Annotated in this window: 59 protein-coding genes and 1 pseudogene (2 of these 60 only partly in view); 23 read left to right on the top strand and 37 right to left on the bottom strand. The window is 32.4% G+C overall.

Annotation, left to right across the window (positions count from 1 at the left end; all coding sequences use genetic code 11):
• From QLQ96_RS11545 to QLQ96_RS11565, 5 genes and pseudogenes are all read right to left on the bottom strand, one after another.
• A protein-coding gene (locus QLQ96_RS11545) for a type IA DNA topoisomerase (RefSeq protein ID WP_482496798.1) crosses the window boundary here: on the bottom strand, window positions 1-1,584 show its 5' portion. It extends 726 nt beyond the left edge of the window; 1,584 of the gene's 2,310 nt are visible here — the first part of the coding sequence; it begins with the start codon at window positions 1,582-1,584; the stop codon falls past the left edge of the window.
• A gap of 99 nt (window positions 1,585-1,683) precedes the next feature.
• The gene (locus QLQ96_RS11550; RefSeq protein WP_482496799.1) at window positions 1,684-2,097 is read right to left on the bottom strand and encodes a lysozyme inhibitor LprI family protein; all 414 of its coding nucleotides are present in this window, start codon (window positions 2,095-2,097) and stop codon (window positions 1,684-1,686) included.
• Between the two features lie 5 nt (window positions 2,098-2,102).
• Window positions 2,103-2,531, bottom strand: coding sequence for a hypothetical protein (locus QLQ96_RS11555; protein ID WP_482496800.1), 429 nt, complete (start codon window positions 2,529-2,531; stop codon window positions 2,103-2,105).
• Between the two features lie 38 nt (window positions 2,532-2,569).
• Complete coding sequence (locus tag QLQ96_RS11560) at window positions 2,570-3,064, bottom strand: SRPBCC family protein (protein ID WP_482496801.1); 495 nt, start codon at window positions 3,062-3,064, stop codon at window positions 2,570-2,572.
• Window positions 3,065-3,216: 152 nt separating this feature from the next.
• Window positions 3,217-5,123: pseudogene (locus QLQ96_RS11565) on the bottom strand (S9 family peptidase).
• A 267-nt stretch (window positions 5,124-5,390) separates the two neighbouring features.
• Here QLQ96_RS11565 and QLQ96_RS11570 point away from each other — a divergent pair.
• A complete protein-coding gene (locus QLQ96_RS11570) occupies window positions 5,391-6,176 on the top strand; it encodes a DUF5995 family protein (protein WP_482496802.1) in 786 nt (261 codons plus the stop codon).
• Window positions 6,177-6,187: 11 nt separating this feature from the next.
• Here the strand turns inward: QLQ96_RS11570 and QLQ96_RS11575 are convergent, their stop codons facing one another.
• Window positions 6,188-6,475 carry a hypothetical protein gene (locus tag QLQ96_RS11575; RefSeq protein WP_482496803.1) on the bottom strand — a complete coding sequence of 96 codons (288 nt, stop codon included), beginning with the start codon at window positions 6,473-6,475 and terminating at the stop codon, window positions 6,188-6,190.
• 100 nt (window positions 6,476-6,575) lie between these two features.
• Between QLQ96_RS11575 and QLQ96_RS11580 the strand changes: the two genes are divergently transcribed.
• A complete protein-coding gene (locus QLQ96_RS11580) occupies window positions 6,576-6,737 on the top strand; it encodes a hypothetical protein (protein ID WP_482496804.1) in 162 nt (53 codons plus the stop codon).
• A 28-nt stretch (window positions 6,738-6,765) separates the two neighbouring features.
• Here QLQ96_RS11580 and QLQ96_RS11585 read toward each other — a convergent pair whose 3' ends face one another.
• A complete protein-coding gene (locus QLQ96_RS11585) occupies window positions 6,766-7,002 on the bottom strand; it encodes a helix-turn-helix domain-containing protein (RefSeq protein WP_482496805.1) in 237 nt (78 codons plus the stop codon).
• 111 nt (window positions 7,003-7,113) lie between these two features.
• On the opposite strand from QLQ96_RS11585, the gene QLQ96_RS11590 reads away from it, so the two are divergent.
• Both QLQ96_RS11590 and QLQ96_RS11595 read left to right on the top strand, forming a co-directional pair.
• A complete protein-coding gene (locus tag QLQ96_RS11590) occupies window positions 7,114-7,410 on the top strand; it encodes a hypothetical protein (RefSeq protein ID WP_482496806.1) in 297 nt (98 codons plus the stop codon).
• Window positions 7,411-7,446: 36 nt separating this feature from the next.
• On the top strand, window positions 7,447-7,770 hold the full coding sequence (locus tag QLQ96_RS11595) for a hypothetical protein (RefSeq protein WP_482496807.1): 324 nt from the start codon (window positions 7,447-7,449) through the stop codon (window positions 7,768-7,770).
• A gap of 96 nt (window positions 7,771-7,866) precedes the next feature.
• On the opposite strand, the gene QLQ96_RS11600 is transcribed toward QLQ96_RS11595, so the two are convergent.
• Both QLQ96_RS11600 and QLQ96_RS11605 read right to left on the bottom strand, forming a co-directional pair.
• Complete coding sequence (locus QLQ96_RS11600) at window positions 7,867-8,949, bottom strand: hypothetical protein (RefSeq protein WP_482496808.1); 1,083 nt, start codon at window positions 8,947-8,949, stop codon at window positions 7,867-7,869.
• A gap of 5 nt (window positions 8,950-8,954) precedes the next feature.
• Window positions 8,955-10,529, bottom strand: a complete 1,575-nt coding sequence (locus QLQ96_RS11605) for a DUF3696 domain-containing protein (RefSeq protein ID WP_482496809.1) — start codon at window positions 10,527-10,529, stop codon at window positions 8,955-8,957.
• 480 nt (window positions 10,530-11,009) lie between these two features.
• Between QLQ96_RS11605 and prfA the strand changes: the two genes are divergently transcribed.
• Entirely contained in the window at window positions 11,010-12,086 is a 1,077-nt protein-coding gene (gene prfA, locus QLQ96_RS11610; protein WP_482496810.1) for a peptide chain release factor 1, read from the top strand.
• A 404-nt stretch (window positions 12,087-12,490) separates the two neighbouring features.
• Here the strand turns inward: prfA and QLQ96_RS11615 are convergent, their stop codons facing one another.
• The 11 genes from QLQ96_RS11615 to QLQ96_RS11665 all read right to left on the bottom strand — a co-directional run bounded on the left by QLQ96_RS11615 (window position 12,491) and on the right by QLQ96_RS11665 (window position 19,123).
• Window positions 12,491-12,865, bottom strand: coding sequence for a hypothetical protein (locus tag QLQ96_RS11615; RefSeq protein ID WP_482496811.1), 375 nt, complete (start codon window positions 12,863-12,865; stop codon window positions 12,491-12,493).
• Window positions 12,866-12,894: 29 nt separating this feature from the next.
• Entirely contained in the window at window positions 12,895-13,254 is a 360-nt protein-coding gene (locus QLQ96_RS11620; RefSeq protein WP_482496812.1) for a hypothetical protein, read from the bottom strand.
• A gap of 47 nt (window positions 13,255-13,301) precedes the next feature.
• Window positions 13,302-13,586 (bottom strand): YtxH domain-containing protein, encoded by a 285-nt coding sequence (locus QLQ96_RS11625; RefSeq protein ID WP_482496813.1) that lies wholly within the window; start codon window positions 13,584-13,586, stop codon window positions 13,302-13,304.
• A gap of 58 nt (window positions 13,587-13,644) precedes the next feature.
• The gene (locus tag QLQ96_RS11630) at window positions 13,645-13,797 is read right to left on the bottom strand and encodes a lmo0937 family membrane protein (RefSeq protein WP_109192514.1); all 153 of its coding nucleotides are present in this window, start codon (window positions 13,795-13,797) and stop codon (window positions 13,645-13,647) included.
• 38 nt (window positions 13,798-13,835) lie between these two features.
• Entirely contained in the window at window positions 13,836-14,483 is a 648-nt protein-coding gene (locus QLQ96_RS11635; RefSeq protein WP_482496814.1) for a porin family protein, read from the bottom strand.
• 36 nt (window positions 14,484-14,519) lie between these two features.
• The gene (locus QLQ96_RS11640) at window positions 14,520-15,089 is read right to left on the bottom strand and encodes a DUF4142 domain-containing protein (protein ID WP_482496815.1); all 570 of its coding nucleotides are present in this window, start codon (window positions 15,087-15,089) and stop codon (window positions 14,520-14,522) included.
• A gap of 289 nt (window positions 15,090-15,378) precedes the next feature.
• Window positions 15,379-17,163 (bottom strand): sensor histidine kinase, encoded by a 1,785-nt coding sequence (locus QLQ96_RS11645; protein ID WP_482496816.1) that lies wholly within the window; start codon window positions 17,161-17,163, stop codon window positions 15,379-15,381.
• Window positions 17,164-17,173: 10 nt separating this feature from the next.
• Window positions 17,174-17,623, bottom strand: a complete 450-nt coding sequence (locus QLQ96_RS11650; protein WP_008462348.1) for a response regulator — start codon at window positions 17,621-17,623, stop codon at window positions 17,174-17,176.
• A 21-nt stretch (window positions 17,624-17,644) separates the two neighbouring features.
• Window positions 17,645-18,196, bottom strand: coding sequence for a helix-turn-helix domain-containing protein (locus QLQ96_RS11655; protein ID WP_482496817.1), 552 nt, complete (start codon window positions 18,194-18,196; stop codon window positions 17,645-17,647).
• A 158-nt stretch (window positions 18,197-18,354) separates the two neighbouring features.
• Window positions 18,355-18,540, bottom strand: a complete 186-nt coding sequence (locus tag QLQ96_RS11660; RefSeq protein ID WP_071636919.1) for a CsbD family protein — start codon at window positions 18,538-18,540, stop codon at window positions 18,355-18,357.
• Between the two features lie 109 nt (window positions 18,541-18,649).
• A complete protein-coding gene (locus QLQ96_RS11665) occupies window positions 18,650-19,123 on the bottom strand; it encodes a Dps family protein (protein WP_482496818.1) in 474 nt (157 codons plus the stop codon).
• 152 nt (window positions 19,124-19,275) lie between these two features.
• Between QLQ96_RS11665 and QLQ96_RS11670 the strand changes: the two genes are divergently transcribed.
• The 3 genes from QLQ96_RS11670 to QLQ96_RS11680 all read left to right on the top strand — a co-directional run bounded on the left by QLQ96_RS11670 (window position 19,276) and on the right by QLQ96_RS11680 (window position 23,262).
• Window positions 19,276-21,459, top strand: a complete 2,184-nt coding sequence (locus QLQ96_RS11670; protein WP_482496819.1) for a DUF5723 family protein — start codon at window positions 19,276-19,278, stop codon at window positions 21,457-21,459.
• A gap of 112 nt (window positions 21,460-21,571) precedes the next feature.
• Window positions 21,572-22,393: an orotidine-5'-phosphate decarboxylase gene (pyrF, locus tag QLQ96_RS11675; protein ID WP_482496820.1), complete on the top strand. Its 822-nt coding sequence runs from the start codon at window positions 21,572-21,574 to the stop codon at window positions 22,391-22,393.
• A 68-nt stretch (window positions 22,394-22,461) separates the two neighbouring features.
• Entirely contained in the window at window positions 22,462-23,262 is an 801-nt protein-coding gene (locus QLQ96_RS11680) for an ABC transporter substrate-binding protein (RefSeq protein ID WP_482496821.1), read from the top strand.
• A gap of 937 nt (window positions 23,263-24,199) precedes the next feature.
• Here the strand turns inward: QLQ96_RS11680 and purU are convergent.
• The 6 genes from purU to QLQ96_RS11710 form a co-directional block, all read right to left on the bottom strand.
• Window positions 24,200-25,054, bottom strand: a complete 855-nt coding sequence (gene purU, locus QLQ96_RS11685; protein ID WP_379701626.1) for a formyltetrahydrofolate deformylase — start codon at window positions 25,052-25,054, stop codon at window positions 24,200-24,202.
• Between the two features lie 82 nt (window positions 25,055-25,136).
• Entirely contained in the window at window positions 25,137-25,856 is a 720-nt protein-coding gene (locus QLQ96_RS11690) for a DUF4197 domain-containing protein (RefSeq protein WP_482496822.1), read from the bottom strand.
• 141 nt (window positions 25,857-25,997) lie between these two features.
• Window positions 25,998-26,561 carry a hypothetical protein gene (locus QLQ96_RS11695; RefSeq protein WP_482496823.1) on the bottom strand — a complete coding sequence of 188 codons (564 nt, stop codon included), beginning with the start codon at window positions 26,559-26,561 and terminating at the stop codon, window positions 25,998-26,000.
• A gap of 21 nt (window positions 26,562-26,582) precedes the next feature.
• Window positions 26,583-27,005: a cytochrome c oxidase assembly factor Coa1 family protein gene (locus QLQ96_RS11700; RefSeq protein WP_482496824.1), complete on the bottom strand. Its 423-nt coding sequence runs from the start codon at window positions 27,003-27,005 to the stop codon at window positions 26,583-26,585.
• A gap of 150 nt (window positions 27,006-27,155) precedes the next feature.
• Complete coding sequence (locus QLQ96_RS11705; RefSeq protein WP_482496825.1) at window positions 27,156-27,506, bottom strand: hypothetical protein; 351 nt, start codon at window positions 27,504-27,506, stop codon at window positions 27,156-27,158.
• A gap of 188 nt (window positions 27,507-27,694) precedes the next feature.
• Window positions 27,695-29,266: a L,D-transpeptidase family protein gene (locus tag QLQ96_RS11710; protein WP_482496826.1), complete on the bottom strand. Its 1,572-nt coding sequence runs from the start codon at window positions 29,264-29,266 to the stop codon at window positions 27,695-27,697.
• Between the two features lie 292 nt (window positions 29,267-29,558).
• Between QLQ96_RS11710 and QLQ96_RS11715 the strand changes: the two genes are divergently transcribed.
• Window positions 29,559-32,999, top strand: coding sequence for a methylmalonyl-CoA mutase family protein (locus QLQ96_RS11715; protein WP_482496827.1), 3,441 nt, complete (start codon window positions 29,559-29,561; stop codon window positions 32,997-32,999).
• 190 nt (window positions 33,000-33,189) lie between these two features.
• Here QLQ96_RS11715 and QLQ96_RS11720 read toward each other — a convergent pair whose 3' ends face one another.
• From QLQ96_RS11720 to QLQ96_RS11730, 3 genes are all read right to left on the bottom strand, one after another.
• A complete protein-coding gene (locus QLQ96_RS11720; RefSeq protein ID WP_482496828.1) occupies window positions 33,190-33,864 on the bottom strand; it encodes a hypothetical protein in 675 nt (224 codons plus the stop codon).
• Between the two features lie 5 nt (window positions 33,865-33,869).
• Window positions 33,870-34,220, bottom strand: a complete 351-nt coding sequence (locus QLQ96_RS11725; protein ID WP_482496829.1) for a DUF2188 domain-containing protein — start codon at window positions 34,218-34,220, stop codon at window positions 33,870-33,872.
• Between the two features lie 253 nt (window positions 34,221-34,473).
• The gene (locus tag QLQ96_RS11730; RefSeq protein ID WP_482496830.1) at window positions 34,474-34,791 is read right to left on the bottom strand and encodes a hypothetical protein; all 318 of its coding nucleotides are present in this window, start codon (window positions 34,789-34,791) and stop codon (window positions 34,474-34,476) included.
• 202 nt (window positions 34,792-34,993) lie between these two features.
• Here QLQ96_RS11730 and QLQ96_RS11735 point away from each other — a divergent pair, with 202 nt between their 5' ends.
• Window positions 34,994-35,413 carry a helix-turn-helix domain-containing protein gene (locus QLQ96_RS11735; protein ID WP_482496831.1) on the top strand — a complete coding sequence of 140 codons (420 nt, stop codon included), beginning with the start codon at window positions 34,994-34,996 and terminating at the stop codon, window positions 35,411-35,413.
• A gap of 51 nt (window positions 35,414-35,464) precedes the next feature.
• On the opposite strand, the gene QLQ96_RS11740 is transcribed toward QLQ96_RS11735, so the two are convergent.
• Together QLQ96_RS11740 and QLQ96_RS11745 are read right to left on the bottom strand one after the other, a co-directional pair.
• Window positions 35,465-35,956 carry a GNAT family N-acetyltransferase gene (locus QLQ96_RS11740; protein ID WP_482496832.1) on the bottom strand — a complete coding sequence of 164 codons (492 nt, stop codon included), beginning with the start codon at window positions 35,954-35,956 and terminating at the stop codon, window positions 35,465-35,467.
• Window positions 35,957-36,097: 141 nt separating this feature from the next.
• Window positions 36,098-36,484, bottom strand: a complete 387-nt coding sequence (locus QLQ96_RS11745; RefSeq protein WP_482496833.1) for a tetratricopeptide repeat protein — start codon at window positions 36,482-36,484, stop codon at window positions 36,098-36,100.
• Window positions 36,485-36,817: 333 nt separating this feature from the next.
• Between QLQ96_RS11745 and QLQ96_RS11750 the strand changes: the two genes are divergently transcribed.
• A complete protein-coding gene (locus QLQ96_RS11750; RefSeq protein ID WP_482496834.1) occupies window positions 36,818-37,267 on the top strand; it encodes a hypothetical protein in 450 nt (149 codons plus the stop codon).
• A gap of 50 nt (window positions 37,268-37,317) precedes the next feature.
• On the opposite strand, the gene QLQ96_RS11755 is transcribed toward QLQ96_RS11750, so the two are convergent.
• The 4 genes from QLQ96_RS11755 to QLQ96_RS11770 all read right to left on the bottom strand — a co-directional run bounded on the left by QLQ96_RS11755 (window position 37,318) and on the right by QLQ96_RS11770 (window position 40,280).
• Window positions 37,318-37,704: a secretion protein gene (locus QLQ96_RS11755; protein ID WP_482496835.1), complete on the bottom strand. Its 387-nt coding sequence runs from the start codon at window positions 37,702-37,704 to the stop codon at window positions 37,318-37,320.
• 365 nt (window positions 37,705-38,069) lie between these two features.
• Window positions 38,070-38,471, bottom strand: coding sequence for a T9SS type A sorting domain-containing protein (locus QLQ96_RS11760; protein WP_482496836.1), 402 nt, complete (start codon window positions 38,469-38,471; stop codon window positions 38,070-38,072).
• A gap of 483 nt (window positions 38,472-38,954) precedes the next feature.
• A complete protein-coding gene (locus QLQ96_RS11765; RefSeq protein ID WP_482496837.1) occupies window positions 38,955-39,359 on the bottom strand; it encodes a T9SS type A sorting domain-containing protein in 405 nt (134 codons plus the stop codon).
• Window positions 39,360-39,917: 558 nt separating this feature from the next.
• The gene (locus QLQ96_RS11770) at window positions 39,918-40,280 is read right to left on the bottom strand and encodes a T9SS type A sorting domain-containing protein (protein ID WP_482496838.1); all 363 of its coding nucleotides are present in this window, start codon (window positions 40,278-40,280) and stop codon (window positions 39,918-39,920) included.
• Window positions 40,281-40,730: 450 nt separating this feature from the next.
• Between QLQ96_RS11770 and QLQ96_RS11775 the strand changes: the two genes are divergently transcribed.
• The 4 genes from QLQ96_RS11775 to QLQ96_RS11790 all read left to right on the top strand — a co-directional run bounded on the left by QLQ96_RS11775 (window position 40,731) and on the right by QLQ96_RS11790 (window position 44,799).
• Window positions 40,731-41,603, top strand: a complete 873-nt coding sequence (locus QLQ96_RS11775; protein WP_482496839.1) for an AraC family transcriptional regulator — start codon at window positions 40,731-40,733, stop codon at window positions 41,601-41,603.
• A 273-nt stretch (window positions 41,604-41,876) separates the two neighbouring features.
• Window positions 41,877-42,746, top strand: a complete 870-nt coding sequence (locus tag QLQ96_RS11780; protein WP_482496840.1) for an alpha/beta hydrolase — start codon at window positions 41,877-41,879, stop codon at window positions 42,744-42,746.
• A gap of 89 nt (window positions 42,747-42,835) precedes the next feature.
• Entirely contained in the window at window positions 42,836-43,360 is a 525-nt protein-coding gene (locus QLQ96_RS11785; protein ID WP_482496841.1) for a hypothetical protein, read from the top strand.
• Window positions 43,361-43,438: 78 nt separating this feature from the next.
• A protein-coding gene (locus QLQ96_RS11790; RefSeq protein ID WP_482493167.1) for an IS3 family transposase occupies window positions 43,439-44,799 on the top strand; the annotation gives its coding sequence in 2 pieces (ribosomal slippage) (window positions 43,439-43,901 and window positions 43,901-44,799; 1,362 coding nt in all).
• A gap of 71 nt (window positions 44,800-44,870) precedes the next feature.
• On the opposite strand, the gene QLQ96_RS11795 is transcribed toward QLQ96_RS11790, so the two are convergent.
• Together QLQ96_RS11795 and QLQ96_RS11800 are read right to left on the bottom strand one after the other, a co-directional pair.
• Window positions 44,871-45,839: a TerC family protein gene (locus tag QLQ96_RS11795; protein ID WP_482496842.1), complete on the bottom strand. Its 969-nt coding sequence runs from the start codon at window positions 45,837-45,839 to the stop codon at window positions 44,871-44,873.
• Window positions 45,840-46,120: 281 nt separating this feature from the next.
• Complete coding sequence (locus tag QLQ96_RS11800) at window positions 46,121-47,137, bottom strand: glutamine synthetase beta-grasp domain-containing protein (protein WP_482496843.1); 1,017 nt, start codon at window positions 47,135-47,137, stop codon at window positions 46,121-46,123.
• A 431-nt stretch (window positions 47,138-47,568) separates the two neighbouring features.
• On the opposite strand from QLQ96_RS11800, the gene QLQ96_RS11805 reads away from it, so the two are divergent.
• The 8 genes from QLQ96_RS11805 to QLQ96_RS11840 all read left to right on the top strand — a co-directional run.
• The gene (locus tag QLQ96_RS11805; protein WP_482496844.1) at window positions 47,569-49,758 is read left to right on the top strand and encodes a glutamine synthetase III family protein; all 2,190 of its coding nucleotides are present in this window, start codon (window positions 47,569-47,571) and stop codon (window positions 49,756-49,758) included.
• Between the two features lie 403 nt (window positions 49,759-50,161).
• Window positions 50,162-51,031, top strand: a complete 870-nt coding sequence (locus QLQ96_RS11810) for a hypothetical protein (RefSeq protein ID WP_482496845.1) — start codon at window positions 50,162-50,164, stop codon at window positions 51,029-51,031.
• Window positions 51,032-51,095: 64 nt separating this feature from the next.
• Window positions 51,096-51,620: a hypothetical protein gene (locus QLQ96_RS11815; RefSeq protein ID WP_482496846.1), complete on the top strand. Its 525-nt coding sequence runs from the start codon at window positions 51,096-51,098 to the stop codon at window positions 51,618-51,620.
• An 8-nt stretch (window positions 51,621-51,628) separates the two neighbouring features.
• Window positions 51,629-52,363 (top strand): CsgE family curli-type amyloid fiber assembly protein, encoded by a 735-nt coding sequence (locus tag QLQ96_RS11820; protein ID WP_482496847.1) that lies wholly within the window; start codon window positions 51,629-51,631, stop codon window positions 52,361-52,363.
• A gap of 16 nt (window positions 52,364-52,379) precedes the next feature.
• Window positions 52,380-52,790, top strand: coding sequence for a curli production assembly/transport component CsgF (locus QLQ96_RS11825; RefSeq protein WP_482496848.1), 411 nt, complete (start codon window positions 52,380-52,382; stop codon window positions 52,788-52,790).
• 1 nt (window position 52,791) lies between these two features.
• The gene (locus QLQ96_RS11830; protein ID WP_482496849.1) at window positions 52,792-54,153 is read left to right on the top strand and encodes a CsgG/HfaB family protein; all 1,362 of its coding nucleotides are present in this window, start codon (window positions 52,792-52,794) and stop codon (window positions 54,151-54,153) included.
• 61 nt (window positions 54,154-54,214) lie between these two features.
• Window positions 54,215-55,711, top strand: coding sequence for a carboxypeptidase regulatory-like domain-containing protein (locus QLQ96_RS11835; RefSeq protein ID WP_482496850.1), 1,497 nt, complete (start codon window positions 54,215-54,217; stop codon window positions 55,709-55,711).
• A 151-nt stretch (window positions 55,712-55,862) separates the two neighbouring features.
• A protein-coding gene (locus tag QLQ96_RS11840; RefSeq protein ID WP_482496852.1) for an AIR synthase related protein crosses the window boundary here: on the top strand, window positions 55,863-56,948 show its 5' portion. The gene runs 93 nt beyond the window's last position; only the first 1,086 of its 1,179 coding nucleotides appear in the window; the start codon lies at window positions 55,863-55,865; its stop codon lies off the right edge, out of view.

Below are 56,948 nucleotides of genomic sequence, written 5' to 3' on the forward strand. Positions count from 1 at the left end.
TTGAATTCCAGTTAAAGTAGGCAAAACCTGTTTTTTATTTCGAACAATATATTGGCGTTTGAAAAGCGTTTCGATAATATTTGCACGCGTTGACGGACGACCGATTCCGTTTTCTTTCATCAATTCACGTAAATCTTCGTCATCAACTTGTTTTCCTGCGGTTTCCATCGCGCGCAGTAAAGTCGCTTCGGTAAACTGATTGGGCGGTTTAGTTTCTTTCTGAAGAAATGAAGGTTCGTGCGGACCTCTTTCTCCCACCACAAAATTTGGCAGCAAATCGGGTTCTTTTTCTTTAGCGTTTGGATCTTCAAACACAACACGAAAACCTTTCTTTAAGATTACTTTTCCAGTTGTTTTAAAAGTCACATCAGCAGCTTTTCCAATAACTGTGGTATTCGCAACCAAACAATCATCATAAAAAACAGCAATAAAACGTCTGGTAATAATATCATAAACTTGCTGTTGATTGTGTGCAAGATTATTTTGAACTCCAGTTGGAATAATCGCGTGGTGATCGGTCACTTTTTTATCGTTGAAAACTTTTGGCGATTTTTTGATTTTTTTCTCCAAAATAGGCTGAGTCAATTCGGCATAATTGGTTAATTTCTGCAGAATTCCTGGCACTTTAGGATAAATATCTCCGGGTAAAAAAGTCGTATCAACTCTGGGATAGGTGATTACTTTCTGCTCATACAAAGTCTGCGCAATCTTCAATGTTTCCTCAGCCGAAAAACCAAATTTTTGGTTGCAATAAACCTGTAAGCCAGTCAAGTCAAAAAGTTTTGGAGCATATTCGTTTCCGTTTTTCTTTTCAACAGAAACAATTTCGAAATCACTTTCTTTAACCTTTGCAGCGATACTTTCTCCGTCTTCTTTGTTTAAAAAACGACCTTCTTCATAACTGAAAAGCGTTTCTCTATATAAAGTTTGCAATTCCCAATAAGGTTGAGGTTTGAAGTTTTCGATTTCTCTAAAACGCTCTACAACCATTGCTAAAGTTGGTGTCTGCACGCGTCCGATAGACAAAACTTGTTTGTAGCCGCCATGTTTTACGGTGTACAAACGCGTTGCATTCATTCCTAAAAGCCAATCTCCGATTGCTCTAGAAAATCCAGCGTAAAATAAATTATCGTAATTGGCTGAAGGTTTTAAGTTTTCAAAACCTTCTTTAATAGCTTCGGTAGTAAGTGACGAAATCCATAAACGCTGAATTTCGCCTTTGTAATGCGCCTCGTTCATTACCCAACGCTGAATCAATTCTCCTTCTTGTCCAGCATCCCCGCAGTTTATAACCACTTCGGCTTTGTCAAAAAGACTTTTAATGATTTTAAACTGTTTTTGAATTCCTGAATTTTGAACGACCTTAGTTTCGAACTTTTCAGGAAGCATCGGCAGATTGTTCAAATCCCAGCTTTTCCAGTGCGGTTTATAATCGTTGGGTTCTTTTAAGGTGCATAAATGCCCGAAAGTGTAGGTCACCGCATAGCCATTTCCTTCGTAATAGCCATCGTGCTTGGTATTGGCACCTAAAACAGATGCGATTTCACGTGCTACACTTGGTTTCTCGGCAATACAGACCTTCATTTTCTCCTTTCTTGATTAATAGGCGAAATTAGGGAATTTTGAAGAAAGGGGCAAAGGTTGTTAGGAACAAAGAGGCAAAGGTTTTTATAAAATGAAAGTTTAATATTCAAACATTTTGTAATATCCCTCCAGTTCAACCGCTCTCGATTTCACAATTTCTTTCTTTCTGTTTTCGGCAACAGCATACCACATCGTGCCTTGCTGCACTTCGTAAAAGTATTTCGAAATAAAAGCATATTCTTTATCACGATAAACAATCCATTGTTTTTGAGATTCTTTCAAAGTTTCAAAAGCTTCTTTAGGGAGTTTTGTTTTCAGTAAATTGTAATATTTGTTCAATTCTTTGTCCCAAGACTCGCGAGCTTTTATGGTGCAATTGCACATGTCTGCGTTAGAAAGATTTTCTTTATTTAGACATTTGGATTCTAAAACATCAATTGGATACTCTTTTTTGGTTTGTGAAAATGCTACGATTGATAAAAACAGAAAAGTTAAAAGAAGTACTTTTTTCATTATAGTTATGATTTGAATATATCAATTCCTTTCATCCAGAAAATTTGCGATTCTAAAAATTGAAGTTTGGTTTTAACCACTTTGTCGCTTTTATCTCTCGGATTTTTGGTTACAAATCTAGCCGATGAATTATTAAAATCTAAAGTATATTTTGAGTCAAAATCTTCTTTTTTATTTGCAGAAAAAGTAATCAAATTGTCTTTTGCGCTCCATTTTCCTTTTCCGTATTTATTGTCTTCTGCTGGATTTCCGCCTTGAATTTTCGAATAGGAATGAAATTCAAAAGTTCCGTCTGGATTTAAAGTCAGTTTATATTCAACGGTGTGTTTTTCTTTCTCAGAAAGTGAACGAGAATAGTTGCCTGCAAATTGATTCGATTGCGCAGATAGTGTGACGCTAGAAATAAAAAGTAAAGTCGCAATTAGTAATTTCATTGGTTTGGTTTTATTGGTTGTTATTTTTAAATAGTATTCTAATTATTAATCATAGGATCCAAATTACTATCCTTATTTCTCAAATCCAATCCGCCTTCATAAACCGATTTAAGATTAGTGAGATAAAAATGCCAGCCATTCGAACAGCCCAATCTAATATATTGTTTCGAATAATCATCTGTTGGAATATTATAATGGCGTAGTTCTACAATCGTGTAATCGTCTTTTTGGCTTAGCTTTATATCAACAAGACAGCTTCCTTCAAAAGTAAATTGCAATTGGTCTGTTCCATTCGCAGAAACGATTTTTCCTAACATCGAATCATCATACAAATACCAAAGCCAATCATACGTATTATCTTTTTCTGCATTTTTGTCTTTACTTATAGATTCTTGATTAGCACCAAAAAAAGACACTTTTTCAAGAAACCATTTTTCTAACTCATTTGCTTTGGTCCAAGCGTCATAAATATCTGAAAGCTTAGCTTTAACGGCTATTTTTTTGGTGAAAGAAGTCCAATCGAAGTTTTCCATGACAGCTTATATTATTTTCAAGTTAAAGAAAAGAGAGAATCAATTAAAAGATTGTCTGAAAACAAATATAAGATATTTCGTCTAACTTTTTATTTTACAAAAAAGCCACGGAAAAAAATCTCCGCAGCTTTTTAAATTAGGTTTGATAGTATTTATTTCTTCTGTTTCAAATGTTTATCTAGAAATTTTTCCATTGCGCCATAAAAATCAAAACGATTATCCTGATTATGAAATCCGTGGCCTTCGTCATTTTTGACCATGTATTCTACAACCACTCCGCGTTTTTCAAGGCTTCAACCATTTGGTCGCTTTCTGCTTTGTTAACTCTTGGGTCATTTGCTCCTTGTGCTATAAATAAAGGCGTTTTTATTTTGTCAGCATGTAAAGCAGGAGAAGCAGAAGCCAACAACAAACTGTCTTTTTTAGGATCGCCCACCATTTCGTGAAACTGATCAAGATAAGGTTTCCAGTAAGGCGGAATCGTATTCATAAACGTAAACAAATTGCTCACACCCACATAATCTACTGCAGCGGCGTATAAATCTGGAGTAAAAGTAATTCCAGCCAGCGTTGCATAACCGCCATAACTTCCGCCATAAATAGCAATTCTATTTGGGTCTGCAATGCCTTCTTTTTTCAACCATTCAACACCATCGGTAACATCGTCTTGCATGGTTTTTCCCCATTGTTTGAAACTAGATTGCCAAAATTTCTTTCCGTAACCTGTACTTCCTCTATAATTCATTTGCAAAACAGCATAACCGCGATTCGCCAAAAACTGAACCTCTGGATTATATTGCCAGCCATCTCTTGCCCAAGGCCCGCCGTGAGGATTAATAATAACAGGAAGATTTTTTGGGTCAATTCCTATCGGAAGCGTTAAGTAGCCATGAATTTCCAAACCATCTCTCGATTTATACGTAATAGGTTTCATGTAACTCATGTGTTTTTCTTCAATCCATGGAAACGGATTAGCAACTTCTTTAACTTTTGTAGTTTTAAAATCGTATAGATAATATTTTCCTGGAGTTCTATCGTTGCCCGCCCAAACAATAGCTTTCGTTCTTGCATCGTCGTAGCTAACAATTTGGGTTTCGTAACCTTCAATTTGTTTCTTCAAATTGTTTTTGATTTCCTCCCATTCTTTATCAAAAAAATGTTCTTCCTGTTTTTCAGCTTCCCAAGATACAGAAGTCAAAGATTGTTTTTTTCGATCGTAATTAATGGCGTCCAAATCGTAGTTGTTGTCGGCAAACAATTCTTTTACATTTTTTTTGCCAATTGGGTCATATTCAACCAAACCTATTTTGTCCTTGTTAATATTACTCAACGCATAAATATTTTTATTGTCTTTGTCAAAAGACGAAGGCGTAAAAACATCTTTGAAAGTTGTGGTAATAAAAGGCGCAAATGGCTCTTTATCTGAACTTCTATAATTCCAAGTAACGTTTACGCCATCGGTTTTTGAAGCAAGACGAATCACACCATTATTGTCTGTAACCCATCCGTCAAAATTTTCTTTATTGTTGTAAAGCAAGGTCAAACTTCCTGTTTCGACATTCAAAAGATACGGATCAAAATATTCTTTAACCCTTTTGTTAATTTGTACAATCAGTTCTTTTTCTTTGCCTTGCACATCAAGCAAATCATCTATAATATCACTTCTAACACCAGGAAAAGGCGTTAATGCTTTTAAATCGGTTCCATCTGCTTTTACCGAAAAAAGCTGAAAGTTTTCGTCTCCGCCCACGTCCTGAGCATATATAATTCGGTCACCTTTCCAGAAATAACTGAAAATGCTTCTTAAGGTGTCATTAGTTACACGAACAGCTTTAGTGTCGTTTATTTTTTGAACAAAAACATTGGTCTTTCCTTTATAATCGGCACGATAGCTGAAATAATTTCCATCTGGTGAAATTCTAAAAGAGCTTTTTTCTCCATTCTTGAAGAAAGTCTTTACATCGATTACTGGCGCAGGCGCTTCTTTTGGTTCCTGTTTGCAAGAATTTAAAGCCAATGCCAAAATAACTAAAACGGATAAAACGGATTTTTTAATCATATTTTGCTTGTTTTTGGGATGATTGATGAATTGTAAACTAATCTTGTAAATATATTGATAATCTGTTTTTTATCATCTCAAAAATAGGAAAAAGATTTCAAGATGATAAAGGCTGAATTATTTTGTGGATTTACAAGGATTGTATCAAGTTCTTCATTTTTTTTGTAAGATAAAAAAGTCGTTTATTCCAAAAAACAACGTTAATCGAAAGCTTAAAATAAGTATATTCGTTTCTCTCAATTTAATCATAACCAATTAGAAATGAGTATGAAACAAGCGGAAAATATAAACGAAGTAATTCTGTTTTTGGATGAAATAATAGAAAGATCAAAAATAGAGCAGAGCAATTTAGGTTTATTTGCGATTCTATATCGTGAAGTTACGGTAAGAGTGAAAGAAGGCATTCTTGCAGGTGCTTTTCAGAATGGGGAGCGAATGGAAAAACTAGACGTCATTTTTGCCAATCGGTATTTGAAGGCTTATTATCAGTATCAAGCCAAAGAAAAACCTTCTGAATGTTGGGGATTTGCCTTTGAACAAGCCGAAAAGTTCTGGCCAATTGTCTTGCAACATTTACTCCTCGGAATTAACGCTCACATCAACCTAGATTTAGGAATAGCCTCGGCCGAGGTTAGCACCGTAGAAGATATCGAAGATTTAAAACATGATTTTGACCAAATAAATTTCATTCTTAGCAATTTGGTAGGCGGTGTCGAAAAATGCTTAATCAAAATCTGGCCAACGCTCACGTGGATTCTAAAATTTACAGGTAAAATAGACACTTTCTTTATCGATTTTAGCATGGAAACCGCACGAAACGGCGCGTGGAAATTTGCCAACGAATTTGTAGCCGTTCCAGAAAACGAAAGAGAAGCCTGCACGCAGTTACGTGACCAAAGAATAACCGAAATTGCCCGATTGGTTTCTAACCCAGGATATTTTGTTAGCGCCGTTTTCAAATTCATTCGCCTGTTCGAAAGAGGAACGATCGCTCAAAAAATAATCGATATGCAGATCATGGAAGAAAAAAATATGGAATGTGTTGTGGCGTGATTTGTTTACATTTAATTGTCGTTTTTTATTATTCTATATCTTACTCTCTCAAATTCGTCTTCCATTTCATGTGTTTCGTAAATTTTAATGATTTCGAGTTTTCCTTGTTTTACTAAAATCTCTAAGTCATCGCTTGAAATATCATTAGCAGAAAAATTTAAAGAATTTCGATCAATCATTATAAACCAAGGTGTCCACATTACACCCCACATTTCCCAAAAATATTCAAATTCATCACTATTGAGTTCTGCGCATTGTTTTTCCAATTCGAACCAAATTAGATTTAACCTTTCAGTCATTTGACTGTTTGTGTAATTCTTTCTAAACATTTTTTTTCACATTTTCCAAACATTATACATTATTGTGTGTATAATGTTAATAGTATTAAACACAAATGAAATGATAAAGTTAAAAAATGAAATAAACGAGATTAATAAAAAGATTAATAGCTTAATAAATAAAGGACAATATTGGAAAATTGAAGAATTAAAAAAAGAGCGAATTCCTAAAGAAGCTGAATTGCATAGGAATCAGACGATCAAGGATATTTTAGACTTTTAAGAATACACAATTTTAAATGTTGATTTTTCTACAAATCCTTAATCAATTCGCTTGGATGAATTTTTAAGGCTTGGGCAATTTTAAACAAAGTGCTGATTTTCATTTCTTGTGAGCCTTTAACATATTTTCTAAGGTTTTCTACATCCATTCCAGCATCATGAGCAACCTCGCGTCGCTTGAATTTATTTTCTTCAATTATATCTTTAATCTTGACTCCTAGATCTTTTACAACTTCTGGAATTTCATTTTTTCTTTCTCTTTTCATAGAAATGAAATTACAAGTAATGTATTGTTTAGATATGATTGAAAAAAATCGATTGTTTTCAACCGAAATTTTATATATTTGTTTAAATTATAAATAAAATCTTACTTAAAAATGAAAAATCAAGATAAGAAAAGAGCCGAAAATCTGTTAGCATTGCTGTGTAAAGGAAATTATTTTGATAAGCAAAATAAAGAATGCGAAGAGGATGATTCTTGTACTATGCCATTTAAGGCATTTTCTCAAAATGAATTGGATCTAGTGGTCATAGATTTATTAAATGCAGGCAATCTTCTCCTTCATCATAATGCTAAAGGTTTGTTAGACCTTAAAAAAGATAATTATGTTAGTGTAATAGCTTTACTTAAAATTGCTTTGAAATCGTTGCAAGAGGATGAAATGAAATTATAAATAATAGTAAAATACAAAATTAAATCTTACCCAAAAATGAAAATACAAAACAAAGAAAGAGCCGAAGAATTGTTAGAATTAATAAATAAAGGAAGATATTTCACCAAACTAAAACCAGAGCCTAAAGAAAACAATTCGTTTACGATACCGCTAAAAGTATCTTCTTATAACGAATTAAATCTAATGGTTTCAGATTTGCTAAAAGCCAGTATTATTCTACTTAATCCAGAAGCTAAAAGTCTATCGAGTTTTACAAAAGACAATGATCTCAATGTAATGACGCTTCTTGAAATTGCTTTGCAGTTATTGCCAGAGGAGGAAATGGAGTTGTTGGATGAGGTTTATAAGATTCATTTATAATTTTTTGTTTTACAAGAGGCAAAAAAAAACGCAAAGTCAGAGACATTTGCGTAGCGTGGGGTATAGCGGGTTGGATTTGATACTTCGTGGAGCGGGTTAGATTACTCTAATCTTAGGTGTTCCATAAATGTATGAACTTAATTTTTTTCCAATTTCGCACCATTTTTTGGAAATATTATCTTGATCAACGAATTTAAAAACTTCTGTTTTTTCAAAGGAAAGAAAATCAACAACTATTTTCTCACCATATCCTTTGAAATAGCCATAGTCTCCGTCTCCAAAATCTACAGTTATAGGCTGTAATCCTAATGATAGTTTACTCCAATATTTTTTGAAATTATCATCTTTGTAATTGTCCATTTTTTTCAAGCCTATTTTAAAATCAACATGAAAAAACGAACGATCATCAATTTTTTCAAATAATTCAATTCTCTTTAATATACCTTTCTTATTTATATCTTTTTTTTCATAATTTTCTAGGTAAAAGATTCTTGGTAATAAATTCTCAATTTCGAGAACATCAACTACATGATAATTGCATTTGAAATTTGAGTTAAAATTTAAATTATGATGTTTAGCCACTTTTTTTGCTGTGTCACCAATCGAATTAGAAGGAGTTCTTTTGTCGCTATCTAGGAGACAAAAACAAAATTCCTCACCAGCGGAAAAAATTGTTTGATATTCATTTACAGTTGTACTTCCTCCACCTGTTTGAGATTTAAAACTTAGAATAAAACTTTCTTTATTACTTAGTTTTCTATAATATTCAGCCATCATTGCATAAACTTGAATATCATTTCCATTTTCCCCAAGTAAAATTGTTTTTTGAAAATTGGCAGTATCTAAAAATCTTTCTATTTTAATATTATTATACTGTTTTTTAGTATCAATATCTGAATAGATAGTTTCTTTTTGTGAAGTGGGAATTATTCTTATTATTTTATCAAATAAATTTAATATTTCTAAAGAGGCTTTATTATGTGAAGAATAGTGACGTAAAACAATTTCTGAATGTGCATCCAAAATTTTTGCATCCAAAATTTTTTTTACATTCAAAGGAGAAATTATAATGATATGTTTTCCCTCAGTGTATGATACCATTAGTTTTTGAAAAAAAACATTAAAATTTGGTTCAGTTTTGATAGAATTAACCAAAGAATCATCAATAAATAAAATCATAAATATTAAATTAATGAAGGTTGAAAAAATCCTAATGGCCAATTCTTTAAATTCCCATCATCATCGAAATACGAGTTTGTTATTTCTGTAGGACTTACTTCATTCTTTTTGTTGAAAATTACAATATTCACATCCTTATTTGAAATTTCATTGTTTAGAATATTATCACCAAATCTATTAATAATCACATCGCTATGTGTTTCTATAATAAGTTTTAAAGCTATATTATTCTTTTTTGATGATGTAATTATTTTGGAAATGGCATCAGCAAATTTGGCTTGAAAATCAGGGTGTAAGTGAAGTTCGGGTTGTTCAATTACTATTATTTTTTCAATATCTTCATTATATAAAAAACTATTTCTCTTAGTTCTTTTTTTTGTTGAAGAATGCCATATTTGAGTTAAAATTGGAAGAATTTGTGAATATCCAAATCCCATATCGGATAGATTGATTTCATATTTATCCTCATGTTCAATTTTTATGGAATAATGCCCTTCAATTTTTGAAATTTTAGTTTTAAATCCAAAATTTTCAAAAGTCCAAGATTGAAAGTTTACTAGTTGAGAATCACTTAAACTACCTAAAAAAACAGGAAGATTTTTTCCATTTTGATCTACTTCATCAACTGCTAAATGTTGAATTCTATAATATCTTTCTGCTGTAGCTCTTAAAGGTGCTATGTAATTAATATTTAAGAATAAATTTTTAAGATATAAATTCGTTATATTAAAATAAAAAGTAAAAAAATCATATAAAAAGAAATAGTTTTTAAGTTCTATAAATTCTTTCGAATCAGAGGTCCAGTTTTCTGTTCTTTTTTTCCAAGATGAAGGGGTTGCTATTGACTTAATATTTTTTAACATTATTTCATCATCATCGGAAAATCCAATTTTTCTAATTATATCAACTTTTGCATCATCTTCTGTGCCCCCATGAACATATTTTGAAATGATTTTTACAAGTTTTCGCCTTAAAGTATGATGTAATTGCTCAAACTTCTTAGTATCTACATTTTTTCTCTCTTCGTAAATTTCGACGCCAAATTCTCCTTCATCCAAAAACAATAAATTATCATCTATTCCAAATATTTTTTTTTCATTAAGATTAATTTCTACTATTTTTTTATTTTCTTGATCTAGTAAAATATTAATTTTAAGTTCTGATACTTCAAATTTAATTTTAACAATTTGAATAAGTTGCTTTTTATTTTCGCTAAAAATTAAGCTGTATCTAAAATCAAATTCTTTTTTTATATCATGTATTCTTAATCTTGAATATCTATACTGTTGCCTAAAAGAATCTAAAGAACTTGTATTAATGGTGAATCCTAACTCATAAAGTGTTTCTTTGTTTTTAGAAAAGTGAGGTTTAATATCTGCATAAGAACCAAAATCAACATAATCTCCAAATAACAATATTGGTGAAATTGTTTTTTCTTGTGTACTTTGCTTAAGCATGGGAAATGTTCTTAAAAATGAACTTTTTCCAGAGCTATTCTTTCCTATTAGAACTGTAATGGGTTTTATTTCAACATCTCCAGTGTCAGCTAGACTTCTGAAGTTTTGAATTCTTAATTTCATAAGATAATATTTTTTATAAAAATACATATTTGATTGCGATAAACAACTTTGAAAATTCGGATTTGAACAGTATCTGGGAGATTTATACACGTATAGCAATTACATAATTGTTAGATAAATGTTAATCACTATTAAAAAACAAACATCGTATTAAATTTGAATTCACAACCACGTAAAAACACCTGATTTACTTTGATAAAAGTAATTGTAGAAAAATTGAATTAATTACTGAAATCCGTAAACGCCAAAAATAAAACCAAAACCCTAGCCATGATAGAAGCGGCATCCTTTTTAGGCAAACGATAACTTCTTAATTAACCGAAGACTTTCTGCCTAAAAAGATATAGCGGATAGCAGGAAATAGCTCCAAAAAACAATCCTAACTCCACTAAATTTTTGCCTGAAAAAACACAAAAAATCAATTCTAGAATTTTCCACAAAAATTTTGTAATTTTGCAGTCCAAATAAAGGAAAAAGAAAATGTTAGATAGACTTCAATATGTAAAGCAGCGATTTGATGAGATTTCGGATTTGATTATTCAGCCGGATGTTATTTCTGATCAAAAGCGTTATAAGCAACTGAACCAAGAATACAAAAGTATTAAGGCTTTGGTTGAAAAGAGAGAAGAATACATTGTAGTTTTGGCAAATATCGATGAGGCTAACGAAATTATTGCTGACGGTAGTGATGCTGAAATGGTGGAAATGGCCAAAATGCAGTTGGATGAAGCTAAGGACCGTTTGCCAGAATTGGAAGAGGAAATCAAATTTATGTTGATTCCGAAAGATCCTGAAGATGCTAAAAACGTTATGGTGGAGATTCGCGCGGGAACGGGTGGAGATGAAGCGAGTATTTTTGCAGGTGACTTATTCAGAATGTATACTAAATATTGCGAAAGCATGGGGTGGAGAACCTCTGTTGTAGATATGAACGAAGGTACTTCGGGAGGTTTCAAAGAGGTTATTTTTGAGGTTTCTGGAGAAGATGTATACGGAACTTTGAAGTTTGAAGCTGGTGTTCACCGTGTTCAGCGTGTTCCGCAGACTGAAACTCAAGGTCGTGTGCATACATCGGCGGCTACGGTTATGGTTTTACCAGAAGCGGAGGAGTTTGATGTTCAAATCGATATGAATGAAGTTCGTGTAGATTTCTTCTGTTCATCAGGACCTGGAGGACAATCGGTAAATACAACGAAATCGGCTGTACGTTTAACGCACGTTCCAACAGGATTGGTGGCGCAATGCCAGGATCAGAAATCGCAACACAAAAATAAAGACAAAGCCTTAATCGTATTACGTTCTCGTTTGTACGAAATGGAATTGGCGAAAAAACAAGAAGAAGATGCTTCTAAACGTAGTTCTCAGGTAAGTTCTGGAGACCGTTCGGCAAAAATCCGTACGTACAACTACGCTCAAGGTCGTGTAACAGATCACAGAGTTGGTCTTACACTTTACGATCTAGGAAACATCATGAATGGTGATATTCAGAAAATCGTTGCCGAGCTTCAGTTGGTAAATAATATGGAGAAATTGAAAGAAGCTTCTGAAGTTTACTAACGTAAACTTTTTAGATGCTAAGATACTAAGTTGCTAAGGTTCTGAGTTTTTCTCTTGGAACTTATAAATAAAAAAAGCCGAACAAAATGTTCGGCTTTTTTTATGACAGCAACTTAAGATTCGAAGAATCGAAAAAACTTAGAACCTTAGCAACTTAGCATCTTAGAACCTCAAAAAAAAAAAGTAAAACCAACTCCCCAAAGTTGGTTTTACTTTTTTGTAAAAATATATAGTGAAGGTCTTATTTATCAACCGTTTCCCCAAAAACGTATGATAAAATTAGACACCTAGAAATACTCTCGTATATTCAAAACATTTATATAGATTCGAGTAAACGTATACACCATTTTTTATCATTATTTCGCTAAACTTTTCCATAATAATTTAAATTAAGTTAGAACAAATTACTCTCTAGATGGTTCATATTGTGATGATTCTTCGTCTTCTTCAGAATCATGATGAGGTTTCGAAACCAGATTTGTTACGATAAGCTGAACAAGAGATCCTAAAACACCTTTAAACATCGAATCGCCTTTTCCGACAATAAATCTCTTTGCGAGATAACCAATTCCGATACTAATTGCAGATTGTGCCATATGGCTTTTAAATCCAACCGTTTCGTTGATTTCTTCGACCGTATTTCGAATTAAGTTAATCGGTTTTAGATTGTCTTTAAGTTCGTCGATATGATCTTTTATAGCACACCATTCTGTATCTTGGCGAACTTCTAATTCCTCAATTTTTCGATTTAATTGATCAATATTGTAAATAGCCTCCATAGTCTTTTTATGTTTATTAATAATTAAATCTAGTTTTTAGTTTCTTTTAGAATACTTGAAATAATAGTATTTCCAATTGGAGTTTTTATCAGTTTATGATGCGATTTTACAACCACAATCACTACAATAAGATAAAATAGCGCCATGATAAAAAAGCCGTAGTAATACTCTCCAAGTTCTTTTCCAATCCATAAGCTGATCCCAATATTTAGGAACAAGGTAAAAAATGCAACAACAATACCAATCGCTATCTTTGAAGCTAATGATGAAGCACCATCAGCCACTGAACATACCGTTTTTAGTTTTAATAATTCTAAACTTGTTTTAGCATAGTTTTCAGCTTTTTCATAAAGATTTAAGTCTTCGTTTGTTGTTGCATTTGGTTCCATGATATAGGGTTTTATGGTTTGAAAATTTCACTAATTAATACTGCTGATTAATAGTTTGATTTTACTGTTTTAACATCGTCTTTCAGCGTGTTGTAGTCCTCTTTAACTTGGTTAAGTTTAGATTTTCCTTCTTCGATAATTTCTTTACCGTTAGAGCTGATTGTACTTACGATTCCGTCAAACTTAGTTTTCAAGTTATCTCCGTAATCTTTTGATTTATCTTTGATTTTTTTTCTTGTGTTTGACCCTTTGTCTGGTGCAAATAAAACACCTATGAATGCTCCCGCCGCTGCGGCTCCTAAAATTCCTAAAATTGTGCTACTAGTTTTCATAATAAATTAATTTAATGGATTAATATTTAATAATTTGTTGATTTAATAAATGTGATTTTTAAATTTCTCGACCTTTAATTAGTCGAAGCAATACTGCAATGATGGCAATTACCAATAGAATATGGATAATGCTTCCGAAACTGTAAACAAAGAACCCAAGAGCCCAAAGTATCACCAGAATCACTGCGATTGTATATAATAAATTTGACATGGTTTTTTTATTTTAGTGGTTAATGATTATTTTCTTGCTTAATTTAACTTATACGAAAGGTATAATGTCAAATTGCTATTTTTTGCGTCTGGAACCGTAACTGTTGTTCCTCCTACAGTTCTTTCTTTTCCAACAGTTGTTAAACCGTAGTTGTAACGAACACCAATACTGATTGGGTCAAAATCAACTCCAACACCTGCAGCGATACCTGCGTCAAATTTTGCAAGATCATCTCTGTCAATTTCTTGATCAAAATCGAAAGATCCGTCTCCTGTTACTTTAGAACTTACTAAGTACGATGCATAACCACCGGCGTGAATATTAAAGTTCTTTGTTACATTTACCCTAACTAGCAATGGAACTTCAATATAGTTCAGTTTGAATTTTGTACTTCCACTTGCAAAAGCATTATTGTATTCAAATTCTGCTCCTTTTGTAGTAAACAAAACCTCTGGCTGGATGGCAACGAAATCGGAGATAGGAAGTGTCGCATAAACCCCGGCATTGAATCCGTATAGAATATTATTGTCATCTACGTCATCTCCACTACCGTATAGGTTAGACATGTTGAATCCTCCTTTTACACCGAACTCGGTATTAACATTATTGTCCTGAGCGTGCAGCATTCCAAATGAAGCTGATAAAAAAAGTGTTAAGGCGCATAAAAAATTGGCTTGTAATTTCATAGTTGTTAAAATTTTAGTTAATTAAATACTTGGCTTTTATTTGTCTCGTTTTTTTATTTGTTCAGTTTCTCTTAAGAGTTTATATTGTTCTGGCAAAAATTTAAGAACCAGTTCTAAAATGTCTTTGTCGTTTGTTTCTTTAGAAATAGTCTCAAGTAACTCAATCTGGTCACACATAGCTTCTGTCATCGCATCTAAATAGATGCTGTTAAAATCATTATTGCTAGCATCAATGAGGTTGTACAGGTCTCGTTTGTGCGTAGCATTTATTTCAGTAATGACAATGAGCTTTGATGTAGCCAAGTTGGTTATTTCTTCTAACAATTGATTTTCTTGAACTTCAATTCTTTTACTTAATTCCTGAACAATAACATCTGAACTTTTTTGTTGTGCAATTTGACTTTTAGAAATAATAGATTTGCTAATATTCGCCGTTGAAATAAAAAAGAAGACTTCTGTTTCTTCTCTGTCATTTTTTGCAAAAGCCTGATTCTTCAAAGTATTTTCAATCGGATTAATCTTTCTGCACGACGTGATGCAGATAATCAATACAGATAAGAAAAAGACTTTAAAATATACAGCCTTTATTAGGGGAATTGCTTTCATTATTACTTCCTGAAGTATTACATTACAAAGATGCTAACGAATGAAAGATTTTCCTTTACAGCATAAAAATGAATCGTTATATAATTCCCATAGTAGAATGATTTTTAAAGTTTATCCTTTTAAAATCAATGGTTTGTGAAGTTTTAGTTTGATGCAAAAAAAAAGAAATTATAGGTTTTCTATAATTTCTTTTTCTATTCTTGGTAAAATGTGGTAATTTTTTTTCTTACAAATAATCTGAGAAACAATCTCTTTGCAATTTTTTTTGGTTTTTGAATTTAAATAAAATTTAATCAGGCAGAAAAACCGTAAAAACAGAGCCTTTGCCTAAAGTGCTATCTGCTGTAATGTGTCCTTTGTGATTTTCTACAATTTTCTTGCAGATCGCCAATCCGATTCCGGTTCCTGGATAATCTGTTTTGGAATGAAGACGCTGAAAGAGAATAAAAATGGTTTCTTTAAACTGCGGGTCAAATCCCATTCCGTTATCTGTAAAAGTTATTTTATGGAATTTCTTTACAGACTGTTCCAAAATTTCTGGATAATCGGCAGAATTAATTCTTTCACTAGAAATTGATATTTCAGGTTGAATATCGGGCTGACTGTATTTTAATGAGTTTCCAATTAAATTAATAAACAATTGCTCGACCTGATAAGGAATTACAGAAAGTTTTGGAAGTTTTGCAGCCTTAATCACGGCTTTCTTTTCTTCAATTATTTCAGCCAATTCAGATTCTGCATTGTCTAAAAGTTCGTTCAAGTTTACTTTAATGAATTCTTTTTTCGTGGTATTAGTTCTAGAAAACAGCAGAAGATCGTCTATCAAAACGCGCATTCTTTTTGCTGAACTTTCAATTTTAGTGATGTAATTTTTACCGCTTTCAGACATTTTTTCTTTATCGGCATCCGTAACTCTCGAAATAAATGTCTGTATTTTTCGAAGTGGTTCCTGTAAATCGTGGCTCGCAACGTGGTTAAAGGAAGCCAATTCTTTATTGCTTTTTTCTAATTCTTTATTTCGTTCCTGCAATTCGATATTAAGAAGATGTTCGTCTGTGATATCAAAATTGATTCCAAGCAAAATTTTACTGCCTTGCTGATCGGTTACTAATTTTCCAGTTGTTTTAAAATAACGGACTTCAAAATCTGGACGTATAATTTTATAGTATACAAACGGAAGATCCTTTTTATCTACAATTCCGTCGATCGCTTTTGCAACGGCTTCTTTGTCGTCTGGATGAACATATTTTATAAGTGTTGCTTTATTGGGAGCGAAAGATTTTGGCTCAAGGCCTAATAATCGAAATTGATTGTCTGAAAAATCTATTTTATCAGAATCTAAATCCCATTGCCAAGTACTGAATTTACCTATGTTTTCCGATTCAGAAATTAATCCGCTGGAGATTAAAAGCCTTTTGTTGAATACTTTCAAACGCTCAAAATCACGGCTAATTTGTCTGTAAGATAATAAGATGAAACTTAAGGCAACCAAGAATAGCGAAATAGAAAAAAGCGGACTTAATGAAATTTCGGCATCGTAAATTTTAAGTCTTTTTTTAAGATACGTTTTTTCAATATCGTTCATTTCGTCGACCTTAAAACGGATATTTTCCATTAAGATTCTGCCGCCAAACATGTGGTTGTCCAGCTTTCTTTTATCATATGTTTTTGGGTCGCTGTACTTTAAGCAATTTTCAAAAGAAACAAAGCGTTGCGTAATGAGTTTAAAAAGTTTTTGAAGGTTTTTCTGTTGCGGCTCATTATCGGCAGTTAGTTTTTTTAAGGCAATAAAGGAAGTATTTACCTTGTCGCGCGAATAGATATAAGGTGTTAAAAAACGGGCGTTGCGAGTGATGATGTATCCTCGCTGGCCCGTTTCTGCATCTTTTATAGCCGACATTAATCGTTCGAGCTGTATGTTAATTTCGTAGGTATGCATAACCAATTTACTTGATTCGTTCAAGTCTTGATTATGTTTGTAAGCGATTGAAGAGAGAAATAACAGAATGAAAACTGCGATTACAAAAATAACTCTCAAAGAGTTTGAAGAATTAAAATTTGGTATCCACTTCATTGGTATGCTCTTATTTTAGTCGCAGCAAGAAATTATCACGGTTTAACCCAGAGGTATGATAGTGCCAGTTTACAGTTACGACTTCATTAATTATTTTTTTCAGTGTATTGAAATCGCTTGGCTTTTTGATGTAAATATTTGCTCCTTGAATAAAAGTATCTTCAATATCTTCTTCAGAAGAAGAAGTAGAATAAATGGCAATAATTATATCTTTTAAGTGGTCCGTTTTTTTGATTTCAATCAAACACTCTTTACCTGTTTTCTTAGGCATGTTCAAATCTAGAAACAAAATATCAGGAAGTTTATTGTCTGGGTTCATCAAATGATCCATCAACTGCATTCCGTCATGAACAAAACTTACATTTGTCTGTATTTTTATTTCTTCGAACGCATCTTTAAAGAAAAGACGGTCATCTTCATCATCATCGGCCAATAAAATGTGTAATGCGTTTTTTTGCATTTTGAATGTGGTATTTGGGTTTTATTTTAAATTTTCTCTTCGTTTCTTAATAATTCTCTGAAAAGCAGATGGAGTAATTCCAGTTGTATTTTTAAACTGTGTACTCAAATGCGCAACACTCGAATAATTGAGTAAAAAAGCAATTTCTGTCAGACTCATTTCGTTGATAATGATCAGCTGTTTTGCTCTTTCAATTTTCTGCAAAATAATAAAATTTTCAATAGAAGAATATGTTACTTCTGAGAAAACATTAGATAAATAGCCATAACTGTGATTTAGCTTTTCTGCCAAAAATACAGAACTTTTATAATTATTGCTATCGTCCATAAATACAAGTTCGATAATCGCATCTTTTATTTTTTGAACTAATACGCTTTTTTGATTTTCAACTACTTCAAAACCACATGGAGCCAATTTTGTTTTTAAATTTTCCAATGCTTCGGCATCCATATTGTCTTCAATCTCAATTTCACCAAATCCCAGAGTTGTAAAATTTACATTGTTTTGTTCCAGGTTTTGTTTTAAATAAAGAGAACAAATTGTGTTAATGTCGAACTTTATAAATAGTTTCATTTTATAGAAATTTGGTTAAAGATAATTATTTTATTTGGTGTTTTTGCTTTTAAATGATATTGAATTACAAGTAAATGTGATTTTAAAATAAATTTTTCAAAAAAATACCGTCTAATATTTTTTACTAGACGGTATTTCCTTGATTGAGTTTCAAGGATTTACAAATCAGACAGGATTTGATGGAACTCCTCTTTTGTTTTTCCAAGTTTTTGCTGAAGTTTTCCGTACATTTCATCTTCTTTTCCTTCAGCAAACATCAAATCGTCATCTGTTAATTCAGCATATTTTTGCTTCAATTTTCCTTTCAACTCATTCCAGTTTCCTTTTATTTCTGTAGTATTCATGATCGTGTTTTTTTATTGTTTTATGTATTGTAAAATTGCAAAATATCGGCCAGCCTTTTGTTACATTTATTTTTGCGACTGTTTCATAATTTTCATTTTTTTGCTTTTTTTATTCTTGATATCTTCTCAGAATCCAAGCCATTTTTTCGTGTTCCTGCAGTAATCCTGTTACAAAATCGGCAGAACCTATATCATTGTTTTCATCCTCAAATACAGGAATATAATTTCTGAATTCAGTTACCAATTGTTCATGGTTTTCTAAAAGCTCAGATAGCATGTTTTTTTGTGAAGCATATTCTTTTGGAGATTCTTTCAAAGTAGAGTTGTCTATAAACTCTTTCATTGTTCCAATTGTTTTTTCTCCCAATTGATTGATGCGTTCTGCAACTTCATCAATATTAGCTTCAAGAACACGATACTGTTCTTCAAACAATTTATGCAGTTCCATAAAGCTGTTTCCCGAAATATTCCAGTGAAATTTTCTCGTTTTCACATATAATGTCATCTCGTTTGATAAAATTGTTGCTAAAATTGAAGCGCTTTTTTTTAAATTCTTTGTTGTAATTCCGATATTTGGGATCATAAATGCCTGTATATTAAGTTGTTCCCAAAGATACTTTTGACCCCACTTTTTTTATTACATAATTCATCAAAGAAGTTACATGAATTCAATGTTTTCTTAACCTTTTTAGGTTTTAATTGTTGTAGTTTTGCGCGCAACTAAAACTAAATTTAATGAGAAAACAATTACCTATTTTATTACTTTTAATTATTTCTTTTAGCGCAAAGGCACAATCCTATTTAGGCTATTTTCATGATAACTATGCGGGAGTGCAAAGCGTTTTATTCAATCCAGCTTCTATTGCAGATTCAAGATTTAAAACAGATATAAATCTGTTTTCTATTAGTGGTGCTGTAGAAAATGACTTATATGGCGTTAAATTATTTGATGTTTATAAAGACGGATATGATTTCGAAAGCCAGTCAAAAGTATCTCCAAAAAATGCTAACAACGGATTAGCGAATTTTGATATCATGGGACCATCTTTCATGTTCAATATTGCGCCAAAACATACTTTGGCTGTTTTTACAAGAGCAAGATCTGTTTCTAACATCAATAAACTTAACGGTTACCTTGTAGATCAGGTAAAAGACGGACTAGATCAGTCTGAGAGCTTTAATTACAATTTAGGAAGTCCAAATGCATCATCTCATTCTTGGGGAGAGGTTGGAATTTCGTATGCAGCTGTTTTATTCCAAAAAGAGCAGCACTTTTTAAAAGGAGGTTTAACGGCTAAATATCTTCAAGGTGGTGTAAATGGATATGTTCACGGAAAAGATGTGAGGGTTGCTTATGTTGAAAACGCAGCAGATCCGAAAGAAGGATCTTTAGTTTCAAATGGTCAAGTTACCGTTGGAGGAAGTCAAGATTGGGAAGCAAATGATGATTACGAATTTGATTCGAAATCACGCGGATTTGGTTTTGATTTTGGTTTGGTGTACGAATGGAGACCAGATTACGATAAATATGATGTTAAAAAAGCAAAACCAGCAGACAATAATTTTAGAGATTTAAATAAATATAAAGTACGTTTTGGTTTATCGGTAACAGATATCGGATCTATCAATTATAAAAACTCAAAAGTTGACACTTATAATGCAAACGGAGTTATTACACAAGAGATGATCGACGAGGCATCAGATTTATATGATTTCTTAAACGAACATTATACTAAAATTTCAAGTTCAAAAGGTGTAAAAACAAATTTGCCAACCGCGATTCGTGCAGATGTAGATTGGAATATGTACAATAAATTCTATTTGAATCTTAACGGAGACATTAATATGGTTTCTAGCAGCAAATTAAACGGTTACGGAATCGCTGATAGAGTTACATTGACACCACGTTATGAAAGCAGATGGTTTAGTTTCTATTTGCCAGTGACATACATGGACTACAGCGGTATGCAGGCTGGAGCAGGTTTACGTGCAGGAGTATTCTTCATTGGTTCAGGTTCTATTTTGAGTAATTTGGCTTCTAGTAATTCTAAAGGGGCTGACTTTCACTTAGGAATGAAAATTCCAGTTTACGAAAAACAATTTAAAGATACAGACGGAGACGGTGTAATTGATAAAGAAGATGCTTGTAGAAAAGTTGCTGGTCCAGCTGAAAATGGCGGTTGTCCTTGGCCAGATACAGACAAAGACGGTGTTTTTGATAAAGATGATGCTTGTATAGACGTTGCAGGACCAAAAGAAAACAAAGGTTGTCCTTGGAAAGATAGTGACGGAGATACTTTATTGGATAATGTAGATGGGTGTCCAGCAGTTGCAGGTCCAGTTGAAAATAAAGGATGTCCATGGCCAGATACAGACGGAGATGGAGTTTTAGATAAAGATGATGCATGTCCAAGTGAAGCAGGTCCAGCAGAAAATAAAGGTTGTCCAGAATTGGATGCGGATAAAGACGGAGTTTTAGACAAAGATGATGCTTGTCCAACAGTTGCTGGTCCAGCAGACAATAAAGGTTGTCCAAAAGTGACTAAAGAAACTTTAGCACAATTGAAAGTAGAAGCAAGATCTATTTTCTTTACAACTGGAAAAGCTACTTTAAACACTGCTAAAATGGGAGAAACTTCAGGAAGATTAGATGCAATCAAAGAAATCTTGAGAAATTATCCAAATGCAAAATTTGCGGTTAACGGACACACTGATAATATTGGAAATGCAAAAGCAAATCAAAAATTATCTGAAGCTAGAGCAAAAGCAGTAATGAATCTTTTGATCGAAAAAGGTGTAAATCCTGCTAATTTAACTTCTAACGGTTATGGTTCGACAAAACCTGTGAAATCTAACAAAACAGCTGCAGGAAGAGCAGAAAACAGAAGAACTGAAATTGTTTATTTAGGCAATTTGTAAGCACTGCTGAATATAAAAGTAAAAAGCCATTCTTAATTGAGTGGCTTTTTTTATTTTTGCATACTTTTTAAAAAGAATTAATTCTTTGAAATAGAAGAACTAAAAATACAATATGACAACACAACAACTACTCGAACAAATTCTTCAAAAAAAATCATTTTTATGCGTTGGCTTAGATCCTGATTTGACCAAAATTCCGCAGCATTTATTAGAAACCGAAGATCCTATTTTCGAATTTAATAAAGTGATAATCGATGCAACGCACGATTTGACTGTTGGTTACAAACCAAATACTGCTTTTTTTGAGGCATACGGAATAAAAGGATGGATGTCTTTACAGAAAACAATCAATTATATCAACGAAAATTATCCTGATATTTTTACGATTGCAGATGCAAAACGAGGCGATATCGGAAATACTTCTAGCATGTATGCAAAAGCCTTTTTTGAAGATTTAAATTTTGATAGTGTAACTGTTGCGCCATATATGGGAAAAGATTCTGTAGAGCCTTTTCTTGCATTCGAAAACAAACATACCATTATGTTGGCTTTAACTTCTAATGAAGGCGCGTTCGATTTTCAGACTTTAAATACTAACGGAAAAGAGTTATACAAACAAGTTCTAGAAACTTCTAAAACTTGGAAAAACAGCGAAAATTTAATGTACGTTGTGGGCGCTACAAAAGCAGAATATTTTACAGAAATTAGAAAAATTGTTCCTGATAGTTTCTTGCTAGTTCCTGGAATTGGTGCTCAAGGCGGAAGCTTATCTGAAGTATGCAAATACGGAATGAATGATAAAGTTGGTCTTTTAGTAAATTCTGCAAGAGCGATTATTTACGCTTCAAAAGGAGCTGATTTTGCTGAAAAGGCTAGAGAAGAAGCCTTGAAAGTGCAAAAGGAAATGGAAGAGATAATTATTGCTAATAAATAAAGTTTTCAGTCGCAGCTTTCAGTCGCAGTTTAAGCTGTGACTGAAAACTGCGACTGCGACTAAAAAACATGAAACAAATAATAGACCAGCTTGGTACCGTTCATTCCTTTGAAACCGCTCCAAACCGCATTATTTCGCTTGTTCCTTCGCAAACAGAATTGTTATATGATTTAGGTTTAGAAGACAAAATTATCGGAATAACGAAGTTCTGTGTGCATCCGTTTCATTTTAAATCAACTAAAAAGATTGTTGGAGGTACCAAGAAAATTCATTTCGAAAAAATCAAGCTTCTTGAACCAGATATTATTATTTGCAATAAAGAAGAAAATACACAGGAAATTGTCGAACAGTTAAGTGCAATTTGTCCAGTTTGGGTTACTAATATTGTTTCTGTTGAAGATAATTTTCAAATGATTTCAGATTTTGGACAATTATTCAATTGCAGAACCGAAGCGCAAAAGTGGAACAACAAATTGGCTTTCGCTTTAAGCGATTTTAAAAATTATATTCAGAATATAAAAGAAAAGAAAGCGGCGTACTTTATTTGGAAAAATCCTTATATGGTTGCAGGAAATGATACCTATATAAATGAATTGCTAAAACTGAATCATTTTAAAAACATCTACGAAGACAAAGGCCGTTATCCTGAAATTGAGTTAAAGAAAATGCGTTTAGAAGGCGATCCTGATCTAGTTTTCCTTTCTTCAGAACCTTATCCTTTCAAAGAAGAAGATGCTTTTGAAATCGGAAGGTTTACACATCATGCTAAAACCGTTTTCGTAGATGGCGAAATGTTCTCTTGGCACGGAAGCCGGTTATTAAAGGCTTTTAGTTATTTTAAATTACTTCACGAAAGACTTAAAAATTAGTTTTTTGTTTCAAGTTTCAGGTTTCAAGTTGTTTGGGCGTTAATTAACCGCAAAGCACATTAGGATTTATGCAAAGTTCGCAAAGTTTTTTACATAAAGCTTTGCGAACTTTGCGTTTAAAATTATGTTAAAAGTAAAGCAATTTGAAACCAAAATAGTTATAAAAAAGAATGCCGACATCTCGAAGACGCCGGCATTATTTAACTAACCAAAACCAAAATAATAAATAACCAGTTTATTACATTACAAATGTCCGACATATATCAATCTTATGCTGTTAAGATCTTGTTATTACTTTGTTGCATATAAGTTAATGTTATATTGAAATTTTTAGCTTTCAAGTTACTGAGCGGTCTTTGCGTTTATATTCATATAGTTTGGCAAAAAAACTTAGCGTGCTTTGCGTTTAAAATTATGCTCAAAGTAAACCAACTTGAAACAAATAAAACTTTAAACTTGAAACCAAAATAGTTATAAAAAAGAATGCCGGCATCTCGAAGACGCCGGCATCATTTAACTAACCAAAACCAAAATAATAAATAACCAGTTTATTACATTACAAATGTCCGACATATATCAATCTCATGCTGTTAAGGTTTTGTTATTACTTTGTTGGTCATAAGTTAAGATTTTTACGTCGCTTGTTTTGCGCTTTCTGTAACGTTAAATAATCTTTGACTATTAAAATTTAATAATAATAAATTTTAATTATGAATGCATTAAAGATGATTCATTATGTTTGATAAATTGTTTAGAATCAGTAGTATGAAAATGGAAAATAAATTAACAATTTTAATATAAAATCCAATTTTTAGACTTTTAAGCTGTTGACTTTCTGATATAATAACAAACCCGACAGATTTCAAAAATCTGTCGGGTTTGTTATTGTGTTTAAAGATTAGAAACTTAGTATCTTATAATCTTAGCATCTCAGCATCTAAGAAAAAACAACCGTCTTATTGCTATACACCATAGTTTTTCTTTCAGCGTGCAATTTAATTGCTCTTGCTAAAACGATACGTTCCAGATCACGACCTTTCATGATGAAATCCTCTACCGAGTGAATATGAGAAACTCTAGCAATATCTTGTTCGATAATCGGACCTTCGTCTAATTCTTCTGTAACGTAATGACTCGTTGCACCAATAATTTTAACACCACGTTTAAAAGCCGAATGATACGGTTTTGCACCTGGAAAAGCAGGTAGAAACGAATGGTGAATATTGATGATTTTATTTTCGTAAAGCGAAATCAATTTTGGAGTAACAATTTGCATGTAACGAGCCAAAACAATAAAATTGATTTGATATCTTTTTAAAAGCTCGATTTGTCTTGCTTCGCCTTCTTCTTTGTTATCTTTTGTGAAAGGAACATAATGAAACGGAATGTCAAAACGCTCTGCAATTGAACGCAAATCATTATGATTGCTTATAATCATAGGAATTTCAACACCTAATTCATCAGCGCTGTAACGACCTAAAATGTCAAACAAACAATGATCATATTTAGAAACAAACAAAGCCATTTTTGGTTTTTGTTCCTGATTGTACAAATCCCAAGACATATTAAAATCGGCAGCAATTGTCTTGCTGAATTCTTCTTTTATCTTTTCAATATTGCTGCTTTGATTCGTAAATTCACATTCTAAACGCATAAAAAACACATTTTGCTCTACATCAACATGCTGGTCAATATAAGTAATGTTTCCTTCTACCTTAGCAATAAAAGTAGTCACTGCGGCGATAATTCCTTTTTGATCTTTGCAATGAATGAGTATGGTGATCTTTTGCATTTTGGTCGTTTGTTTTTTGATTTAATCGGTTAATCGTTTATCTGTTTAATCGTTTATCCGATTAAACAGATAAACAATAAATTTATTTTCCGTCTTGCATTGCAAAAACACTTTTTAATAAAGGTGTTGTTCTTGCAGAAATATCATTTCGGATTACTTTTTCTTCAACGGCAATCATTTTAAAAACGCCAGACAAAGCTTGATTAGTTGTATAATCAGTTAAATCTGGATTTACTTTTTTTACTAGCGGAATAGTATTATATTTCGTAATTATGTTTTTCCAAACTTCATCTGCGCCAACTTTTGCAAAAGAGTTTTTAATTACTGGATTAAATTTGGCGTATAATGCAGTTGTTGTACTTCCTTGCAAATAATTTGTTGCGGCATTATCGCTTCCTAAAAGAATGTTTTTTGCATCTGTAAAAGTCATGTTTTTTACAGCCGTAACAAAAATAGGAGTTGCTTCTTTTACAGCATCTTCGGCAGCTCGGTTCAGCATTTTGATTCCTTCATCTGCAAGAGAGCTTAAACCTACTTTACGCAGGGTTGCATCTACTTTTTGCAATTCTTCGGGCATTAAAATTTTTACAGCTTGGTTTTTATAAAAGCCGTCTACTGCAGTTAATTTACTTACTTGTACTGTAATTCCTTTGTTTAGCGCTTCTTTTAAACCTGAAGCAATATCAACACCGCCAACTCCTGGAATCTGAGAAGATATTTGAGGCAATTGACTTAAAGTTTGCTGTACCTGTGCGCAAGAAGTAAGCGAAAATGTAACGGCTAATAGTAAAATCTTTTTCATTATGGGGTTTTATTTAAGTTTCAAAAATACTACTTATTCAAAAATAACGCCACAAATTTATTTAAAGAGAAGTAACATTTTGTTGTAAACTTAACATATAGTGATTTTATATTATAAATCGCGGTTAAGAAAGCAATATAATTAAGGCCAAGACATTCGAATATTTTGCTCCCAATACGTTTTAGACGAAATATAGCTTGGATGCAACTGTGCTATGGGCAGATAATTGGAGTCAAAAAGACGCACGCGGATAATTTTCTCATTAGAGTCATCTTTCATATCAATATTCCCTTCAGCATCGTCAATTAATTTCTTCTTTTCCAGATACAATTCAGGTTTTTCAATGATGTATTCAATGATAGCTTCTCCTTGTAGTTTTAAATTACATCCAATTAATTTTCCATTGCTGTCAAACGATTCGATTTTTTTCAAATAGTTATTTTCGTAATAATATATCTCAAAAGCAATACGGCAGGAACCAGGTTGAACTTTATGATTATTTAATCGAAAGCGGAGTATCTGTTTATTATTATTTGTAAATTCAATAAAGCCGTTTCCTTTCGAATCGACATTGTTATGCAGTATTCTAGAAGGTTTAGAAAATTGTGAGATTTGGGTTGTATAGGCTTGATAATTTCTGTTTGGTTGAGCAAATAAAGCAGTACATAAAGCAAGTCCGAAGAGCAGACTAAAAAAAGATTTCATTAAGATTTTCATTATTATATTTTACTTCTGCAATAAATCGATTTTTTCATTTGTATTCTCAATATAAACAGACATTTCACTGTATTTCCATGTTCCTCTTTTTTCGCCCACAACAAATAAAGTTCCTTTTCCTTTAGGACCTTTTATTGGAACTTCCACATCACAAGCTCGTACGCTATTGTGCGAAGTAATAACTCCAGAAACGATTCCGTCAGTTTCAATCGGAGATCCCAGTTTTTCCATAACTGTTTTATTGTTTTGAAGCTTTGCCAGAGATTCTTTGTATGCATCTGAATCTTTTATGATTGAAGTAGCTTCATAGAAAATACCTCCAATAAATAAAGCAACCAACACTAAAAGAGTTAAGCATCCGCTGGGAACAAACCATTTCCAGTTTCTATTCCACCAGCTTTCTTTTTGAATTAACTCATTAGAATCTTCCATAAATAAAATTTTAGGTGATAAGATAGAGCTAAAATAAGGATAAATTTCTTATTTATTACGTGTTTTTTTTTTTGAAAAGAGTGAGGTTCAATTTTTAAAAACGGTTGATGGGCATAAATAATAAAATGGTTTTTGGTTAAAGTTTTAAAACTATTCAAATGCTATTTTTGATTGCTGAGCATAAGTAAGATTATTGCTGTTTAAATCTTTTAATATAGTGTCAGTATAATCTTTTCCGCCTTTTATTAGATAAAACAATGATTTTATCATATAAATCGGCCCATACGGAAAAATGCGCCAGCTTATTGATAAATTCAAGAAAAAGTGTTTCAAGGCATATTTGAACGTACCTTCATTTGGACGAATAAAATAAATGTTAGGCTCTTTAATTCTTTTTACCATTTCTGAAATGATATAAGGGAATTTTACAAATTTTCCGCCTTGCTGAATTAAAACATTAATTTCAAATAAAGATAATCCTTCAATGTTGTTTGTTTTCATAGCTTTTTAATTTTATGAATTATTAAAACAGTGATTTGGTTTGCAAATATATTTTGTCTTAAAAATATTTTTCGGTGTTAAAAGACTTATTTTTAGTGTTTTAAGGTTTTTTGGATAGATAATACAAATAAAAAAAGAGAATTTATCAAACTAGATTTGATAAATTCTCTCTAAATTATTGGCGTAAATTATTGATTTACAACTGCATTTACGGGAAGTGATTCGCCATTTGGATTGGCATCTTTTTCATAAACATCTTGAAAGAAACCAACTTCTCCTTTTTCATTTACTAAAGAAGTAAAATAAGTAATGTAAATCGGAACTTTTTTCGTCAGTTTAAAACTGTTTTCTACTTTACCATCCATAGCTTTGTCAATTTTGGACTCGTTCCATTCTGGATAATCTTTCAACATCGCAACAGCTAATTCTTTAGCCATTTTTACGTTAATACATCCGTGGCTGAAAGTTCTTTTTTCAAAATCGAACAAAGTTTTAGAAGGCGTATCGTGCATATAAATATCCTCTTTATTTGGGAACATAAATTTCACCAAACCTAAAGAGTTGTCTGGTCCTGGTTTTTGTCTTACTTGACCGTTAACCATCTCCATATTTTTCTCTGCAAGATAATTTGGATCTGCAGCGATTTTAGATTTTAATTCGTTTTGCACAATACTTTGCGGTACTGTCCAATACGGACTAAAAACGATTCTGTCAATTTCACCATTAAAAATGGTTGTTTTAGTTAAAGGCGCTCCAACGAATACAGGTGAAGTCAATTGAATTTTTCCGTTTTTCACATAAATCAATTCGTAAGAAGGAACATTTACCAAAACGTACTCATCGCTAGCGGCAATTTGAGCCGAAATTTCACGGCATCTTTCCATGTTAAGTTTTAAAGTAGCAACCTTATCTTCTAGTGGAATATTCATTTCATTAATATGTTCTTCTGATAAAATATAATTAGGTTTAAAACCGTTACGAACTTTATATTTCATTACAGCATCCATCAATTCACGATCATAAACATCGCTTTTAGAATCAGCTTTTAAATCACCTAACAAATACAAACGAGTTCTAACTTGAGCAATAGTACTCGAAACAGCATCTGGACGTAAATCTTTGTATGGAGTTTCTGCCGGAACAATTGGTTTCCATTTGCTAGATTTTTCTAATCTTTTGTATTTTTTAAGAACGTCTTGCAATTTGTAATATTGGTCATATTCTACTTTTGCATTTGCATCAACAGTTGCTGTATTTTCTTCTAGCGTACTGTAATTTAAGAAATCTTTCAGCATTACATCATAAGCTAGTCTTTTCTTATCAGCATTGCTTTTTTTAGTATATACGACATACAAAGAACTTAAAAGCATGTCTGCATCAGTTTGAGAAAGAGCACTTTTGTCTGATGAAGAACTAAATAATTGGTCAATTTCTTTTTGATAAGGAATTACCAAATCATTTGTTTTTTTTGCTTTTTCATACAAAACAGAACCAAATTCGTTGATTTCTTGCTCATCAAACCAAATTGATCCAAGCGTTCTGTTTTTATATAACGACATAACTTCTGATTTATATTTTTTCAAATCAGAATATCTTTTAAAGAAGTCGTTTGAAATTTTGTCTACATCATTTGAATTATTGCTGTAAACAGTTACATGGTTTGAAGTCTTGTATTCAAGTTTATTGTTTTCAATTTTATTAAAAGAAAATACAAAAAAACTCAAACCTAAAATTAGGGTGAATGAATAAAATGTTTTCATTTTTTTTAATTTTTACGTTATTACTTTTTTGTGTAAGTCGTTGGTAAAAATTTGGGGCGTTTCTACAATGCTAAATTACTTTAGGAGTACTCAAAACACGTTTTCATATTTTATTTAAATGTTGCGAAATTGCCATGTTTTTAGGCTTTCTTTAACAATATCAATGAGTTAGGGGATTTAGCGCTCTTTTTGGTCACGAAATCGATTTATTTTTGTTAACATAAAGCTAGAACGTTAATCAAATATTAAAATATTTTGTACATTGGTCGCCTAAAATTATCATATTCATAAAATGGAACAACAAATACCATATATTCCTAAAAATAAAGTAAGAATTGTTACAGCTGCTTCGCTTTTTGACGGACATGATGCTGCCATCAATATCATGCGTCGTATAATACAGTCTACGGGTGTTGAGGTAATTCACCTAGGCCATGACAGAAGTGTTGAAGAAGTGGTAAATACCGCAATTCAAGAAGATGCCAATGCGATTGCTATGACATCTTATCAAGGCGGGCACAATGAATACTTTAAATATATGTATGATTTGCTTCACGAAAAAGGAGCAGGACACATTAAAATCTTCGGAGGCGGAGGTGGAGTTATTCTTCCAAGTGAAATTTCAGAATTACACGAATATGGTATTACCCGAATTTATTCTCCAGATGACGGCCGTTCTTTAGGTTTGCAAGGAATGATTAATGATTTGGTTCAACGTGCCGATTTTCCTATCGGAGATAAATTGAACGGAGAAATCGATCATATCGAAAATAAAGTTCCAACAGCGATTGCACGATTAATTTCGGCAGCTGAAAACTTTCCAGAAATTGCAAAACCAGTTTTTGATAAAATTCACGATGTAAATACCACTTCTAAAATTCCAGTTTTAGGAATTACAGGAACGGGTGGAGCAGGAAAATCTTCTTTGGTTGACGAATTGGTTCGTCGTTTCTTAATTGATTTCCCAGAAAAAACAATCGGATTGGTTTCTGTCGATCCTTCGAAAAGAAAAACGGGTGGAGCGCTTTTAGGAGACAGAATCCGTATGAATGCGATTAATAATCCGAGAGTTTATATGCGTTCGTTGGCAACACGTCAGTCGAATTTGGCTTTATCTAAATATGTAGCCGAAGCAATTCAGGTTTTGAAAGCCGCAAAATACGATTTGATTATTTTAGAAACTTCAGGAATCGGACAGTCTGATACCGAAATTATGGATCATTCAGACGTTTCTTTATATGTAATGACACCAGAATTTGGAGCGGCAACGCAATTGGAGAAAATCGACATGCTTGATTTTGCTGATTTGGTAGCTTTAAATAAATTTGATAAACGCGGCGCACTTGATGCTCTTCGCGATGTAAAAAAACAATACCAGCGCAATCACAATCTTTGGGATAAAAATCCTGATGAAATGCCAGTTTTCGGAACAATTGCTTCGCAGTTCAATGATCCGGGAATGAACACGCTATACAAAGCGATCATGGATAAAGTGGCTGAAAAAACGAATTCTGACTTGAAATCGACTTTTCAAATCACTAAAGAAATGAGCGAGAAAATATTCGTGATTCCGCCAGGAAGAACACGTTATTTGTCTGAAATCGCTGAGAATAACAGAAATTATGATGAGTCTGCAGTTGCACAGCAAAAAGTAGCTCAGAAATTATACGGAATTTTCAAAACGATAGAATCTGTTTCTGGAAAAATTCCTCAAATAAATAAATCAGGAATTGACGATTCAACTGTTTTACCAAGTGGAATTGCAGAACACGATGAAAACAGAATCTTTTTAAACCTTTTACTGAATCAATTTGATAAAGTAAAAATGGATTTAGATCCATACAATTGGGAAATTATCCTGAATTGGGCGGATAAAGTAGCGAAATACAAAAATCCAGTTTACAGCTTCAAGGTTCGTGATAAAGAAATTAAAATCGCGACACATTCTGAAAGTTTATCGCATTTGCAAATTCCAAAAATTGCTTTACCTAAATATGAAGGTTGGGGCGATATTTTGCGTTGGAATTTACAGGAAAATGTTCCTGGAGAATTTCCTTTCGCATCAGGATTGTATCCTTTTAAGCGTGAAGGCGAAGATCCGTCGAGAATGTTTGCGGGCGAGGGCGGACCAGAAAGAACCAATAAACGTTTCCATTATGTAAGTGCGGGAATGCCTGCAAAACGTCTTTCGACAGCTTTTGATAGTGTGACTTTGTACGGAAACGATCCAGATTTGCGTCCGGATATTTATGGGAAAATTGGAAATGCAGGAGTTTCAATCTGCTGTTTAGACGATGCTAAAAAACTATATTCAGGTTTCGATTTAGTTCATGCTTTGACTTCGGTAAGTATGACGATCAACGGACCTGCGCCAATGCTTTTAGGTTTCTTTATGAATGCCGCGATCGATCAGCAATGTGAGATTTACATCAAAGAAAATGGTTTAGAAAAAGAAGTTGAGTCTAAAATCAACAAATTATATAAAGAAAAAGGAATCGAAAGACCGAAATATCAAGGTGAACTTCCAGCAGGAAACAACGGTTTGGGATTAATGCTTTTGGGTGTTACAGGAGATCAGGTTTTGCCTTTGGAGGTTTATAACGAAATTAAAGTAAAAACGTTAGCACAAGTTCGTGGAACGGTTCAAGCCGATATTTTAAAAGAAGATCAGGCGCAGAATACGTGTATTTTCTCAACTGAATTTGCGTTGCGATTAATGGGAGACGTTCAGGAATATTTTATTACTAAAAACGTTCGTAATTTCTATTCGGTTTCGATTTCAGGATATCATATTGCCGAGGCGGGAGCGAACCCAATTACGCAATTGGCGTTTACGCTTTCAAATGGTTTCACTTACGTGGAATATTATTTGAGCCGTGGCATGAACATCAACGATTTTGGACCAAACTTGTCGTTCTTCTTCTCAAACGGAGTAGATCCAGAATATTCGGTTATTGGTCGTGTGGCGCGTAAAATTTGGGCAAAAGCCATGAAATTGAAATACGGAGCCAACGAAAGAGCGCAAATGCTGAAATATCATATTCAGACTTCTGGACGTTCGTTGCACGCACAGGAAATTGATTTCAACGATATTAGAACGACTTTGCAAGCTTTGTATGCGATTTACGACAACTGTAATTCATTGCACACCAACGCTTACGACGAAGCGATTACAACACCAACAGAAGAATCGGTGCGTCGTGCGATGGCGATTCAGTTGATTATCAATAAAGAATTAGGTTTAGCGAAAAACGAAAATCCAATTCAGGGTTCATTCATCATCGAAGAATTAACCGATTTAGTTGAAGCTGCCGTTTTACAAGAATTCGACAGAATTACAGAAAGAGGAGGAGTTTTGGGTGCAATGGAAACAATGTACCAACGTTCTAAAATTCAGGAAGAAAGTTTGTATTACGAAACCTTAAAACACAACGGAGATTTCCCAATTGTGGGTGTAAATACATTCTTGAGTTCAAAAGGTTCACCAACAATAATTCCGGCTGAGGTAATTCGTGCCACAGAAGAAGAAAAACAATACCAGATTACGATGCTGGACAACTTGCATAATTTCCACGAAGCAAAAGTAAACGAGCATTTAAGCCAGTTACAAGAAGCCGCCATTAAAAACGAAAACTTATTCGATTATTTAATGGAAGCTACAAAAGTTTGTTCGTTAGGGCAGATTACTTCGGCATTGTTTGAAGTTGGTGGGCAGTATAGAAGGAATATGTAATTTTTTTTATTAATGATATTGGAAAACCTCTCATTTGTATGAGAGGTTTTTTTGTTTTGTAATAAGAGGTTGTCATATTAAATAAAAAAAATGCTAGACAGTAGATATTTTTAATTTTCTTAAAGCTTGTTTTTTTAAAATAAAAAAACCGAATCATATGATTCGGTTTAGTAATCTTTCTCTAAAAAAATTATGTGGCGTCCCACATTTTTTTAACTTCTTCGCATATTACTTCCATATCTTTTATTTTATTGGAAATATTTACTGGAGAAGTTACAATTCCTTCACCAAAAATGTCTATTGAAAGGCATAGTTCCGGCAAAACAATTTCTTCATTTTTGGCAATTTCTGATTCCAAATATTTATGGAGGGCAGTTGCAACATACAACTGTTGCGTTCTGTCAAATTTTTTCCCTTTTGAAATATGGGTTTTGAGTGCTCCTAAATATTTTTTGCCATCAATGTCAATTTCAATAATTAAATCTGGCGATACTATTACTTCTACACCTTTTATAAAAATTGATTTTGATTCAACATTTTTCAAAACTTTATACTCATAATTTTTCAATAAACTAGGTATTTGAAAACTGACAAATCTTTGTAAAGCGTCTAAAGAAACAATCCTATCATTTATCTGTCTCTTTTTTGTGACCGTTCTACGTTTCAACTCTTCAATGCCATCCAAAACAGGTTTGATATCTCCCTTATTGGCTATTACTTTTTTTATTCTAGCTTTAGCCAACTGATACCAAGCTGTCTTAAAAGTGTTAGGCGTTTTTTGCTGATTTATTATATTTCTCTTATTAGCAAGTGTGCTTTTAGAAAAATCGGCTAACTGATTGATTGAAATATTACATCCTCTCATTTCTATTAACCTTTTGGTGGATAACTGTCGTTACCGTAACTATTTTTATCCCTTATTTTACCATTAACACCGTGTATTAATAGTTCAGAACTATTGTTCTTGGCAACATTTTTTCCAATTTCAATTGCTTCTTGTTGCGTACTTACATTTCTATAAGCTTTTTGGCTGTTTTCTGTCTTTACTGACCAACTATCACCATTCTTCGATTTAACCACATGTACGTTCTTGTTTGCCATGTCTTTTTTAAATTTATAAATTAACAAAATATTTTTTTGAAAAAATTTTGATTTATAAAAATTAAATGTACTTTTGCACCCTCCCAAAGGCTCTAAATTTATATTAATTTTTGAAATCAAATCTTTTCATTTAATCTTAGAGAAAGATTAGCATTTCATTAACACAAAAATTAAGCCAGATTTATTATATTATAAAATTAAAGCAATGTGGCTGTCTTTTTGACAGCTTTTTTAGTTTTCAGAACTAGATGTCACTGTCAAATAATATTCATTGGGATATTTCTCCTTACGTCGAAATGACAATATTGTGCAAAAAAAAACTTTGCGACTTAGCGTCTTTGCGAGATTTTTTGAAATTAAACTTTAAATAAAATCATTCGTAAACAACCTCCCCAAGATACCCCAAAAACTCCATTTCATCCAAAGGAAAAATAGAAAGAACCGTTTCCAGAACTAGACTCACATCTATAGATTCAGATTTCTTATTTTCGGGATTATGCATATCATTGTTGAGTGCTAGAATGCAGAGTTTTAGTAAATCGGTAATAAGACAGCCGAGTTCGAAATAATTTAAAACTTTGATTTGGGCGATTTGTTTTTGTGAATTGTCTTCGGCGGGTTTTAGCGTTGTGAAATACAAAGCAGTTAATTCTTTTAGACGATTTAGATTTTTAGTTTCGGTAGTTTCCATAATTTTTTAAATTGGCTTATAAGTTAATCGCTTTACAATTTGACTTTTAAAAATTAATTATAAGAAAAATTATACTTTTGTTTGACTCGGCGAAGAAAGAAATAGATTTTGCTGTAGCAAATCAAATTTTTGTGTTTGGTACAGGAATAAATATGTTTTTTACATTTCGCGAGTTGTTATACTTAATTATTATCTTTGAATTATGAGCACACTAACAAAACCAAATCATATAGGGCGAAAAATAAGCCGTATTCGTGAACTTCGTGATATGAAACAGGAAGCTTTGGCGCAGGCTTTAGGAACAAACCAGCAAGCGATTTCTATTTTAGAGAATAGCGAAACGATCGATGAAGATAAACTTATCGCAATTGCGAAAGCGCTTGGGGTAACAGCAGAGGCAATTAAAAACTTTTCAGAAGAAGGAATGATTAATTATTTCAATACTTTTAATGAATCAGTATCAGATAGTAGTTTTGGAAGTATTCATAATAATAAATGCACTTTCAATCCATTAGACAAATTAGTAGAATCTTTCGAAGAAAATAAAAAGCTTTACGAGCGTTTGCTTCAGGCAGAAAAAGAGAAAATAGAATATTTAGAGAAATTGCTAAATCAGAAATAGTAATTTTAGAATAATAAAAAAGCACTCGTCAAATGAGTGCTTTTCTTAATTTTAATTGCCTTCCATTTCGCTTATATCGCAACGCATGGTTGTCAGTATTGGTTCAAATCCGGCTTTTTTATAAGCGTTGACTGCTGCTTCATTTTCAGAATAAACCTGTAATCTAACTTCGGTTATTCCTTTAGATAAAACCCATTTTTTAAGTTCGTCAATTAATAGACTATTAAGACCTTTTCCTCTAAATTCTGGATCAACATACATAAAACCAAGATAACCAAATAATTCATGGGTTTGATAGGGTAGAGCAGATCGAATTTGGGCATATCCGCAACCAACAATTTGATTGTTATAACATATAACCAAAACTTCTGTTTTGCTGTCTAAAATAAGCTCCTGTAAATCATAATAAAAAATGGCTCCCTCTTTTAAGGTTACGTCGAAAGGTCTTTCTGCATTTACTAAAAATTGTAGAAATTCGGCAAGTTTAGGTAAGTCTGAATTTACAGCTCGCCTGATCGTTATATCTTTTGTGTTTTCATTCATATTTCAAATATATTGAAAATAAATTCTGACTGAATAAGAATTCCTGCTAAAATCTTTACCGAATGTTCTGTGAAAAGTAGAGCTTATAACTCTGTTGAAAATTAGGGTTGTGGGAAATTATAAGATATAAAAACTGTTCTATTAAACTTTATTTTTTATAGCTGTTTTCGGTTTACGTTTTAATTTTTCGATAAGAGCATCGGCTTTTTCATTTTCAGAAATAAAACGTAACGATTCTGCGTAGCGGTAATAATAAACAGGATCTAAATCTGTGGTTAGGGCGAAGAGTTCGCGATACCATTCGGCAGCTTTTTCTAGTTCGCAGTTAGAATAAGAAGAATTTCCTAGTTTTTGAAATAAGTCGACAGATTTGTAACCTTTTGCAGCAACTTTTTCGTAGGTTCTTATAACATCGACATACGCGTACTTTTCTCCGACTTTTTCAGTTTTATAAAAGGTTTCCTTTTGTGCTGTTGCGTGAAAAGAAAATACGATTAACGGTACTAAAATAACTAGTTTTTTCTGCATAGGTTTTTAGTTTTGGTTGTGGTTTTTAATCGTATTCTTCATTGTTTTTGAAAATCTTTTTCACTGCAAATAACAGCTTTTAGCAACTATAAACTTCAAAAGAATGTTTTTAGTATGTTCTTAATGTGATTTTTTATATGCAAATATATGGATATCAATGATATGAGTTGCTTTTTAATGATGCCTTTTTGATTTATCGATTATTTTTAGTTATTTCAAATTGTTGATTTTAAGAGTTTTATGGTTTTTTGTATAATTTAAAAACGGCTTATAAACTCTATTTTATTTATAAAGAAATATAATTTAAATTTATATGACTGAAGATTTTTTAAGATGACAATACAGGAATATTTAGAAAAAATAGAGGCTCTGCAAAGCGAAAAAACTAAGATTATATTTTCTAATAATACTAATCTAGAGCTTTATATTCAAAAAATAAAAAGTAAAACTATCGACCTGTCTTTGACTCTTAATGAAATATTAGAAAAATCTGATTCTAAAATGACGACTGTAAATAAAGATGCAATAAAACAATTTTCAAATCATTTAGGTTTGTTATTTATGGAAGAACAAGAATATGGAAATGTTTGTTTTGCCAATAGCGATGAGGTTAGGGCAGAATATAGGCAGAGTTTCAGATTGATAGATTTACTGGATTATCTTTATGCTTTTGCGCATTCATCTGTTTTTAAAGCATCTCAAAAAATAATACTGACAACAGAAACTGATCTTTTTTGGAAATTGGTAAAAATTGGTTTTGGCTTTAGAAATGACAATAAATAAAAAAAGCAGCTCCTGGTACGGGCTGCTTTTAATTCTTTGGGGGCAAAAAATTAACGACGGAAAGAAGGACTCTGGTTAACAGATTGGTCTAACTTTACAGTCTTTACTTTTTTAGCAGCGACTTTAATTTCGTGTTTCGCAACTTTGTCGTTTGCTTTCACTTCAAGAACATAAGTTCCAGCAGGAAAACTTTCTAAACTAATTGTTTTTGAAACTTCTAATTTGTCTGCTGCAGATTCTCCCGCATAAAGTAAGTTGTGACTTTCGTCATAGATAGAGAAAGATGCATTTTCTACAGTGTCTAAAGTAAAGCTAACTACTTTTCCGTTTCCTGTTTTGATGTTTAAAATGTAATCACCTTTTCCGTCAATGGCGTAGGTAAACACAGTCGCTAAAAAAAAGGCAGCAACTAAACCAGCTTTGGTAAATTTTGTCATGTTTTTTTTAAATTGTTAATTACTAAATGTGGAACGTGTAAAACTACAAATACAAATTTAATTTTTAGCAATAAATGGGTATTTTTAAATGCTTAAGTTGTTGAATTGTAATTATTTCTGTATTTTGTTTGAACTATGTACGTAAATACTGGGCTTGTGGATTTGTTTTTGCAAATATTTTTTAGCACTTAAAAATCAAAGAGTTGGAATTAATAAGAATAATTTTTCAGAAAATTTATTGTTTTACTATTTCGACTCCATTCTTAAACAAAAAAACAGCTCTAAACCACAAAGAGCTGTTTCTTAAAACATATTTTTTTAATTTTTCTAACCTTGATTTATACTTTATATGTGCGCATGGAATCTTAGCGCGCAACAACAGTTGAGTTTTTAGCAAAACCTGATTTGTAAGCATAAGAAACTGCATTTTTAGATAAAACAGCGTTATCAGTTATTGTAATTTCATATTTTGCTTTTTTTACATTGTCTTCTACTTCTAAGAAATAAGTTCCTTTAGGAAATTCTTCTAGACTGAAAGTTCTTAAGATACCCTCTTTTCCAGAAGCACTTTCAGAATAAATTAAAGTTCCGTCCTTATCATAAATAGCTAAATCAGCTTTCTGTACTTTGTTAAGTGCGAAAGTGATCAGTTTTCCATTAGCTTTTAATACATGAAGATTAAATTCTCCATTTCCATCAATTGCGTATGTGCTTATTCCTGTGAAAAGCAACGCTGCTACTAAACTCAATTTTGCAATATTTTTCATGTTACTAGTTTTTTAAAAATAATAGTTCTAATTCTCTGATGCTAAATTAGTTATATAGTGGAGTGAAAAGAGCAACTGTGTTTTCATATTTCTATGCTATATTCTCATTTACGAAACCGTTATAGGTTAAAACATGAATTATATTTAGTGTTTTTGTTAATTAAGTTGTTATTTTTTAATGTTTTGCTTGATTTTAACTTTGCACTGAGTTAAGGATTTCTTTGCAAAATTCTGTATCGAATTTAACCGCAAAGTGCACTAAGATCTACACAAGCACGCGAAATTGTTTTAAAATAAAAAAGTTCGTAAAGCTTAAAAAATAAACTTTGCGAACTTTGCGTAACCTTAGCGTCTTTGCGGTTAAAAAAAGCAAAAAAAAAAACAGCTCTATAACCACAAAGAGCTGTTTTTAAAACTTTTGAAAGTTTTTAAACTTACTAACTATCTAACCTCACTTTTATACTTTATGAAAGCATAAACTTTTTAGCGTGTTGCCACACTTGTATTTTTATCGAAACCTGGTTTGTAAACTGAAGAAACTGCTTTTTGAGTTAAAACAGAAACATCATCGCTTACTATTATTTCGTATTTTGCTTTTTTTGTATTGTCTTCTACTTCTAAGAAGTAAGTTCCTTCTGGAAATTCTTCTAGACTAAAAGTTCTTAAAATTCCATCTTTACCTGAAGCGCTTTCAGAATAAATTAGAGATCCATTTTTGTCGTAAATAGCTAAGTTAGCTTTTTGCGTTTGGTTAAGACCAAAAGTGATCATTTTGCCATTAGCTTTAATAACGTGCAGATTAAAATCTGCTGTTCCATCAATTGCATATGTACTTATTCCTGTGAAAAGCAATGCTGCTACTAAACTCAATCTAACAATCTTTTTCATGGTATTTAGTTTTTAAATTAATAGTTCTAATTCTCTGATGCTAAATTACTTCTGTTGTAAGTGAAAAAGCACAACTGTATTTTCTTATTTCTATGCTGTATTCTCATTTACGAAACCGTTATAGGTTAAAATATGAATTATATTTATCTTTTTTGCTAAAACGCTTATTATTTTTCAATGTTTTTGATGGTTTTTAATTTACATTGAGTTAAGGATTTCTTTAAAAAATGTAGGAATTATTTATAGGTTCTAAGGTGCTGAGATACTAAGGTTCTGAGTTTTTCTTTTAGGGTTTAATTATAGAGGCGCACAGTAGTGCTTCTTATGGCTGATTTGCTAACAATGGATAAAAAGAACTTAGAGCCTTAGTATCTCAGCATCTTAGCATCTTTGAAAAAAGTATAGAGCAAAAAAAAACAGCTCAGTAACCACAAAGAGCTGTTTTTAAAACTTTTGAAAGTTTTTAACTTACTAACTATCTAACCTCACTTTTTATACTGTATTAGAGTATAAAATTTTAAGTGCCGTGAAGAATTGACACTTAACCTTAATATTTTCTTAGTTAACTGAAGTTCCTTTTGAAGACAAAACAGAACTGTTAGCATTTACAGTGATATCGTATTGTACTTTTTTGAAATTGTCAGCAACTTCTAAAATGTATTTTCCTTGTGGAAATTCTTCTAAACTAAAAGTTCTTAAGATTCCAGTTTTACCAGAAGCATTTTCAGTATAGATTAAATTACCATTTGTATCATATATACTAAGTACTGCTTTTTGTAATTGATTAATTCCAAAAGCAATTACCTTGCCATTTCCTTTTAATACATGAAGATTTAATGCTTCATTTCCATCAATTGCATAAGTGCTCATTCCTGTTAAAAGTACTGCACATACTAAACTTAATTTCATAACCTTTTTCATATTCTATAGTATTAAATTTTTTTTGTTCATTTCTCTGATGCAAAGTTATAGCAGCATGTGTGGTATTTTAACATCTATATTTTCCAATTTCTATGCTATATTCTCATTTACGAAACCGTTATATGTTAAAATTTGACTTTAATGTTGTGTTTTTGTTAATTTGATTGTTTTTATTCAAAGTTTTTGAAAAACCGCATACATCATAAAATTTCTATTTTTCCTACAATTTTTAACATATTTGTATAAAATCAAGTTTAAAATAGGATAAATAGAAAAAAAGTAGAGAAAAAAAATAAGACCCTAAAAAAAATCCTGTTTTGATGTAAATATCTCAGCGTTAAGTACGTTATTTTAATGTAAAATTCGCATTTACGAAACCGTTGTAGGTTAAAATTTAAATTATTTTAGGTGTTTTTGTTAAATTTGCTATTATTTTTTAAAGAAATTATCATGAAGACTATTGCCCCAGCTCTTGAAGTGATAACTAACTCATACGGAAGTTCTTTTACCTACACTAAACACGCCGAAAAGACCAATAGCAAAGCTCATTTATGGCACTATCATCCAGAGATTGAGTTGGTTTATATTAATGGTGGGGCTGGAAAAAGACAAATAGGAAGCCATGTTTCTTATTATACCAATGGTAGTTTACTTTTAATAGGAGCTAATTTGCCTCATTGCGGTTTTACAAATGAACAAACAGGAAATACAACTGAAACCGTAATTCATATAAAACCTGAATTTTTAGGAAGCGATTTTTTTATTGCTCCCGAAATGAAAAAGGTGCAAAATATTTTGAAGCAAGCTAAAGGCGGAATCGCTTTTGGCGGTGAAGCGAAAAAACGTATCGGAAAGAAAATTGAAATGATGGAAAACGAACCGCCGTTTCAAAGACTTATGACACTTTTGAGTGTTTTGGACGAATTGGAATCAGTGGAGGAATACACTATTTTAAATGCAGACGGATTTTCGATGGAGCTTCAGACTCAGGATAACGATCGTATGAATGTGGTTTTCAATTTTGTAAAAGATCATTTTCAGGAATCTATTTCTATAGATGAAGTTTCGAGCCTTGTAAGTATGACTACGCCTTCATTTTGTCGTTATTTTAAAAAGATTTCAAACAAAACATTTACTGAGTTTGTGAACGAATACCGTTTGGTACACGCTTCGAAGCTTTTGGCAGAACAGCCCATAAGTATTAATGAAGTTTGTTATGAAAGTGGTTTTAATAATTTCAGTCATTTTAGTAAATCATTCAAACAATATACAGGTAAAAGCGCTTCGCAATACCGTCACGAACATAAGATTATAATCAGCTAATTTTTTTAGCGAATGGTTTTTAGCCACGAATTCACGATTTTTTTTAAATATTATTCGTGAATTCGTGGCTTTTTAATTTTTAATTTCCACGAATTTTAGCTCTTAAATTAATTAGTGAAATTCATAGCATCGAGTTATTTAAAAATTCTTCAAAATAAAATTCGTGAATTCGTGACTATTTTTTTAGCGCAAAGGCCAGTGAGATTTTTCATATATTTTATTCTGAAAAAAAAGTATATTTACAAAACCTAATCAGAAAAAGAATATAAAAAAATGAAAAAAATGAAAATGCTTTTGTCTGCATTTTTGCTTTGTCTTGCCACCATGACATACGCTGCAAAAGTAGACACCTTACAAGTTGCCAGCACGGCTATGGGAAAAACCTATAAAGCTGCGGTGGTTTTACCCAATTCTTATGCAAAAAGTAAATCGGCTTTTCCTGTAATGTATCTCTTGCATGGCGCGTACGGACATTTTAGCGATTGGCTTAAAAATACTCCAAACAAAAAATTGGTTCATAATCTGGCAGACCAATACAATATGATTATTGTAATGCCAGAGGGTGAGACGTTTAGTTTTTATTTAGATAGTCCTGTAAGCAAAGAAAGCCAGTTTGAAACTTTTATTACTCAAGAAGTTTTACAGAAAGTAGACAAAACATACCGAACGATTGCAAATAAAAGCGGAAGAGTAATTACAGGTCTTTCAATGGGAGGGCACGGTGCGTTATATTTATCGGCAAAACATCCTGATTTATTTTGTGCGGCCGGAAGTATGAGCGGTGCGGTAGATATGAGTTCGATGCTGAACAGAGATTCTTCAGCACAGATTGTAAAATTAATGCAACCAGTTTTTGGAGATAAAAGCGGTAATACAGATTTGTACGAACAGCACGCAGTTTTAAGAATGGTTGATAAAATAAAAACAAATAAGCTTCCTTTAATTATAGACTGCGGTGTTGACGATTTTTTAATCGAACCGAACAGAGAATTGCACAGAAGATTAGTTTATTCAAAAGTAGACCACGATTATACAGAAAGGCCAGGAGCACATACTTGGGATTATTGGGAAAATTCACTTCCTTATCATGCATTATTTTTTAATAAAATATTGGCTAAGAATCAGCTTACTACAAAAAAATAAAGGTGTTTTTATTCTAAATTAAACCAAATCGTTTTTTTTGGTTTAATTTTTGGAATACCTTTATAATATAATCCTTAAAAAAAATAATTATGAAAAAGATACTTACCTTATTTGCAGTTATCGGTTTAATCGCATTTTCTAGCTGCGAAGGACCAGAAGGACCTCAGGGAGTTCCGGGACAAGATGGTCCAATTGCTGACGTTATTGATGTGAATAATGTTTCGTTTGATGCAAACGGAAACGGTGGAGTTAGACCTTTTGGATTTACACTTTTCTCTGGCGATGCAGTTGTGGCTTATAGAGCAGATGGAGTGTCTGGAGGGCGTACTGTTTGGGTTCAGATTCCAGAATCCCATTATTACGATGATGGGACTTTGTTTTTTACATACAAATTTAATTTTACTCAAGTTGATTTTGAGCTTTACTTGGAAGGTTTTGAATTAAATACTGTACCAACAAATTTAAGAACTGGACAAAAATTCCGTATCGTAGTTATTCCAGGAAATGATCCTGTAAATACTAATAAATCAGTTAATAAGCCTGACTACTCTGATTACTACGCTGTAATTAAAAAATATAACATTGATGATAGTAATGTTAAACAAGTAAATTAATTTTGAATTAATGATACAAAAAAAGGAAATCGCAATGAACTGCCCCCAAAAAGTTAGATACTATTTGGGGGCATTTTTATGGAAAGAAAAGTCAAATACAGTTATGAATTTAAGCTTCTTTGTGTCAATGAAGTTTTAAAAAAGAATTATTCAATTAATTCAGTTGCAAAAGAGAAAAATTTAAGAATATCAAATCTCTGCAAATGGATTAGTTTTTACAAAAAGGTTGGTAAAGAAGGGCTTTTACCTAGAAAGAATCAACACTATTCTGTTGATTTCAAACAAAATGTATTGCAGGGAATTATAGATAAGTCACTATCTTTGGAAGAAGCTTGTGTTGAGTTTAATATTCCCAGTAGTTCCGTTATCATTCAATGGCAGAAGAATTATCAAAAACTAGGAGTTTTAGGCTTACAGAATAAACCTAAAGGAAGACCTAAGCCTATGACTTTCAAAAGAGCCAAAAAGAAATCCGCTAAACCTCTCACTAGAGAAGAAGAACTTTTACTTGAGATAGAATCATTAAGATGTGAAAATGCTCTTTTAAAAAAGTTCAATGCCTTAGTTCAAGCCGACGAAATCAAGAATTTAAAGCGCAAGCCATAATAGAATTAAGGCATGATTATGACCTGGGCATCATGCTGGGCCATATGAATATGGCACGAAGCAGTTATTATTACTATGAAAAAAAATATCATATAATTGATAAATATAGAGATATAAAATTACTCATTCAGCAGATTTACCATCAGCATAAAGGCAGGTTTGGCTACAGGCGCATTACTTTAGAAATAAAAAATAAAGGCGTTTTAATTAATCATAAAACTGTACTCAGATTAATGAAGCTTTTAGGCTTAAAAAGCTTAATAAGAGTTAAAAAATATAAATCATATAAAGGAGAGCATGGGAAAATAGCTCCAAATATATTAAAGCGTAATTTTAAGGCAGAAAAGCCTAATCAAAAATGGGCTACAGATGTCACAGAATTTAATGTATCCGGAAAAAAGTTATATCTCTCTCCAATAATTGATTTATTTAATGGAGAAATTATCAGTTATGATTTATCTGAAAGGCCAGTTTTTAATCAAATTGCATCCATGCTTGAAAAATCTTTTGAAAGAATACCCGATAAGACTAATTTAATATTGCATTCAGATCAGGGATGGCAGTACCAAATGAAACAATATCAGCACTTATTAAAACAAAAGGGAATTAAGCAAAGTATGTCTAGAAGAGGTAATTGTCTTGACAACGCAATAATTGAAAACTTCTTCGGAATATTGAAATCAGAACTTTTTTACCTTAAAAAATTCAATTCCGTTACTCAATTAAAACAGGAAATAATCGAATATATAGAATATTACAATAATGACAGAATAAAACTTAATCTAAAAGGAATGAGCCCGATACAATATCGAGCTCATTATTATCAAATTTAATTATAAATTCGTCTAAACTTTTGGGTGCAGTCTACAAGATTTTCTTTTTTTTATCTATTGTTTTTTTAGAATTATTCTTTCTCAGAATCTGTCAATACTTTTTCTTGTCCGAACTTAAGTGAAACCAAAATTCCAATTAAAAGAGATAAAGCTATAAATCCTAAAGAAGCCCATTCTGGTACGTGAAACCAATCGTGAAGCAACATTTTTAATCCAACGAAAGCTAAAATAGCAACTAAACTGTATTCTAAATAACTGAATTTTGCCAGCATATTTGCCAAGAAGAAATACATAGAACGTAAACCAAGAATAGCAAAAATATTAGAACTAAATACTAAAAATGGATCTTTAGTAATCGCTAAAATTGCAGGGACACTATCTACTGCAAAAAGAACATCCATAACTTCAATAACAATTAAAGCAACAAATAACGGAGTAGCCGCTTTTTTTCCTTTTTCGGTTAAAATGAAAAATTTCTCATGCTCCATGTGCGAAGTAATCGGCATAATTTTTCCTAAAGCTTTATAAACAAAAGAATCTTTTGGGTGAAAATCTTCTTCTTCTCCAGAAAAAAGCATTTTTATAGCTGTGAAAATTAAGAATACTCCAAAGACATAAGTCGTCCAAGTAAATTTGTTGATCAGCATTACACCGAAGAAAATCATTAATCCGCGGAAAACTATTGCTCCTAGAATTCCCCAAAATAAAACACGGTGCTGGTATTTTTGCGGAATTTTGAATGAAGCAAAAATAATAGCGATAACAAAAATGTTGTCAACACTTAACGAAAGTTCAATTAAGTAACCTGTTATGAACTTCATCGCGGCAACCGAAGGTTTCAGATTATCAGGGTTATCAATATAATTTGTGGTATACAACCAATAAATTACTCCCGAAAATAGAAAAGACAAAGTAACCCAAACTAATGTCCATTTGCTGGCTTCTTTAGTGCTGATAATATGGGGTGTTTTGTTAAAGACACCCAAGTCTAAAGCAAGAATAAAAACTACAGCAAGTAAAAAAAGAGTCCAGACTATCATAATGATTTTGTTTAAATGATTTACAAAGATAAGTTTTGAAGCTTAACTTAAAAATTAAATTTAGCTCTAAAATTAAGTAATATTTGTTATTTGTAAAATGCTAAGTGTTATAAAGTTATAAGGTTTTTTGATTTTGAAACAACAGCTTTAAGTTTAAAATATGAATTTTTAAACTTCTCAAAATTTAAAACTTTGCCAAAGTTTCACTCGCAAGGATTGGGCATAAAAAAAGTGCCAACAAATAAATGCTGGCACTTTTAGAATATAATTTAAGCTTAGAATTATAGCGCTGAGTTAACAGTTTTGATAATTCTTGCAGCAATTTTGTATGGATCTCCGTTTGAAGCTGGTCTTCTGTCTTCTAACCAACCTTTCCATCCTTTTTGAACTGTCATCAAAGGAATTCTGATAGAACATCCTCTGTCTGAAACTCCATAAGAGAAATCGTGGATAGAAGCAGTTTCGTGCTTACCAGTTAAACGTTGGTCGTTGTAAGCTCCGTAAACCGCGATGTGCTCAGCAGTAACAGGACGGAAAGCCTCACAGATTTTTTCGTAAGTAGCTTGGTCTCCACATGTTCTTAATACTTCGTTAGAGAAGTTAGCGTGCATTCCAGAACCATTCCAGTCTGTATCTCCTAGAGGTTTTGGGTGATATTCAATATAGTAGCCATATTTCTCAGTCAAACGATCTAATAGGTAACGTGCAACCCAGATTTCATCTCCAGCTTTTTTAGCACCTTTAGCGAATAATTGGAATTCCCATTGTCCGCAAGCAACCTCTTGGTTAATACCTTCAAAGTTGATTCCAGCAGCGATACACAAGTCAGCATGTTCTTCTACTAATTTTCTTCCGTGAGTGTTTTTTCCACCAACTGAACAGTAGTACATACCTTGTGGAGCAGGATAACCTCCAACAGGGAATCCTAATGGCAATAAAGTTTTAGTATCCATGATGAAATACTCTTGTTCGAAACCAAACCAAAAATCATCATTATCATCATCAATTGTAGCTCTACCGTTAGAAGGGTGAGGAGTTCCGTCAGCATACATAACTTCTGACATAACCAACCATCCATTAATACGAGTTGGATCTGGATAAATTGCAACAGGAACTAAAAGACAGTCAGAAGAACCACCTTCAGCTTGTTTAGTTGACGAACCATCAAATGACCAGTTTCCAAGTTCTTCTAATGTCCCTTTGAAGTTTTCATGCTCTTCAACTTTAGTTTTACTTCTAAGATTTTGAGTTGGTTCATATCCATCTAACCAAATGTACTCTAACTTAATTTTAGCCATAATAATATAAATTAATTTTTTTGTTTTTTTTCGTTGGGTCAAAGATAGATTTATTTTCTTAGTCCTAAAAATTAGGGGGCTATTTTGTTTTATGAAGTATAATTTTTCGGATAAGCATAATTTTGATAGGGGTATATTTCAAAAAAAGCAATTTTAATAACCTTAAAAAAACAAATTCGTAATAATTACGGCACATTTTTGAATTTATGAGTTAAGAAATTATGAAAAAATGTTTATTTAATCAATATTCCCGTACAGTTTTGTTATATTTCTGTGATTTGAATTCATTATTCTTTGAAAAAAGCATTTTCTGTTGAGGAATTCTATTTCAAAAATCTAAAATTTATATGCAAAATGGGTTTTTTAATTGTTTATATTTGCTGATCATTTTTCAGTGAAAATTATTACGAATTTAAAAAATATATATAACCATGTCAACATTACGTTTCCAAGCTTTACAACAAGCTGCTAACAGAAAGCCGGTGCCTTTTGAAGAAATAGGCAGAAAATCAAATATTTTCGGATTAAATGTATTTAATGACAAAGCAATGAAGCAATATTTGACTTCGGATGCTTTTAGAGGAGTAAGAGATGCTATTCAGCATGGTACAAAAATAGACAGAAAGCTTGCAGATTATATTGCAATGGGAATGAAAGAATGGGCTCTTGCAAAAGGAGTTACACATTATACGCACTGGTTTCAGCCTCTTACAGGAACAACTGCAGAAAAGCATGATGCTTTTTTTGAAACTTCTTATGATGGAAGCGATCCTGTAGAAAAATTTGGAGGAGCGCAATTAGTTCAGCAAGAACCAGATGCATCAAGTTTTCCGAACGGCGGAATCAGAAATACTTTTGAAGCAAGAGGTTACACGGCTTGGGATCCGACTTCTCCAGCTTTTATATATGGTACAACTTTATGTATTCCTACAGTATTTATTGCTTACACAGGTGAAGCTTTAGATAATAAAATACCTTTATTAAGAGCATTATCTGCAATTGATGAAGCTGCTACGGAAGTTTGTAAATATTTTGACAAAAACGTAAAAAAAGTAACGGCTACTTTAGGATGGGAGCAAGAATATTTCTTGATTGACAAAGCTTTGGCAAATTCTCGTCCAGACTTAATGATGACAGGAAGAACCTTATTAGGACACACTTCTGCAAAAGGACAACAGTTAGACGATCACTATTTTGGATCAATTCCGACTCGCGCTCTTACTTATATGAGGGATTTGGAACAAGAATGCATGTTGTTAGGAATTCCAGTAAAAACGCGTCATAATGAGGTTGCGCCAAATCAGTTTGAGTTGGCTCCAATTTTTGAAGAGACAAATTTAGCGGTTGACCATAACTCTTTATTAATGGATGTAATGCAGAGAGTTGCAGAACGTCATGATTTTAAAGTTTTATTTCACGAAAAACCATTTAAAGGAGTAAACGGTTCAGGAAAGCACAATAACTGGTCGTTGGCTACAGATACTGGAGTTAATTTGTTGAGTCCAAGCAAAACGCCAATGAGTAATTTACAGTTTTTGACTTTCTTTATTAATACCATCAAAGCAGTAAACGATAATGAAACTTTATTAAGAGCTTCTATCGCAACAGCAAGTAACGACCACAGGTTAGGAGCAAACGAAGCGCCGCCAGCAATTATGTCGGTATTTATTGGAGCTCAATTAACTAAAGTTTTATCTGAATTAGAAAGCGTAACAACAGGAAAACTTTCGCCAGAAGAAAAAACAGATTTAAAATTGAATGTTGTTGGTAAAATTCCAGATGTATTATTAGACAACACAGATCGTAACAGAACTTCGCCTTTTGCCTTTACAGGAAATAAATTTGAATTTAGAGCAGTTGGTTCAAATTCAAACTGTTCAAATTCAATGACAACTTTGAATGCGATTGTAGCAAAACAGCTATTTGACTTTAAAAAAGAGGTAGAAAACCTAATCGAGTCGAAAGACATGAAAAAGGACGATGCTATTTTTAATGTTTTAAGAGAATATATTAAACAATCTAAAAAGATCCTTTTTGAAGGCGATGGTTACAGCGAAGCTTGGGAAAAAGAAGCAGCAAAAAGAGGTTTAAGCAATTTCAAAACTACTCCAGAAGCTATTAAAGCAAAAGTTTCTAAACAAGCTTTAGACTTATTTGAACAATTAGGAATCTTCAATCACGTAGAAGCTGAAGCGCGTTACGAAATTGAATTGGAAGAATACACTAAGAAAATCCAAATTGAAGGAAGAGTTTTAGGAGATATTGCTAGAAATCATGTTATTCCGACTGCAATTCGTTACCAAAATACTTTAATAGACAATGTAAAAGGATTAAAAGAAATTTTTGCAAAAGAGTTTGAAGCTTTAGCTAAAGAACAAATTGTTTTAATTAAAGAAATTTCAGGTCATATTGAAGGGATTAATTCTAAAGTATTGGCAATGACTAATGAAAGAAAGAAAGCAAATCAATTGACTGATGCTCAAAAAATGGCAGAAGCGTATTGCAATAATGTAAAGCCATATTTTGATGAGATCCGTAATCACTGTGATAAATTAGAATTATTAGTAGATGACGAAAGTTGGACACTAACTAAATACAGAGAATTATTATTTACGAAGTAATAGTATCGTAACAATTTGTTAAAGCCTGTCTTTTTGAGACAGGCTTTTTTTATTTAAATACTAAAAAAAAACGATGTTTAATTGATATTTTCTTTGTTACAGATACCTTAAACGTAAGTAAAATGTAATAAGTAGCTTTTTTCTTGTGAAAATTTTTCAAGATTGAAGTAGTTCATCGAGATAGTTTTGCATTTCATCGAAAAGAGGTTAACGTATTGTAAAATAGGTAATTATACATAGACTGTTTTTGGATAAGTTTTCTAATTTTGGTCATGAAGTTGAAAAAGCAGTTAAAAAACTCTTTTTCAAAATGATAAAAACCCCTTCTTTTTTCCTCCCCCGGAAACCAACCTACAGAACCTACATAATAATTTGTATTAATAACCAATTAAATATATTTATTATGAAAAAAGTAATTTTAAGCATCTCAGCGATGCTGTTTGTAGGAGTTGCAGCAATTGCACAAGGCAATATCTCTTCTGTAAATCAAGTGGGATCTTCTCAAGAGGGGATTGTTAATCAAAACGGATTAACCAACAATTCTGACATTGACCAATTAGGTAATTCAAACAAATCAGAGGTTTATCAAGGAATTCAGCCAGGAATTTATAATGCTGTATTAAACAAAGCCGAAGTAAAACAAAAAGGAGACGGTAACGGTGCGTTTATTTCTCAAAGCAATCATGATAATAAAGCATGGCAAACTCAAACAGGAAATGGTAATCGTGCAACAATTTGGCAAGATCAAATCGTAGAGTCAGTTGTATTATCGGCATTAGGAGGAAACGATAAAGCGTGGCAAACTCAAACAGGAAATAGCAACACGGCTACCATTGATCAGGGAACAACTGGAAATGAAAAACCAACAGGCGCTCCTTTTACAGCTGCTCAGTTAGGAATGGGAACTGGTGTTGGTGGTGTAGCAGTACCTTTTGGACCTCATAATGGAAATGAAGCAACTCAAACTCAAAATGGAGCTCATAATACTGCATATGCAAGTCAAGGAGGGGTAACTAATAAATCTTGGCAAACACAAACTTCTGGAAGCGGTAACTCTGTAGAAAACTATTCAAACCACTATCAATACGGAACTAAAAACGAAGCTACACTTGTTCAAAAAGGTTATAAATTGACTGAGAATACATTACAAATTGGAACAACTAATAATTCAAAAGTAAACCAAACAGGTAATTCACACAGCAGTGTTGGATTCTCAAGCGGAACTTCAAATATTATAAATGTTACTCAATCTGGAGGACTTACTGGTTTGTAAGTAATAATAAAATGAGATAGTCTCAAAAGGGCTATCTCATTTTTTTAACTTTAAATAATTTAGGATGAAAACTTTACTTCTGAATATAATATTAATTTTTCTTTTTTGTCCAATTTTTTATGGACAGCAAAAAGAGGATAATTCTCAATTCAAACCATACAGTTCATCTGTTTTTAATATAAAAGAAACAGCTATGAGCATAGTTTCTGTTTTGGATAAAAAAGCCCAAAATGATTTGAATTTGAAACTTCAATCCGGAATACAAATACAGCAGATTGGAGATTTAAATAGAGTGAATGCAATTTTGAAAACGACCGAATCAAAAGTTTCTGTAGAGCAAAACGGAAACCGAAATGATTTACTGTTAGATAAAAATGCAAAATCGATTACTCAAAGTGTTCTTCAGCAGGGAAATAACAATAAGATTTTGGATTACACAGTAAAAACAAATTATGATATAAATATGCAAATTACGCAAAAAGGCGATAATCAGAATATTCAAAATATTGGAACCAATTCTTTATCAAAAAACATGAAAATTACACAAACAGGAAATGGAGCTTCAGTAATTCTTATAAATAAATTATAAACGTATTTATGTATTATTTCGACAGATATTACACCATTCTGCTTCTATTTTTCGCTCTAACATTTTATGGACAAGTTCCTCAAGATAAGGTAAAAGCAAAAATAGAAATTGAGAAAGTGGAGGGTAACGTAAAAATCACTGGAACAGCTGAGAATATGACAGATGTAATCAGAAGTGCGGCCTATAAATTATCTGTTATAAAAAATAATAATGGCAATAATAATCAGTCTAAAAATGAACAAGTTGGTGTTTTTACCTTACAGCCAAACGAAAAACAAAAATTATCAACATCGCAGATCAATTTACTTGATACAGATGAAGTAGTTATTATGCTTTTATTTTATGATGAAGATAAACAAATAATAGCAAAAGATCGTGTGGTTTTAGGGGAAGAAAAAAAAAAGGATGAACCAGTAAAAATACTTCCAGACGAAGGCTTCGAATTAAGGGGAATCATTACTGATGATACTAAAACCAAAATGGGTAAAGATTTTTATGACCGATATTATTATAAATACAATGAGATTGGAATAAATGCTAAGAAGATCGTAACCATAGGTGAAGAATATAGTTTTGCAAGAAATACAGCAATTACAATAACCATTGAAAACGAAGTTATTTATGATTTTCTGGTACGGCCAGATGACGAATTTTTAGACGCAGTGGCTGAAGATGCTGTAAACGCAACGTTTGCCTATTTGAAACAAAAAGAAAACGAACGCAAATATTTCACTCAGTATTAATTTATTTATAAAAGATATGAAACTTATAGCAATCTCAATATTGTGTCTGCTTTTTTCGTCATTTGTAAATGCTCAGGCTTTTGTTTATAAACCTGTAAATCCTGCATTTGGAGGAGATACGTTTAATTATCAATGGCTTTTGAACAGTGCAGAAGCTCAGAATAAACAAAAAGATAAAGCACTTGAGGCCACTACAAAAACACAAACAGAACTAGAGCGATTTAAAGCCAATCTAAATTCGCAATTATTAAGTCAGATTTCCAACTCGCTTTATCGACAGCAATTTGGAACTGATGGTATAAGAGAAGGCTCTTATACTTTCGGGAGTTATTCTGTCGATGTTTTCCCATCGGCAGATGGTCTAACGCTGAATATTCTAGATACTAACACAGGACAACAAACCCAAGTAATCATCCCAAATCAATAATATGAGAATCCATTACTACCTTATAGTTGTATTTGGATTTCTTTTAAATGGTTGCGGCGCTTATTATAATCAACCCACAGGAGTACAAAAAGCTGTGTTGGGAGAAGGTACGCCTGCGACTTCATTACTAAAAGATTTACCAAAACCCAAAGAGCAAGTTGTTGTTGGTGTCTATAAATTTAGAGATCAGACGGGGCAATACAAACCGCAGGAAAACGGAAGCAGTTTTAGTACTGCAGTGACCCAAGGGGCGACTTCTATTCTGATAAAAGCACTAGAAGATTCCAAATGGTTTATACCGATTGAGCGTGAAAATATTGGAAATTTACTTCAAGAACGAAACCTTATTCGTGCAACTCGCCAAGAGTATGTAAAAAATGCAAATATTAACGAACCTCAGATTTCACCTCTGTTATATGCAGGTGTTTTATTAGAAGGAGGAATTGTTTCTTATGATTCTAATATCATCACAGGCGGATTTGGAGCTCGATATTTCGGAGCTGGGGCTTCTGTAAAATACCGTCAGGATCGTGTGACTATTTATCTGCGAATGATTTCGACTTCAAACGGAAAAATTTTAAAATCTGTTTATATCTCCAAAACCATTTTATCTCAGGCAATTGACGAAAGCCTCTTTAGATATGTCAATTTTAAAAGACTTCTTGAAGTAGAAACAGGATATACTACTAATGAGCCTGTACATATGGCGGTGACAGAAGCGATAGAAAAAGCAGTTGAATCATTAGTTTTAGAAGGAATAAAAGATAATGTTTGGGAAGCTGATGCGCCAAAATGGCAAGTTGATAATTTGCTAAAAGCCTATGCAGAAGAAACCAAAACGGCAGATGTTACAGGTCTTTATGACAGAGTTTTGGAAAACAGAAGAAGCAAATTTGCCATCGAACTTTCTGGCGGTGCAACTTTAATGGATGGTGATTATCAAGACCCGCTTCTAAGACCCTTAGGCCGCGGTGCTTTAAAATTCTTTATTTCTCCTAGTTTCAATTTTAGTGCTTCCACAAACGTAATAAATCTGGCCAACAAAAATCTACTTGATGTTGGGTATATTACATATGATCTTAATATGGAGTGGGTTATACTTCCTAAAGATCGCCTTACTCCATATTTATACATTGGTGGAGGATACGGAATGAACAGTAAATTCGAAAACACACACAGCAAAATCCAATATGGAGGAGGTCTAGAATACATGGCCTCCGATCAAATAGGTATAAAATTATTTGCTGAACAAAATATCAATTTCAGTGATAATGTCGATTATATCGTTGCAGGAACCCGAGATGATTACTATTACAAATTTGGTTTAGGGCTGACTTATTATTTCAAAAAAAAGAAAAAATAATTGCAATAGCTAATTATCTGAAATTAAAACATTAAAGTTTAAAATTTAAAAACAAATCAAAATGAAGTATTTATACAAAATTACCCGTGTACTTTTTTTATTGTTTTTGGTTTCATGCAGTGAAGAAAAAATAGGAGAACAGATAGATGCATATGGTACAGTAACAGGAAAAGTTGTTTTTGCCGATACTTTTGAGCCAATGGAAAACGTAAAAATACTTACAAGCCCAGTATCAAGTACAGTATTTACTGATGCAGAAGGAAAGTTTACGCTTTCTAATATAAAGGCGGGAGAATATTCGATTCAAGCTCAAAAAGATGGTTATGTTGCCAAATTTGAAGCCGTTACTGTAAGTAAAAATGCTACATCAGAAGTAGTTTTCGAACTGAAGAAAGCAACAGCAAACAATAAGCCTCCAACCGTTCCAGTGCTGGTTAGTCCGGTAGATAATAGTACAGGCCAGGCGGTTTCGTTAGATTTAACTTGGACTGCTACAGATCCTGACAATGATGCACTTATTTTTAAAGTTACACTTAGAAATGATAGTAACGCAGAGGTAAAGACTTTTGATGGCATAAAGGAGAAAAAGCTTTCGTTGACTGACCTTGTTTATGGTATAAAATACTATTGGCAGGTAGAAGTAACAGATGGAGTTAATACGCCTATATTAAGTACGGTTAGTGCCTTCTCAACACTTGCTTTTCCAGCAACAAGATATTTATTTGTCAAAGAAATTGGCGGTAACAATGTGATTTTTACTGCTGATGATGCAGGAAAACAATATCAATTAACAGCCTTAGATAAAAATTCTTGGCGTCCTCGCAGAAATAATCAGGTTAAAAAAATTGCATTTATAGCCACAAATGGTTCCAAAAATGATATTTACACCATGAATTCTGATGGAACTGGAGTAAAAAAAATTACAAATTCTGTTTCCATTGCTGGGTTTAATTCAGATTATATAGGATATTCATGGAATGCCTCAGGAAGCGCATTAATCTATCCTAATTTTGATAAGCTTTACAAAATCAATAATGATGGAAGCGGTTTGACAAAAATATTCCAGACTCCAAATGGCAAATTTATTTCTGAATGTGATTGGAGTGCCGACGAATCAAAAATTGCAGTAAAAGTTAATGATGCAAATGGATATAATGTTGAGATTTATATAATTAATATGTCTGGTACAGTAACGGAAAATGTTGTTTCTGGACAAAATGGTGCTTACAGCGGATTAAATTTTTCTATTACAGGACAAAAATTAGTTTATTCTTGGGATATTACAGGCTATGAAAGTACAAGTTATCGACAGCTAGATTCAAGAATTTTCGAATATAATTTCGGAACCAACATTTCTACACAAATTTTAATCGATAAAAACGTAGGAACAAATGATTTTGATGTTAGATATTCACCAAATGAAGCAGAAGTTATCTTTGTAAATACTTCTAATGATGGGGTGTCTGAGAAAAAGATTTTTAAAGCATTAGTTAAAAATACCAATGAAAGTGCAAGAACAGTATTGTTTTCGGGAACATCGATGCCAGACTGGGAATAAAAGTGCAAGCCAAAGCTTCATAACCAATTTTATTCGGAAGATCGGCAGGAGAAAAACTTCTGCCGATTTTTTTATCAATCAAATAATCGAATAAGGCAAAGAATTAAAAAAAGGGATTATCTTTGCTGAACATCAACACAAACTAATTTTCATGAGTTCAGATTCTAGCAAAAGATATGCACAAAGGGGTGTTTCGGCATCAAAAGAAGACGTACATAACGCTATAAAAAATATTGACAAAGGTTTATTTCCGCAGGCATTCTGTAAAATTGTTCCTGATTATTTAACTCAAGACGATGAACACTGCCTTATTATGCATGCTGACGGAGCGGGTACAAAGTCATCTTTGGCATACATGTATTGGAAAGAAACTGGTGATCTTTCTGTTTGGAAAGGAATTGCTCAAGATGCTCTAATCATGAATATTGACGATTTATTATGCGTTGGTGCAACAGACAATATTTTACTTTCTTCAACTATTGGAAGAAATAAAAACTTAATTCCAGCGGATGTAATTTCTGCAATCATCAACGGAACTGAAGAATTAATCAACGAATTAAAATCTTTTGGAGTTACAATTCACTCAACTGGCGGAGAAACGGCAGATGTTGGAGACGTAGTCCGTACAATTATTGTAGATTCGACAGTAACGGCTCGTATGAAACGCAGCGATGTTGTAGATAATGCAAATATCAAAGCTGGAGACGTAATTGTTGGTTTGGCTTCTTTCGGACAAGCAACTTATGAAAAAGGCTATAATGGAGGAATGGGTAGTAACGGACTTACTTCTGCACGTCATGACGTTTTTGGAAAATATTTAGCTAAGAAATACCCAGAAAGTTACGATGCTGCAGTTCCAGAAGAATTAATTTATTCAGGACAAGTAAATTTAACTGACGAAGTAGAAAATAGTCCAATCAATGCAGGGCAATTAGTGCTTTCTCCAACAAGAACTTACGCGCCAATTATCAAGAAAATTTTAGATAAATACACTCCAGAAGAGATTCACGGAATGGTACACTGCAGTGGTGGTGCGCAAACTAAAATTTTACATTTCGTAAAAGATTTACACGTTATAAAAGACAATTTATTTCCAGTGCCACCATTGTTCAAATTAATTCAAGAACAATCAAAAACAGATTGGAAAGAAATGTATCAAGTTTTCAACTGTGGACACAGAATGGAGCTTTACGTTCCAGAAAATATTGCGCAAGATATTATTGAAATTTCGAAATCA

The sequence above is a fragment of the Flavobacterium sp. B167r genome (assembly GCF_056824315.1).

Excerpts from the sequence above, each read along its gene's own strand:
- QLQ96_RS11550 (WP_482496799.1), bottom strand. The coding sequence starts at position 2,097 with ATGAAAAAAGTACTTCTTTTAACTTTTCTGTTTTTATCAATCGTAGCA.
- QLQ96_RS11555 (WP_482496800.1), bottom strand. The coding sequence starts at position 2,531 with ATGAAATTACTAATTGCGACTTTACTTTTTATTTCTAGCGTCACACTA.
- QLQ96_RS11560 (WP_482496801.1), bottom strand. The coding sequence starts at position 3,064 with ATGGAAAACTTCGATTGGACTTCTTTCACCAAAAAAATAGCCGTTAAA.
- QLQ96_RS11570 (WP_482496802.1), top strand. The coding sequence starts at position 5,391 with ATGAAACAAGCGGAAAATATAAACGAAGTAATTCTGTTTTTGGATGAA.
- QLQ96_RS11575 (WP_482496803.1), bottom strand. The coding sequence starts at position 6,475 with ATGACTGAAAGGTTAAATCTAATTTGGTTCGAATTGGAAAAACAATGC.
- QLQ96_RS11580 (WP_482496804.1), top strand. The coding sequence starts at position 6,576 with ATGATAAAGTTAAAAAATGAAATAAACGAGATTAATAAAAAGATTAAT.
- QLQ96_RS11585 (WP_482496805.1), bottom strand. The coding sequence starts at position 7,002 with ATGAAAAGAGAAAGAAAAAATGAAATTCCAGAAGTTGTAAAAGATCTA.
- QLQ96_RS11590 (WP_482496806.1), top strand. The coding sequence starts at position 7,114 with ATGAAAAATCAAGATAAGAAAAGAGCCGAAAATCTGTTAGCATTGCTG.
- QLQ96_RS11595 (WP_482496807.1), top strand. The coding sequence starts at position 7,447 with ATGAAAATACAAAACAAAGAAAGAGCCGAAGAATTGTTAGAATTAATA.
- QLQ96_RS11600 (WP_482496808.1), bottom strand. The coding sequence starts at position 8,949 with ATGATTTTATTTATTGATGATTCTTTGGTTAATTCTATCAAAACTGAA.
- QLQ96_RS11605 (WP_482496809.1), bottom strand. The coding sequence starts at position 10,529 with ATGAAATTAAGAATTCAAAACTTCAGAAGTCTAGCTGACACTGGAGAT.
- prfA (WP_482496810.1), top strand. The coding sequence starts at position 11,010 with ATGTTAGATAGACTTCAATATGTAAAGCAGCGATTTGATGAGATTTCG.
- QLQ96_RS11615 (WP_482496811.1), bottom strand. The coding sequence starts at position 12,865 with ATGGAGGCTATTTACAATATTGATCAATTAAATCGAAAAATTGAGGAA.
- QLQ96_RS11620 (WP_482496812.1), bottom strand. The coding sequence starts at position 13,254 with ATGGAACCAAATGCAACAACAAACGAAGACTTAAATCTTTATGAAAAA.
- QLQ96_RS11625 (WP_482496813.1), bottom strand. The coding sequence starts at position 13,586 with ATGAAAACTAGTAGCACAATTTTAGGAATTTTAGGAGCCGCAGCGGCG.
- QLQ96_RS11630 (WP_109192514.1), bottom strand. The coding sequence starts at position 13,797 with ATGTCAAATTTATTATATACAATCGCAGTGATTCTGGTGATACTTTGG.
- QLQ96_RS11635 (WP_482496814.1), bottom strand. The coding sequence starts at position 14,483 with ATGAAATTACAAGCCAATTTTTTATGCGCCTTAACACTTTTTTTATCA.
- QLQ96_RS11640 (WP_482496815.1), bottom strand. The coding sequence starts at position 15,089 with ATGAAAGCAATTCCCCTAATAAAGGCTGTATATTTTAAAGTCTTTTTC.
- QLQ96_RS11645 (WP_482496816.1), bottom strand. The coding sequence starts at position 17,163 with ATGAAGTGGATACCAAATTTTAATTCTTCAAACTCTTTGAGAGTTATT.
- QLQ96_RS11650 (WP_008462348.1), bottom strand. The coding sequence starts at position 17,623 with ATGCAAAAAAACGCATTACACATTTTATTGGCCGATGATGATGAAGAT.
- QLQ96_RS11655 (WP_482496817.1), bottom strand. The coding sequence starts at position 18,196 with ATGAAACTATTTATAAAGTTCGACATTAACACAATTTGTTCTCTTTAT.
- QLQ96_RS11660 (WP_071636919.1), bottom strand. The coding sequence starts at position 18,540 with ATGAATACTACAGAAATAAAAGGAAACTGGAATGAGTTGAAAGGAAAA.
- QLQ96_RS11665 (WP_482496818.1), bottom strand. The coding sequence starts at position 19,123 with ATGATCCCAAATATCGGAATTACAACAAAGAATTTAAAAAAAAGCGCT.
- QLQ96_RS11670 (WP_482496819.1), top strand. The coding sequence starts at position 19,276 with ATGAGAAAACAATTACCTATTTTATTACTTTTAATTATTTCTTTTAGC.
- pyrF (WP_482496820.1), top strand. The coding sequence starts at position 21,572 with ATGACAACACAACAACTACTCGAACAAATTCTTCAAAAAAAATCATTT.
- QLQ96_RS11680 (WP_482496821.1), top strand. The coding sequence starts at position 22,462 with ATGAAACAAATAATAGACCAGCTTGGTACCGTTCATTCCTTTGAAACC.
- purU (WP_379701626.1), bottom strand. The coding sequence starts at position 25,054 with ATGCAAAAGATCACCATACTCATTCATTGCAAAGATCAAAAAGGAATT.
- QLQ96_RS11690 (WP_482496822.1), bottom strand. The coding sequence starts at position 25,856 with ATGAAAAAGATTTTACTATTAGCCGTTACATTTTCGCTTACTTCTTGC.
- QLQ96_RS11695 (WP_482496823.1), bottom strand. The coding sequence starts at position 26,561 with ATGAAATCTTTTTTTAGTCTGCTCTTCGGACTTGCTTTATGTACTGCT.
- QLQ96_RS11700 (WP_482496824.1), bottom strand. The coding sequence starts at position 27,005 with ATGGAAGATTCTAATGAGTTAATTCAAAAAGAAAGCTGGTGGAATAGA.
- QLQ96_RS11705 (WP_482496825.1), bottom strand. The coding sequence starts at position 27,506 with ATGAAAACAAACAACATTGAAGGATTATCTTTATTTGAAATTAATGTT.
- QLQ96_RS11710 (WP_482496826.1), bottom strand. The coding sequence starts at position 29,266 with ATGAAAACATTTTATTCATTCACCCTAATTTTAGGTTTGAGTTTTTTT.
- QLQ96_RS11715 (WP_482496827.1), top strand. The coding sequence starts at position 29,559 with ATGGAACAACAAATACCATATATTCCTAAAAATAAAGTAAGAATTGTT.
- QLQ96_RS11720 (WP_482496828.1), bottom strand. The coding sequence starts at position 33,864 with ATGAGAGGATGTAATATTTCAATCAATCAGTTAGCCGATTTTTCTAAA.
- QLQ96_RS11730 (WP_482496830.1), bottom strand. The coding sequence starts at position 34,791 with ATGGAAACTACCGAAACTAAAAATCTAAATCGTCTAAAAGAATTAACT.
- QLQ96_RS11735 (WP_482496831.1), top strand. The coding sequence starts at position 34,994 with ATGAGCACACTAACAAAACCAAATCATATAGGGCGAAAAATAAGCCGT.
- QLQ96_RS11740 (WP_482496832.1), bottom strand. The coding sequence starts at position 35,956 with ATGAATGAAAACACAAAAGATATAACGATCAGGCGAGCTGTAAATTCA.
- QLQ96_RS11745 (WP_482496833.1), bottom strand. The coding sequence starts at position 36,484 with ATGCAGAAAAAACTAGTTATTTTAGTACCGTTAATCGTATTTTCTTTT.
- QLQ96_RS11750 (WP_482496834.1), top strand. The coding sequence starts at position 36,818 with ATGACAATACAGGAATATTTAGAAAAAATAGAGGCTCTGCAAAGCGAA.
- QLQ96_RS11755 (WP_482496835.1), bottom strand. The coding sequence starts at position 37,704 with ATGACAAAATTTACCAAAGCTGGTTTAGTTGCTGCCTTTTTTTTAGCG.
- QLQ96_RS11760 (WP_482496836.1), bottom strand. The coding sequence starts at position 38,471 with ATGAAAAATATTGCAAAATTGAGTTTAGTAGCAGCGTTGCTTTTCACA.
- QLQ96_RS11765 (WP_482496837.1), bottom strand. The coding sequence starts at position 39,359 with ATGAAAAAGATTGTTAGATTGAGTTTAGTAGCAGCATTGCTTTTCACA.
- QLQ96_RS11770 (WP_482496838.1), bottom strand. The coding sequence starts at position 40,280 with ATGAAAAAGGTTATGAAATTAAGTTTAGTATGTGCAGTACTTTTAACA.
- QLQ96_RS11775 (WP_482496839.1), top strand. The coding sequence starts at position 40,731 with ATGAAGACTATTGCCCCAGCTCTTGAAGTGATAACTAACTCATACGGA.
- QLQ96_RS11780 (WP_482496840.1), top strand. The coding sequence starts at position 41,877 with ATGAAAAAAATGAAAATGCTTTTGTCTGCATTTTTGCTTTGTCTTGCC.
- QLQ96_RS11785 (WP_482496841.1), top strand. The coding sequence starts at position 42,836 with ATGAAAAAGATACTTACCTTATTTGCAGTTATCGGTTTAATCGCATTT.
- QLQ96_RS11795 (WP_482496842.1), bottom strand. The coding sequence starts at position 45,839 with ATGATAGTCTGGACTCTTTTTTTACTTGCTGTAGTTTTTATTCTTGCT.
- QLQ96_RS11800 (WP_482496843.1), bottom strand. The coding sequence starts at position 47,137 with ATGGCTAAAATTAAGTTAGAGTACATTTGGTTAGATGGATATGAACCA.
- QLQ96_RS11805 (WP_482496844.1), top strand. The coding sequence starts at position 47,569 with ATGTCAACATTACGTTTCCAAGCTTTACAACAAGCTGCTAACAGAAAG.
- QLQ96_RS11810 (WP_482496845.1), top strand. The coding sequence starts at position 50,162 with ATGAAAAAAGTAATTTTAAGCATCTCAGCGATGCTGTTTGTAGGAGTT.
- QLQ96_RS11815 (WP_482496846.1), top strand. The coding sequence starts at position 51,096 with ATGAAAACTTTACTTCTGAATATAATATTAATTTTTCTTTTTTGTCCA.
- QLQ96_RS11820 (WP_482496847.1), top strand. The coding sequence starts at position 51,629 with ATGTATTATTTCGACAGATATTACACCATTCTGCTTCTATTTTTCGCT.
- QLQ96_RS11825 (WP_482496848.1), top strand. The coding sequence starts at position 52,380 with ATGAAACTTATAGCAATCTCAATATTGTGTCTGCTTTTTTCGTCATTT.
- QLQ96_RS11830 (WP_482496849.1), top strand. The coding sequence starts at position 52,792 with ATGAGAATCCATTACTACCTTATAGTTGTATTTGGATTTCTTTTAAAT.
- QLQ96_RS11835 (WP_482496850.1), top strand. The coding sequence starts at position 54,215 with ATGAAGTATTTATACAAAATTACCCGTGTACTTTTTTTATTGTTTTTG.